This window comes from Arthrobacter sp. P1_B11 (assembly GCF_056406715.1).
The window spans coordinates 1-56,494 of sequence record NZ_JBFTZQ010000008.1; the positions used below are offsets into that span (position 1 = coordinate 1).

Genomic DNA, 56,494 nt, shown 5'->3' on the forward strand with positions numbered 1-56,494 from the left:
CCGTCCTCGGTGGTGATCCGCAGGGTCACGAAGTTACGGGAGGGGCTTGTCACAAAGACTTCCGCGGCAATGATTTTCACAACAGGTCCTTTCGAGCGGGGGGCTGGGTCGAGGCTGGTTCTGGAATTTAGTTGGAGTTGGGCGCGAGCGGTTTGGCGGCAGCCCTTGAGGTGGCGGCTTCCGAGGATGCGGCGGCCGATCCTTCGGCTCCGCCTTGTTCACTGGTGCGGCGTGCCCGGATCTCGGTGAGAATCTCGGCGTGCATGGCGTCAGTGAGGTTGTACTTGGACATGACCAGGACGGCCAGGATGGTCAGCACTGCGGGGATGGCGCCGGCTGCGAGCTGGATTCCGAAGGTGGCCTCGGCGGTCTGTGCACCGCCGGACTTGTAGCCGCCCAAGGCCAGTGCGTAGGCGGCGAGCGCGCCGCCCACAGCCTGACCGGTCTTCCGGGTAAAGGAGAACAGCGCGTAAGTGATGCCCTCGGTCCGGACACCGGTCTTCCATTCGCCGTACTCCACAGTGTCGGCTTCCAGGGCCCACACCACGATGTTGACGGCGAGGACGCCCACGAGGCTGATCACCAGGCCGGTGAAGCCGATCCAGACCTGGCTGGCAGGGGTGAAGAAGATGATGGCGCCACCGATGACGGTGAGCAGCGACGAGTAGATGTACACGCGCTTCTTGCCGATGCTGCGGACCAGCTTGGGCATGAAACCTGCCAGCACGAACGTGACGACCAGCTGAATGATGGACAGGACCGGATACAGGTCGAGGCGGCCGAGGACGTCGCGCAGGTAGTACAGCTGCACGGAGGTCAGTGCGAGGTAGCCGGAGAGGAAGAAGAAGGAGCTGATGCACAGCATCAGGAGGGGCTTGTTGCCCTTCAGGGTTTCCATGCTCTGCTTGAGGGACACGTTCGGGACCGCGCGGTGGACGCGTTCCTTTGCGGTGAGGACTGTGAAGAAGTACAGGGCCGCGCCGATCACGACGAATACCATCGTGATGGTGGTGAAGGTTGCCTGCAGGTCAGCGCCGGGCTTGATGAGCGGTGCCACGAAGATACCGAGGGCCGAACCCACCAGCAGGCCGCCAACCATGCGTGCCGATCCCAGCTTGGCGCGCTCCCCCGGGTCCTGCGTCATGGCGCCGGCCAGGGAGCCGTAGGGGATGTTGACCAGGCTGTAGGCCAGGCCAAGGGCTGCGTAAGTGACGTAGGCGTAGAGCAGGGTGCCGGACTCGCCCAGCTGGGGGACGGAGAAGGTTGCAACGCTTAGGAGCAGCAGCGGGATGGAGCCGAACATGATGAATGGACGGAACTTCCCGAAGCGCTTGCTGAAGCTACGGTCCACCATGCGGCCGGCAAGGACATCGGCGAACGCGTCGAAAATCCTGACGGCCAGCAGCAGGGTGCCGGCCGCGGCGGCGGAAATGCCCGCAACGTCTGTGTAGTAGACGAGGAGGAACATAGTGGCCGTGGTGAAGGCCAGGTTGTTGGCGGCGTCGCCGGCGCCATAGCCGATGATGTTCAGTTTGCTCAGTTTTTTCATGATTGGGCTCCTTTACCCGGTGCCGTCCCCGCGGGGCCGGCGAAAAATGATGAAAACGTTAGGGGGTGGTGGTGCCCGCGATGGTTTTGTCGCTGCCGTTCTTGACTCCGGCGAGCGCGGTCCAGCGCTGGCGCAGGGCGAATGCGGCGGGTTTGGGCCGGCGGTCGCGGGTGAAGACGCCCTTCTTGTTGCCGTCCACCCGCATGATGCCGTTGGACGTTTGGAAGTCTGCGAAGTTCCACACCTGCTCGCCCACCATGGCTTCTACCCGGTCGAAGACGCGGTGGTACATGGCCAGGAAGGCTGCCTGGTATTCCTCGCTCCAGGGCTGCTCATAGATGGAGTGGAAGCCGGGCATGGTGTCCGGCCCGTACTCGGTCATGATCATTGGCTTGCCGTACTTGGCTTCCCATTCCCGAAGTTCCTTCTCCAGGACCTGTTCCGCTGTTTCCAGGTCCCCGTTGTTCAGGTACCAGCCGTAGTAGCGGTTGAGCATGATGACGTCGAAGAGGTCACCCAGCAGTTCCTTGTCCGGGGTGTCGAACATGACGTTGACGTAGCCCACGGGGCGGGTGGGGTCCAGCTGACGGGTCAGTTCGGCCAGCGGCTGGAAGTATTCGCGGGCGCCTTCCTCCGAACCGTTGGGTTCGTTGGCGATGGACCAGATCACTACAGACGGGTGGTTCTTGTCGCGGGCCACGAGTTCCGTAATGGCCTGGCGGTGGTTCGCGGCGGTATTGGCGTCCACGCCGCCGTCGACGTACGTCTTTTTCGCTATGCCGCCGAACACGGCGCCGAAGCCAAGGTGCAGGCCCACGGCAGCGGTTTCGTCGATCACCACGATGCCGTGGCGGTCAGCGAACTCCATGACTTCCTCGGCGTACGGGTAGTGCGAGGTGCGGAAGGAGTTGGCGCCCACCCAGTCCAGGAGCCGGAAGTCGTTGACCATCTGGGCGTTGCTGTGGCCCTTGCCGATGGCGACATGGTCCTCGTGCATGCCGAAGCCCGTGAAGTAGAAGGGCTCCCCGTTGATGAGGAATTCCTTGCCGCGTGCTTCGACTGTCCGCACGCCCACGGGCAGCGTGTAGCTGTCCAGCAGCCGGCCGCCGTCGTGGATTTCAGCGGTCAGGTTGTATAGGTATGCCGCGCCGGGCTTCCAGAGCACGACGTCGTTGATCACCAGGGCGCCCTCGGCGCCTTCCGCGCGGGACACCTCGACGCCGTCTGCATCCTTGAGGGAAACAGTCACCATTTCGCTGCCGGAGCCGCCCGCCGTCGCGATGGTGTAGTCAACGGTGCCGGTGGCGCCGTCGAAGCCGGTCACTGCCGTGACGTCGTCCACCGTGACGGCGGGCGTGCTGTAGAGCCAGACGCTGCGGTGGAGCCCGGCGTAGTTGTAGAAGTCATGGAGGTAGCTCTGCTGCCGGCGGCCGTCCTCGGTGACGGTGATGCTGCCCGGCGGGATGGTGGCCTGGGTGAGTTCGTTGTTCACGGAGATCGTGAGCCGGAAAGCCTGGCCCGGGGTGACGTGGTCCGTGATGTCGGCGCTGAACGGCATGTAGCCGCCGGTGTGCTCGGCGACCAGGACGTCGTTCACCCAGACCATGCCTTCGTGGGTAGCGGAGTCGAGGCGGACGTGGACCCGCTCCCCGGCCCAGCCGCGGGGAACGCGCACTTCGCGCTGGTACCAGACGTAGCCCACGTGGTCGCGGATGGCCTTGTCCGGGAAGACGTCGTTGTAGCTGGCCGGAACACCCATTTCGAGGCAGGTTTCCAGCGGAGCCTTGAACCATTCCTGCCTGTGTCCGGCACGGTCGAAGTCCACCTGGAAGCGATAGAGGCCGTCGAGGTTGACCATTTCACGGGTTTCGTTTGCCTGGGGCTTGAGCATTTTGGCGAAGTCCTTACGCGTCATTGCGGGGTGGGTCTGGGGAGGATTGCGGGTGCCCGGGGTCGCGGCCGGGTTTTTGCTCTTGTTGTAATCCTAATCACTTGGCAATCATTTGGCAAGCGGTTGCCATCATTTTGTTGAAAGTTCATGAAACACTGCTGCCCGACTCCCCGTGATCCGGGAGCCGGGCAGCAGTGCACGTACGGAGGACGCTACGGGAAGACAGCCAGCTCCCCGAACGTTCCGCACAGGTCTGCAATCAGCTCGACGACGGCGGGGTCCCCGGCCAGGGCCGGATCCACCAGGCCCAGCAGGGCACGGATCCGCTCCGCGCCGCTGAGCCGGTTGGCTTCGGCCGCCTCGCTAGCCAGCGGATCCTGGAACGCTGCCGCGGCGGCGCTGTAATCCATCCACGCAGCGATCATGAGCGCCGCCGCCGCACCGGACCGCCCCGCTGCACGTTCGGCCCGCAGCACCGGAACGGCGCGCATCCGCAGTTTGGTGCTGCCGTCCATCGCAATCTGCGCGAGGTTGTGGGCAATCCGGGCATTGCTGAAGCGTGCCAGCAACGCAGCGCGGTAAGCCGGGATCTGCAGTTCCGCAGGATTTCCGTCCGGCCCGGAAAGGTTCGCTTCCGCCTCGTCCCAGAACTTTTCAACGGCCTGCAGGCAGAGCGGGTCCGCCAAAGCCTGGGCCACTGTGGTGTGGCCGCGAAGCTGCCCGGCGTAGGCCAGCAAGGAGTGCGCGCCGTTCAGGAGCCACAGTTTGCGGTTCTCGTACGGTTCAATGTCGGCCACGAACACGGCACCGGCGTCTTCCCAGCGCGGGCGTCCCGCGGGGAAATCCCCGCTGAGCACCCAGTTGGCGAAGGGCTCGGCCACCACGGGTGAATTGTCGCGGTAACCGCACTCGGCCTGGACGGCGGCAATGTCCGCATCGGTGGTCCGCGGGGTGATGCGGTCCACCGAGGTGCTGACGAAGCTGATGTTGGCGTCAATCCATCCGGCCAGGCCTGCGTCCCACGCCCCGGCCATGCCCACCACGGCGTTGTGCGCCACGGTGCCGTTGTTGGAAAGGTTGTCGCAGCAGACCACGGCGAGCGGTCCGGCGGCAGCAGCCCGGCGGGCGGCGAGGGCCAGCACCAGCCGGCCCAGCGGCGTCGTCGGATTTCCGCTGCCGGACGCCATCAGCGCAAGGTCGGCAACGACGTCGGACGCCGTCCGGTCGAGTTGCCCGTCGGCGCCGAGCCGGTAGGCAGCTTCGGTGATGGTCAGGGTGACGACGGCGGTGGCGGGCGCGGCAACCAGCTCCGCGAGCCGCTGCACGTCGGCGCCGTCCACGGCCTCCACGATGCTGCTGACCACAGTGAAGGAGTCGCCGCCGTCAGCGCGTTCCACCAGGGTGAACAGCCCGTCCTGTTCGGCCAGCGCCAGCGCTGCGTCGGGGCGTCGGCCGGTGAAGGCTGCGATGCCCCAGTCGGCGGCGTCAGCCGACAGGTGGGTGTACCAGGCCTGGTGCGAGCGGTGGAAGGCGCCCAGTCCCAGATGGACGATCCGCACGGGTGCCTTGGCAGACGGCCTCAGGCTGCGGCTGAGTTGGGGAAGCTCGACGGCGGGTTCCGGCGCGGATTTCAGTTCGATGCTCACAGCTTGAAGACCCTTCGGGGCGAGCCGTCGACGATGTCGACGATCAGTTCATGGGCGCGGTCCTCGCCGACGCGGTGCTCCGCTACCAGCCTGGCCAGGAAGGAGGCCTCGATCCGGCGGGAGGCATCGTGGCGCGCGGGGATGGAGCAGAAGGCCCGGGTGTCGTCGATGAAGCCGGACGAGCGGGAGAACCCGGCCGTCTCCGTGACGGCGGAACGGAAGCGCAGCATGGCGTCCGGTGCGTCCAGGAACCACCACGGGGCACCGAGGTAGACGGACGGGTAGAAGCCTGCCAGCGGCGCGAGTTCGCGGGAGAACACGGTCTCGTCCAGGGTGAAGAGCACCAGGTGGAAGTCCTTGGCGGTGCCGAAGTCCTGCAGCAGCGGGCGGATTGCCTCGGTGTAGTTGGTGGCGACGGGAATGTCGTGGCCTGTGTCTGCACCGTAGGTGTTGAACGTGGGCTCGTGGTGGTTGCGGTAGGACCCCGGGTGGATGGTCATGACCAGGCCGTCCTCCACGGACATCCGCGCCATCTGGTACATCATGTGGGCTTCGAAGTCGTCGCGGTCCTGCGCCGTGGCCTGGCCCGAGCGGGCGCGGTCGAACAGCTTGGCCGCATCGCCGGCGTCGAGCTTGAGCGTCACGGGAGTGCGGACGCCGTGGTCCGCGGAGACTGCGCCGTGTTCCACGAAGTAACGACGCCGGTTTTCCAGAGCCGTGACGTAGCCGGCATAGCCGGTGGCGCCGTCGCCCGCTGCCGCGATGAGCCGGTCCGCGTTCGCGGACCAGGTGGGGTGCGCGATGTTCAGGTAGGCGTCGGGGCGGAAGGTGGGAAGGACTCGTCCGTGGAACGTGGGGTCCTCGGCGATCGCCTTGTGGCTGGCCAGGCTGTCCAGCGGATCGTCAGTGGTGGCCAGCACCTCGATGTTGAAGTCCTTGAAGAGCTGGCGGGGCCGGAAGCCCGGCTCGAGCAGCTTGGCAGATATCGCATCGTAGCTGGCATCGGCGGTCTCGGCGCTGATCTCGTGCTGGAGGCCGAAGACGCTGCTGAACTGGGTGCGGAGCCAGTAGCCGGAGGCCGTTCCCTCGAACAGCGGCCAGGCCTTGCAGAACTCGTGCCAGACGGTACGGGAGTCCGGTTCCCCCGCTGCCGAGCCCTTCAGCCGGTCCAGGGGAACGCCGCTGGCGTGGATCAGCCGCGTGACGTAGTGGTCCGGACTGACCAGCAGCGCTGCGGGGTCCGGGAAAGGGGTGTTGTGCTCGATGACTGCGGCGTCAACGTGCCCGTGCGGGGAAATGATGGGGAGGTCCTGGACGCGCTGCAGGAGGTCGCGCGCAATGCTGCGCGTTCCGGGATCCGCGGGCAGGAGCCGGTCTGGGTTGGCGGCAATCGACTGTGACATAGCTCAATGGTCCGGTCTTCCCCGGGTATTTGTCAACCGGTTGCCAAATATTGCCAGAGTGTCCCGGATTACTGTTCGCTACGGTTCCGAACTGTCGCACCTGCGATCCGGGCCGCGGTTGTCCGAGACCGGCGCGGATATCCGGAAATGCCGCGGACTTGCTCAGCCCGCGGGCAGGAGCCGTCCGCTCGAGCCCCGCAGCACAAGCTCTGTTTCGACGCGCAGGGTGGCGGTCGGCTCCCCTGCGCCGTGCAGCAGGTCCAGCAGCAGCGTGGCAGCGCCCGAGCCGCACTCCCCCAGCGGCGAGCGAACGGTGGTGAGCGGAGGCGTGGTGAAATCCGCCCCGAAGATGTCGTCGAACCCAACGATGCTGATCTGGTCCGGGACCACCACCCCCGCGGCTTGGAGTTCCTGCATGAGCCCGATGGCTAGGAGGTCGTTGTAGGTCAGCACGGCCGTGGCACCGCTGGCGCGGACGTCGCGCGCCACCTGCCGGCCGCCGTCGACCGTGGGTTTGGTGGATTCCAGCCGCACGGCGTCGAGCCGGGACCATTCGCAGGCGGCCTGCACGCCTTCCCAGCGGCGGGCGGACATCCAGGACTGCGCAGGACCGGCAACGAAGGCAACCTTGTGGTGCCCGTTGGCCGCCAGGCTGCGGACTGCCTCGCTGATGCCCTTGTTCACGTCGGGAACCACGCACGGCACGCCGTCGACCTCGCGGTTGATGACCACCACGGGCTTGTCGCGGGCGATGGTCCGGATGTCGTCGTCGTCCATGCGCGGACTGGCAAGGATGAGGCCGTCCACGGTGGCCATCATCCGGCGGGCAGCCGTCAGCTCGGTGACGGCGGACTCGGCGGACTCGGCAAGTACCAGGGTGTAGTCGCGGAGAGTCGCGGTGGTTTCTGCGCCGCGGATGATGTCGAAGAACGTGGGGTTGGTGATGTCCGCGACGATCAGCCCGAAGGTGTTGGTGCGGCCGGTGGGGAGGGCCCGGGCGAACGGGTTGACGTGGTAGTTCAGTTCGGCGGCGGCATCCTCGATGAGTTTCTGCGTCTTGGCGCTGACGCGGCCGGGCTTGCTGAGCGCGCGGGAGACCGTGGACGGATTGACGCCGGCAACCTTGGCAATGTCGTAGATGGTGGCGTTGGATTTTCCGTCCCGGGCGTTCTTCTTGACCAGACCTGTTGGTGCGGCAACGTCCGGCGTCTTGGGTTCAGTCACCGCCCCATCCTAACGAGGAAACAACCCGACCAGGTCGCAGTTGTGGCCGTTTTGAGCGCTCAAACGGCCACAACTGCCAGTTAGTTGGGCGAGGGTTGGCCAGCGGTTGCCGGGCTGGGGTTGCGGGTTGCTGGAAGGGACTAGGAGCGCTCGGGGAACTTGCCCTCGTCCGCGATGCGCTTGTTCAGCTCGGCGAGGAACTCGTCCTCGTCGAAGTCCAGCCCCACCTCCGTGCCGGTCCAGCTGGAGAGGTGGATGGCGTTGGCCAAGCGGACGCCCTTGATGCCGTCCGATCCCGGGGCCAGCAGTGGGGTTCCGTCCAAAATGTTGGCCGCGAAGTTCTCCAGGACGCCGGAGTGCTGCGCGCCCCAGGCGGACTCGAACTCGATGACCTCTGTGGTGTAGTACTCCTCGGGATTCAGCTCGCCCATGAAGAGTTTGCGGACATCATCCATGTCCATGCCGTCGCTGAGTTCACGCTCGGGCTTCTTCAGGCGCGTCACCGTGGCGGTTTTGGAGTTTTCGACGACGATCTTGCCCTGGTCGCCCAGGATCTCGAAGCGGTCGGTCCCCACGAGGTCGTGCGTGGCCGTCACGAAGACGCCCGTGGCGCCGTTGCCATAGTCCACGACCGCAGTGACTTCGTCCTCCACTGCGATGTCGCGGCGGAAGCCGTAGGCAACCTTGGAGTAGACGGACTTGGGCACGCCGCAGATCCACTGCCACAGGTCCAGCTGGTGCGGTGCCTGGTTGACCAGCACGCCGCCGCCTTCGCCGCCCCACGTGGCGCGCCATTCACTGGAGTTGTAGTAGCCCTGCGGGCGCCACCAGTTGGTGATGATCCAGTTGGTGCGGCGGATGCTGCCGATCTCGCCGTTGCCGACGATCTCCTTGAGCTTCTGGTACAGCGGGTTGTTGCGCTGGTTGAACATGATGGCGAAGGAGAGCTCAGGCTTGCCGGCGGCAAACTCGTTGAGCTCCCTAACCTGCTTCGTGTACACGCCGGCGGGCTTCTCCACGAGCGCGTGGATGTTGCGCTTGAGCGTTTCGATGCCCATTTCCGGATGCAGGAAGTGCGGCACGCAGGTGACCACGGCATCCACGTCGCCGCTTTCCAGCATGGCGATGTAGTCGTCGTAGAAGGCAACCTCCGGGTACGTGGCCGAGGCCAGTTCCTTCTTGGCGGGGTCGGTGTCGCAGATGGCGCCGATCTCCATGTTCGGGACCAGCCCGTCGGTGATGAACCTGGCGTAGGCGCCGCCCTGCTGGCCCAGGCCGATGATGCCCAGGCGTACTTTGGTGCTCACAGATAATTTCCTTTTCGTTGGTTGAGCTTGTCGAAACCGGATGATCGGGATCAGTGGTTAGAAGAGGCCCGCGTGGCCCATGGCCACCAGGTTGTCGTAGGAGGTCTGCAGGGCATCCCACACAGTGCGGCCGTAGAGTTCGTCCTGCTCCACGAGCATGTACTGGGCGCCGGCAGCCTGCGCGGCCGGAATGATGGCGGGGAAGTCCAGGTTGCCTTCGCCCACTTCGGCGAACTGCACCACGTTCTTGAACTCCGCCATGAAGCCCATAAAGTCCCCGGAGTCCAGCAGCCCGAAGGAGGACTCGGGCAATTCGCCGATCCGGTAGTCCTTCAGGTGCACCATGGCCGTACGGCCCGCGTACTTTTCCAGGGTGCGGACAGGGTCGAGGCCGCCGCGCTGTACCCAGTGAACATCGATTTCCATGCCCATGGCGGGGGAGTTCTCGGCGATGATGTCCAGCATGTACTTGCCGTCGAACTTCGCGAACTCGATGTGGTGGTTGTGGTAATACAGGCCGAGGCCCTGTTCCCGCAGGCGTTCGGCGTATTCGTTCGCCTGCTTGGCGAAGTCAATGACTGCGCCAATCGATTTCATGGCGGGGAACGGCAGCATGCCGATCCGGAGAAGCGTGGAGTCGAGGCGCTTGGCGTCATCCACGATCTTGTCGAACTCGTCCCTGAGCGAGTCACCGGGACGGCCTTGGGGTGTCTCCATGGCCACGGACAAGGCTGCAATATCCATGCCCAGTTCGCTGCGGGAACGCTCCAGTTCAGCGACGTTTTCCGGAGTCATGGGAATCTGGGAGATCTCGACGGCGTTGTAGCCGATCGCGCTGACCTTGCGGAGCGTTTCAAACGCGCCGAGTTCGGTGAAGCTGTCTTTCAACATCATCGCTTGTACGCCAATTTTGGCCACTGTTTCCTCCGTGGTGTTCCGGGCCCCTAAGGGCCATTTTGCCGGTTTCGTGCTGTCACCCGATGCCGCCGCCCGGTGTTAGACGAACGCCGTTAGGCGAACGCCGTTAGGCGAACGCCGTTAGGCGACGGCGCCGGCCTGTTCAATTTGATGCTGCTGGTTTTCCAGCAGCCGGTGCCGGTCCGCCCGGCGCTGTTCCTGCCGGTCCGGATCGGGGACCGGAGACGCCAGCAGCAGCCGCTGGGTGTAGGGGTGGTCGGGGTCGGTGGTGACGACGCCGGCGGGGCCCTGTTCGACGATCTCCCCGTGGTACATCACGGCGACGCGGTGGCTGATGTGCCGGACCACGTCGAGGTCGTGGGAGACGAACAGGTAGGAAACGCCGGTGTCCTTCTGGATCTGCAGGAACAGGTCGAGCACCCGCGCCTGGGTGGACAGGTCCAGGGCACTGACGGGTTCGTCGCAGACAATCAGCTTCGGCGAGAGTGCCAGGGCTCGGGCGATCGCGACCCGCTGGCGCTGGCCGCCGCTGAACTCACGCGGCAGCCGGTGGATGGCGTCCGAGGGCAAGCGCACCTGGTCGAGTAATTCCTTGACGCGCTTCCTGGCCGCTACGGACTCCATGCCCTGTACCCCGAGGGGCTCGGCGAGGATGGCGCCGATCTCCAGGGCCGGGTTCAGCGAGGTGTATGGATCCTGGAAGACCACCTGGAGGTCGCGGCTGAGCGTGCGCCGTTGCTTGCGCGTGGCGTGGCTGATGTCTTTGCCTTCGAAGATGATCTTTCCGCCCGTCACCGGGGCAAGGCCCAGGACTGCCCGGCCCAGGGTGGTTTTTCCGGAACCGGACTCCCCCACCAGACCCAGGGTTTCGCCCTGGCCGATGGAAATACTGATGTCCGTCAGGGCCCGGAACGGCTTGGCCCGGAACTTCTTGCTGGGATATTCCACAACCAGGTTGTCCACCGTCAGCAGCGGGGCGCTCTCCGTGGTGCTCATGCGACCGGCTCCTTCTGGCTGGATACAAGCATGGACATGGGTGTTTTGCCTTCGAGCATCGACGCCAGGAGGGTCCGGGTGTAGTGCTCTTTCGGGTTGCGGAGGATGTCGCGGACGGACCCTTCCTCCACAAGCCGGCCGTTCTGCATGACGGCCACGCGGTCGCAGAGGTCCGCCACCACACCGAAGTTGTGGGTCACCAGGATGACGCCGATGTTCAGTCGCTGCTGGAGTTCGCGCAGGAGGTCCAGGACGTCGGCCTGCACCGTGACGTCCAGGGCCGTGGTGGGCTCGTCGGCGATCACCAGGTCCGGCTCGCAGCTGATGGCTCCCGCGATCAGCACACGCTGGGCCATGCCTCCGGAGACCTCGTGCGGGTAGGCGCCAAACGTCCGGTGCGGATTGACGATTCCGACGTCGGTCAGGAGCTTCAGCGCCCGCGCCGTCGCCTCAGCCTTCGAGATTCCCAGGACACGCACCATCGGCGTCACCAGCTGGTAGCCGATGGTGAAGGCGGGGTCCAGGTTGCTCATGGGCTCCTGCGGAATGTAGGAGATCCTCCTGCCGCGCAGCTTGGACAGCAGCGCCTGGTCGACGCGTTCCTCGCCCGGTGCCACGGTGTAGTTGCCGTCGAACTGGATGGAACCGGCCACGAGCCGGGCGTTGTCCGGAAGCAGACCCAGGATGGAGAACGCCGTCTGGGACTTGCCCGAACCGGATTCACCCACAATGCCCAGGATCTCGCCGCGGTCCACGTGGAAGGAAACGTCGTCCACCACCTTCTTGACGGTGCCGTCTGCCTGCGGGTAGCCGACGCCGAGGTTGGTCACCTTTACCAGGTGGTGCTCGGTTCCGGCGTCGACGGCGGCCACCGACTTACGTGACTGGCGCGCGGTGGCTGGTGCCGCCGTCGTGCCCATCACCGGGGTTGCCTTCTTCTTGCGGTGCCTGATCTTTTCGCCATCCTCCAGGGCGTCACGGATGGCGTTGCCCAGCAGGACCAGCCCGCCGATGGTCAGCGCCATGGCCACCGCCGGCCAGAACAGCAGGGTCGGGTTCAGGTAGACGTTCTTGAAGCCTTCCGAGAGCATGACGCCCCAGGTGGCCTTGGTGGGATCGCCCAAGCCCAGGAATTCCAGGCCGGATTGGATGGCGATGGCAACACCTGCAATCGCCGCGGTCTGGATGATGATGGGTGCCCGGACCACGGAGAAGATGTGGCGGGCAATGATGCTGAGGTCGGAGAGCCCGGACACGCGTGCGGCGTCAACATACAGTTCGTTCCGGACCGACTGGACGGCTGTGCGGGTCAGCCGGAAGTAGGACGGACTGATCAGGACGCCGAAGGCGATCATGGACATCCATACCGACGGGCCGAAGGCCGCCCGGATGGTCAGCAGCACGATCAGGCCGGGGAGGCTCATGAGAATGCTGACCACCCAGTTGGAGACCGCCTCGAACTTTCCGGAATAGTAGCCGGCGATCAGGCCGGCCGGCAGGCCGATGACAATGGCGACGCCGGCGCACAGCAACGCCGAAAGAAGCGTCAGCTGCGCACCGAACAGCAGCCGGCTCCAGACATCACGGCCTGAACTGTCAGTTCCGAGGATGTTCACGGAGTCCGGTGCGGCCAGGGTTTTGGCGATGTTTGCGTGATTCTGGTCAAAGGGCGCCAGAACGGGCGCGAGGATGGCCAGAAACGAGATCGCCAGCAGAATTACCGTGGCAGCGATGCCAAGGGGGTTCTTGAACAGGCGCCGGATCACGGTGGAGCGGACCACAGTGCCGCTCTGCCCCGCGTGATTGGAGGGCATGGGGGCGGCAGGTGCAGGGGCGGCAGCTGCCGCGGTTTCCACGGAATCGCTCATGACACACGTACTTTCGGGTTGAGCCAGCCATTAAGAATGTCCACCAGCAGGTTCACCACAATGACGACGACCACCGTGTACATAACGACGCCCATCACCACGGGAAGATCCGACTGGCCGGTAGCGGCGACCGCCAGCGGACCCATGCCCGGAAGGGCAAAGATCTGCTCGATGATGACCACTCCGCCAAGCATGCCGATCAGCTGCAGGCTCAGCACGGTCAGGCCGGCCGGTGCAGCACTGCGCAGTACGTGCTTGAAGAGGATCTCGCGCTCACCGATGCCGCGGCTGCGCAGGGTGCGGACATAGTCGCGCTCAAGCTGTTTGATGACCGCGCTGCGGATCTGCTGCGCGCCTCCCGTGACGCCGTTGATCAACAGGGCAATCACGGGAAGGGACATGGAATAGACCCACGCCTCGGCCCCGGAGTCCGGGGAGATGGTGCTGGTGGCAGGGAACAGTCCCATCTGGATGGCCAGGATGGTGACCAGGATGACGCCAATCACGAACCCGGGGATCGAGTCCCCGATGATGGCGCCAACCTGGACCACCCTGTCCACCCAGCCGCGCTTGACGGCCGCGGCCACACCGATCAGTGCGGCGCAGATGGCGATCAGGATCATTGCGGTGAAAACCATGGTCATGGTGACCGGAATCCGGGTGGCCAGGGAATTGGCCACCGGTTCCGAGCTGAACCACGAAGCACCAAGGTTTCCGGTCAGGGCATCGCCCAGCCAGGAGAAATAACGGGTCATTAGGGGCTGGTCCAGCCCCAGCTCGTGTTCCTTCATCGCCACTTGTTCAACAGTGGCCTGGTCACCCAGGATGTTCCTGGCGATGCTTCCGCTGGAGACATAGAGCAGGCAGAAGGTGAGCGCGGAGACCACAAACAGCACCACCAGCCCGCTTCCCAGCCTTTTCGCAATGAACCTGATCATGGTGTCCTACTTGGCCGGTGAGTAGTTGTAGATGGACGGAACGGCCTGCTGGATCTGCGGCGTGACGTTCACCTTGGAGTTGTGGTAGTACATCTGGTTGACCCGGAACAGCGGGGCGAACCATGCCTGTTCGACGACGTACTTGTTGACTTCCTGAGCCAGCTTGCCGGCATCGGCACCTCCGTTGCGCACTGCCGCGATCTTGGCGTCCAGCTCCGGCGTCGCGTTCTTGAACGGGTTGTAGAGCGCTTTGGTGGAAACAATCTGGTCGGTGGCGACCGTGGGCTGGCCCTGGAAGAGCGAGAAGTACATGCTGGTGAACTTCTGCGCGGCAATGTCAGAGGTGAAGGTATTGGTCAGCGCGGCGCCAACCTTGAGGGTGATGCCCACGTCCGCCAACTGCTGCTGGACCACGGAGATCTGCGTTTCGAAACCGGGAACGCCAGGGATTTCCAGGGTTACGCCGCTTTCGAAGCCGGCTTCCTTGAGGAGCTGCTTTGCCTTGGCCGGGTCGTAGCTGTAGTAGTTCTCGAGCTCTTCGGTCCAGGCCCCGCTGGCCTTGCCGAACGGCTGGGACGTCGGGGTTCCCTGGCCCAGCATGACCTGGTCAAGGATCGTCTTGCGGTCGAAGGCGTAGTTAATGGCCTGGCGGACCTTGACGTTCGCGAGCGCCGGGTTCTTGGTGCCGTCGCGGTCCAGGAGGAGCAGGCCCTGCCAGTCCACTTCGTTGGCGGCCAGCTTCATCTTGGCGCCCTCCGCCTGCTTGCCGTTCTTGGGATCCAGGATCGTGGCATCGACCTGGCCGGAGACAAGGGCGTTGGTGCGGGCGGTAAGGTCCGGCAGGATCTTGAAGGTCAGCTTGGAGTACTTCTGTAGGTCCTTGTTCCAGTAGTCCTTGCGGGCAGTGAAAACGGTCTGGGAGTCCTTGACCGACGCCGCCTTGTCCATCACGTACGGGCCGGAGCCCACCGGTTCGGTCTTGATGCCTTCGCTTCCAAGTGCCTTGGGGCTGCCCATCAGGCCCGCAGCCTGGCTGAGGAAGTATTCCAGGGCCGGGTCCGGGGTGGTGAGGTTGATGTCGATGGTGTCGGCATCCACCACGGCCACATCTTTGACCGCATTGAGCTGGGCCATCTGCGGGCCGTTGGCCTTCTTGAAGTGGTCCATGTTCGCCTTGGCCGCTTCGGCGTCGAACTTGGCTCCGTCGCTGAAGGTGACGTCAGTCCGCAGGTCCACAGTGAGCTTGGTGCTGTTGCTGTTGTACTTCCAGGCGGTAGCCAGCATAGGGCTGAGCTTTCCGTCCGGTTCGCGGAGGATCAGGGTGTCATACACGGCCTGGTAGGGCTGGAGGACGTGCCCCACGTGGGCCTGGGCCGGGTCCCAGGAACGTACGTCCTGGATCGTGCCGATCGTCAGCGCAGTGGCGGCGCCGGCGGCTGAGCCGGAGTTTGCGGTGCCGCCGCACGCGGTCAGGGCAAGCGCCGCGCTGACTGTTAGGGCGGTGACTGCCGCCTTGGGACCTAACTTCATTGTTGGCTCCTTGGATCTTTGGAACGTGATGCTTACGGAATAGGCCGGTGTGGCGTGGACCACACCGGCCTTGCGAGATTCAGCGTACGCATTGTTGYCCGTTTTGGCAACCGATTGTCAGAACGACTGCCATTTTGACTCGAATGGGCTGAAATACCGCGGCCTGACTTTGCTCAAACGGCCACAACCAGTTGCCGAACAGACGGCTCAGGACATCCTGTGGGCAGGCGCCGGGTAGCTCTGCCGGTAAATATCCTTGATGATGCGCAGCGACTTTTCGGCCTCCGCGGGGCTGATCCAGAACGTCTCCGCCTCGTCCAGCCGGCCATAGAAGTCGTTGATCAGCAGCTCGTGCGACACACCCCAGTAGGAGCGGCCGCCGGAGTCGCTCTTGCGCTCCGGAGTGACGTCTACGCGTCCGTCCGCATAGGTGACCGTGAGGTCGTCCCGCAGGCTCAGGACGGCCTTTTCCGTGACGACGTCGAGTGTTACGGGCGCGTTGAAGGCATTGGCCAGGGTGGCATAGAAGGCGCTCCGGGCACCGTTGGCATGTTCCGCAACGAATTCCGCGGTGTCTTCCACCTCAATAGTGCCGGCCAGGAAGCGCGTGGAAGCGTTGCCGCTGACCGTCACGACGTCGCCAACCAGCCACTGGAGCAGGTCCACGGTGTGGATGGCCTGGTTCATCATCAGCCCGCCGCCACCGCCGGCCCACGTCCCCCGCCACGGGCGGCTTTGGTAGTACTCGGCGGAACGCTGCCACATCACTGTTGCCGACGCTCCCACCACGGCCCCCAGCTCGCCCGTAGAGAGCAGCGAGTGCATGGCCTGCGACGTTGCGTTGTACCGGTTCTGGAAGCACACGGCGATTTTCGCCCTGGCTGCCGAGGCGGCTTCAACCAGCCGCCGTCCCTCCGCCAGCGTGTGGGCCAGCGGCTTCTCCACGATGACATTGACGCCGCGCTCCAGGCAATCCGCAGCCACCGAGGCGTGCTGGTCATGCGGGGTGCAGATGTGCACCACGTCCGGCCGGACGGCCTCAATAAGGGCGAGGTGGTCAGCGAAGCCGGGGACGCCGTAGGCGGCCACCGCGGAAGCCAGCCGCCCCGGATCCGAATCGCAGACCGCAACCAGCGTGGCGCCGTCGAGCTTTGCAACCGCTTCGAAATGCACGGCGGAAACGTCGCCGCAGCCGATGACCGCCGTCGTCGTGCTCAAGAGAGTTCAACCCCATTTTTCGCGGCGAGCGCGGCAAAGGCGCGGGCCGCGACGCCGAAGGCCACCGGCCCCGAGAATCCGCCCAGCTCATGGGCGCTGGCCAGGTGGGGTTCCAGCGAGGCGAAGCCGGTGAAGCCGTCCGCCTTCAAGGCGGCAATGGTGGCGTCCAGTTCGCCGTCGCCCTCGCCGGAGGGCACCACTTCCCCGCTGGTGGACAGCGCATCCTTGACCTGGAAATACTCAAGGTAGGGGCGCAGCATGGCGTAGCCGTCGGTGTAGGGCTTGACGCCCACCTGGACGAAGTTGGCGTTGTCCCAGGCGATGCGCAGCGACGGGGAGTCCACGGTTTTCATGATGTCGAGGACGCGTTCGGGGGTGTCGCCGTAGATTCCCTTCTCGTTTTCATGCAGAAGCACGACGCCGGCCTCCGCGGCTTCCGCGGCCAGCGCACCCAGGCGGGCGATGACGTCGTCCCGGATGTCTTCCTGGCTCTGGCCTTCGGCCCGGTAGAACGAGAAGATACGGATGTATTTGGTATCCAGGCCCTTGGCCACGGAGATGATCTGGCGGAGCCGCTGCACTTCGTGCTCGACGGGCAGCGAGACGTCCACCTTGCCGATGGGGCTGGCCACGGCCGAGACCTTGAGGCCCTTCTCATCGAGGATTTCCTTGAGGGTGGCAACCTGCTGCGGTTCCAGCTCGGAGACATTAGTGCCCCAGGCGCTGCGCACCTCAATGTGGCTGGCACCTAAGGCCAGCAATACCGCGGCCTGCACCGCGGGATCCGGATCTATTTCATCGCCAAAGCCTGAGAGCGGCCAGACTGCGGTTGTTGATTTGCTCACGCGGATCTCCTGGGTTTAGCGGCCGCCGCGGTGAAAGCTCGCCTTCCTGCTCCAGCGCGGTGACCCAGTTCACAAACGGTGTCCAGGCCAGTTTAGCCAGCTTGGCCGGCAATGACAACCGATTGCCAAGCTTTGACAATCTGTGGCATTCTTTGCTGACGGGATCTGTGGCGGCAGTCACAGGCCCGCCTGTCCGCCCCCGGCCATTCCGGCCCGGCCACCACGTTCAGAGAGGAGCGCCGTGGCTACGACGCAACCAGCAGCAGTGGACCGTCCGCCCACCATCCATGACATTGCCGCGCTCTGCGGCGTCGCGGCCTCCACCGTTTCCCGGGCCCTCTCGACTCCTGACCGCGTCAACATCAGGACGCGCCTGCGGATCGAGGCGGCTGCGGCCCAACTGCACTACATCCCCAACAGCCAGGCGAAGGCGCTCAGCTCCGGCCGGACAGGTGCCGTGGGAGTCCTGGTCCCGGACATTACCAACCCGTTCTACTTCGACCTCATCAGGGGCACGCAGCTCCAGCTCAAGGCGGCCGGGTACACCCAGCTGCTCGTGGACACGGAGGAATCCGATGAGGTGGAAGCCAGCACCATGGAGCAACTGCGCAAGAGTGCGGACGGCATCATTGTTGCCGCATCCAGGCTCAGTGACGAAGCCCTGCTGGCTGCGGCCGCAAAGATGCCTATGGTCACCATGAACCGCGACGTTCCCGGGGTCCCTGCGGTCCTCATTGACACCCCGTCCGCCACCAGTCAGGCCCTCGACCACCTCATCTCGCTGGGCCACACCCGGGTCGCCTACATGGCCGGGCCCACGACGTCCCAGTCCAGCGAACGGCGCTGGACCGCATTGTCCGAGGCAGCCGAGGAACGCGGCGTGGAAGTCCGCAGGCTCGGTCCGTTCGCCCCCAAGACGCAGTCCGGCGCAGCTGCCGCGGACGCCGCCGTGCACAGCGGAGTGACTGCGTGCATCGCGTTCAACGACCTCATCGCCATCGGCATGCTCCAGCGCCTCCGCGAACGCGGCATCCGTGTTCCCGAGGACATGAGCATTGTGGGCTGCGACGACATCTTCGGCGCCGACTTCTGCAATCCGCCGCTGTCCACCATGGCGTCACCGATTGAACAAGCCGGCCGCGTGGCCGTCTCCATGCTGCTGGCCCAGCTGAACCCGCTGGCCGGCGGCGGCACACGAAGCAGGTCGGTGATGCCCACCCACCTGACGGTCCGAGGCTCCACCGGCCCGGCACCCGGCGCGACCCACGCATGGAAGTGACGGTGCGGACACAGTTGAGCGTTGCCGACGCCGCTGACTAGGCTGGGCACATGCGCGAACTCCAGGCCAAGATCATTGAAGAAATGGGCGTCCAGCCCCGGATCGATCCTCCCGAGGAGGTGCGCAAGCGCGTCACTTTCCTAAAGGAGTACCTGAAAGCCACCCGCACCAAGGGCTTTGTTTTGGGCATTTCCGGAGGCCTGGACTCTTCGTTGGCGGGACGCCTTGCCCAGATCGCCGTCGAGGAGCTCCAGGCCGAGGGCACCGAAGCCAACTTCGTGGCGGTCCGCCTCCCCTACGGCGTGCAGCATGACGAAGACGACGCCCAGGCCGCCCTGGACTTCATCCAGGCAAAGACGGAGTGGACCTTCAACATTTCGGCGGCCGTGGACGGTTTCGAGGACGAGTTCGAAAAGACCGTCGGATCGGAGATCTCCGACTTCCATAAGGGCAATACCAAGGCCCGGACGCGCATGATCGCCCAGTATGCCCTGGCCGGTGAGCACAACTACCTGGTTATCGGCACGGACCACGGCGCCGAGTCCGTGACGGGGTTCTTCACCAAGTTCGGCGACGGCGGCGCGGACATCCTGCCGCTCTTCGGCCTGAACAAGCGGCAGAACCGTGCACTGCTTGCCGAACTTGGCGCGCCCGCACGGATTTGGGAGAAGGTGCCCACGGCCGACCTCCTGGACGGCAAGCCCGGCCGCACGGACGAGGACGAACTCGGCATCACGTATGACCAGATCGACGACTACCTCGAGGGCCGTGATGTCCCGGCGAACGTAGCCGTGACCATCGAGCAGAAGTTCCTGCGGACCCGGCACAAGCGCACCGTTCCGGTCAGCATCTTCGACACCTGGTGGAAGCACGAGGGTCCGGAGGAGCCCAGGGCAGGACTCTGATCCGGGCTCCTAGGGCAGCAGCACGATCTTGCCGCGGCCGTGGCCCGTCCTGCTGATCTCCAGGGCATCGGCAGCCTCAATGAGGGGCATCCGGTGGGAGATGTGGAAGGTGATCTGGCCGTCCGCAGTGAGGGTAGCCACTTCCTCAACGCGTCCTTCCAGCTGCCGGACGGCGGCGATTCCGGCTTCCGCCGAGTGCTTGCCGGGAACTGTTGTTACGGCGCGGCTGCGGTCCTGCAGCAGTTGGGCCGTCGCGGCAACGGCCTCGTCGTTGCCGATGGTGTCGAACACAGCGGTGACATCACCCGTGGCGTGGCTCAGATCCCGCACCCGGTCTGCCAGCCCCGCTCCGTAGGTCACGGGTTCGGCACCCAACTCGCGGAGGTACTCGTGGTTGGACTCGGACGCCGTGCCGACCACCCGTGCCCCGAGTGCTACGGCGATCTGGACCGCGGCCGAGCCCACTCCTCCGGCCGCGGCATGGATGAGGAGGGTGTCTCCGGGGCCCACTCCGAGCTGCTTCAGGGCAGAGTACGCGGTGCCGCCGGCCACGGGGATGCACGCCGCCTGTTCGAAGTCGACCCCGGCAGGGAGCGGGGTGAGCTGTTCGGCCGGGACCAGGGCTTCCGTGCGGTAGCCGCCGGTGAGGCCGTTCCAGATCACTTCATCGCCGACGGCAAACCCCTCGAAGGCGGGCCCCACAGCTGTGACCACGCCGGCTGCCTCGCTGCCGGGCACCGCCGGAAAATCCAGCGGTGCCCATTGTTTCAGGTAGCCGGCCACAAGTTTCCAGTCCACAGGGTTGACGCTGACCGCCCGGAATTCCACGCGGACTTGGCCCTCGCCGGGCTCAGGCAGTTCCTCGGCTCCTACCTTCAGGACCTGCGGGCCGCCGTATTCGTCGAAGTAGATCCTGGTGCTCATGGCGCTGGCTCCTTTGCTGCTGTCCCTGGCCTCTAGTGCAAGGGTAGGCAGGGAACTGCAGGCGTCACAAGGAGACATCAGGAGTCCGGTCAGCGCCTGACTTCCACCTCTCCCACCATGCCCATGTAGTCATGCAGGGCGCAGAGGTAGTCGTACTCGCCCACCTTGTTGAAGGTCACGGTGAATTTTGCCCCGGGCTCCATCAGGCCGGAGCTGAGGTCCCCGCCCTTGAAGTTCTTGGGATTGCCCACCGGCGCGAACACATTGGCCGGCTCGTGCCCGAACGTCACGGTGTGCGGCGCACCCATGCCGGAATTCACGAAGGTCACAGTGTCGCCGAGGTGGACGACAATCTCGTGGTGGACAAACCGCATCAGCATCGCGGTTCCGTTGTCCGTTCCGGCGATCACCTTGTGGTTGCTGGCCTGCTTGCGGGCCGCCTCCCATTGCTTCTCGCCGTCCCGCACGATCTTCCGTTCCTCTTTCTTGGTCAGGCGGTCGTACTGCGACTGCGTGAACGGGTAGTCGGTTCCGGCTGCGCGGACATGGACCGTACCCTTCATTGCCATGCCATGCACAACGCAGTAGTAGGTGAACTTGCCGGTGTGCGTGAACTTCAGCGTGTAACGCTCCACCGCTTTGAAGCCGGTGTTGGAGACATTGGCCATGATTCCGGAGTTGAAGTACGAGTGGCCGTCATACGTGGTGCCTCCCTGCCGGCTTAACTGCTTCGGATCAAAGGGGTTGAACGGCGTGAGCGGCTTGCCTTTCGCCAGGAACGTCACGGTGTGGATTTCTGCGGCGTTTGCCTCCCACTTGATCTTGTCTCCCGCGTTGATATAGATGTTCGACGGAAGGAAGGACATCCCCTGGATGGCCTGGTCTGAGGACTCTGAGCCGACTTGGACGGTCCAGGTCTTCGGCGAGTTCTCATCGTCGGCAACAGCAGCGGTACTAAGTGACAGCGGCAGGAGGATGGCCGCCAAAAAGGCGAGGAGAAGGCGCAGCAGGTGCGGCCTTTGGTGGTTTTTTGGTTTGAGAGTCATGCGACTCATTCCTTTACGCTGGGCGTTGGCAGCCGCGGTGCGGCCGGGAAGGTACCGGCCCGCAGATTGCGGTACCGGACCGATGCCAGAGCGGCGCGGATCCAGCGGGACCCTTCTGCTTTTCTCTGTCGCCCAGCCCAGGGAAGGGAAGAGGCCTCGGAACCGGACCCGCCACCGAACTAGGCGACAACACGGGACTTTCCGGTTCTCGAAGGGATAAGTTGTGGTTCTGTTGAGCCGTCAGAGCCCTGATTCGTGGCCGACGGCGTGCGGTCGAAGCCGGTCGGTCCGAGACTACAGATACAGTTCCCATGGTGCTCCGCGTCGAGGAAATTGTCGAGATGCCGAGGGTGGTCAGCCGGCGCTGGGCGTGCGGAGCAGGGCTGAGATCCGGTGTGCCTCTTCGAGGAGGAGCCGGCCCAGGAACTCCTGCCGGTCTTCGCGGAAACGCGGCTCGATCCCGGTCAGGGACAGTGCCCACGCCGGACGGTTGGCCTGGTCGAACACGGCCGCGCCCATTCCCCAGCTGCCTTCCAGCACCAGGCCGGGGTTCACCGAATAGCCCAGCTGGCGGGTTTGCTTCAGGTTGGCCCGGACCAGTGCCTCCGGGTGCCCTTCTGCGAACTTTCCGGCGTGTACGGGCCACCCGGACAGGACCTGCTTCTGCTCGTTTTCCGGCAGGAAGGCAAGGATGGCCGTGCCTGCCGATGCCACGCCCAGTGGAAACCTGACGCCCTCATGCAGCACGAACGAGCGCACGGGGAAGCTTCCTTCCTCGCGCAGCAGGCAGACGGTCTCGGAGCCCCTTCGGACGGAGAAGAAGGCGCTCTCGCCTGTTTCCTCGGCCAACCGCCGCAGGCTGGGCCTGGCAATGTCCTCCAGCGGGAACCGGGCGGAGGCCACCGATCCCATCAGGAGAACCTCCGGGCCCAGGACCCAGTTGCCGGTCCGGGCATCGTGGTCCAGGAGTCCTTCCGCGGCCAAAGAGGTGAGAAGGCGGTGGACCGTGGGCCGGGTGAGGCCGGATTCGCGCACAAGTTCCACCAGGGAGCTTCCCTCCGGCCTGCGGCCCACGATGCGCAACAGTCCGGCAATGCGGCTGACCACCTGGGCTCCCTGAACGGGTGTCGGGTTCATAACTCTCCTTCGTATATCCATAATGTGGATAGTTTGAAGACTACCGTCCACACTGTAAAAATGGCCAGATGTAGGGACAATTTTGTCCTTGACAGTGCCCCTCGGACGCCCGTACGCTCAACATCCAGAGCTCGAGTCCACAAAGTGGAACAAACGACGAGCATTTTTCGGGACGGTCTGCCAGCAGCCCATTGGAGCCCCCGCGCTCCAACCCCCAACGATCCAACCCAGCTCGATGAGGAGATGCGATGTCCAAACTTAGATCCGCAGCGGCCGAGGCCTTGCAGGATGTGCTCCGGGACGGCATGACGCTCGCCGTCGGCGGCTTTGGCCTGAGCGGCATCCCGGCAGACCTGATCGAGGCCGTCCGGGAGTCGGGCGTCGGCGACCTGACGGTGGTGTCCAACAACATGGGCGTGGACGGCAAGGGCCTCGGTGTCCTGATCGAGGCCGGCCAGGTCCGCAAGGTGATCGCCTCCTACGTGGGCGAGAACAAGCTATTCGCCGAGCAGTACCTGGCCGGCCTGCTGGAGGTGGAGTTCACGCCGCAGGGAACACTGGCCGAGCGGCTCCGCGCCGGCGGCGCCGGCATCCCCGCGTTCTACACCAAAACCGGCGTGGGCACCCTGGTTGCCGAAGGCAAACCGCTCGCCGAGTTCGACGGCGAAACGTACGTTCAGGAGCGCGCCATCCGCGCCGACGTCGCACTGGTCCACGCGCACACGGCCGACACGGACGGCAACCTGATCTACCGCTTCACCGCCCGCAACTTCAACCCTGTGGTGGCCACCGCCGGCGCCGTGACGATCGCCGAGGCCGAGGTGATCGTGGAGCCCGGCGAGCTGGACCCGAACCACATCGTCACCCCCGGCGTCTACGTCCAGCGCCTCGTCCAGGCGAGCAAGCGCGTCAAGGACATCGAGCAGCGCACCGTGCGCCCGCGCGTCGAGCCCGTCCCCGCCTAACCCAGCGCGAACGAACACTTAAGCCCCCCGAATTTGAACCCCCAAGGAGAAACCCATGGCCTGGACCAGGGATGAAATGGCTGCCATCGCGGCCGAGGAACTCAACGACGGCGACTACGTGAACCTGGGCATCGGCATCCCCACGCTCGTGGCCAACAACCTGCCCCAGGGCGTCCGTGTCGTGCTCCAGAGCGAGAACGGGCTGCTCGGCATGGGCCCGTTTCCGTTCGAGGGCGAGGAAGACGCCGACCTCATCAACGCCGGCAAGCAGACCGTCACCGTGCTGCCAGGCGGCAGCATCTTCGACTCCTCCACGTCCTTCGGGATGATCCGCGGCGGCCACGTCAAGGTTGCCATCCTGGGGGCCATGCAGGTCTCCGGCAGCGGCGACCTCGCCAACTGGACCATCCCCGGCAAGATGGTCAAGGGCATGGGCGGCGCCATGGACCTCGTCGCCGGGACCCCGCGCGTCGTCGTCCTCACCGAGCACAACGCGAAGGACGGCAGCGCCAAGATCGTCAAGGAGTGCACCCTGCCGCTCACGGGCCTCCGGGTGGTGGACCGGATCATCAGCGACCTCGCGGTCTTCGACCTGGAAAAGACGGACGACGGCGGCCCGCAGCTCACGCTCACCCGCCTCGCTCCAGGGGTCACCGTGGAGGAAGTCCGTGGGAAGACCGAGGCGGAGTTCACGGTCGCACTCGAAAATGCCGCCCCCGCTTTGGAAGGAGCCTCAGCATGAGCCTCAAAGATCAGTTCGGCAAGGACGTCCTGCTCACCGGCTGGGGCCACAGCCGCTTCGGCAAGCTGACGGACGAGACCCTTGAATCCCTGATCGTTCAGGTCGCCACCGAGGCTATCGGCAACGCCGGGATCGAACCCGGCCAGATCGACGAGATCTACCTCGGCCAGTTCAACTCCGGCATGATGCCGCTGGCGTTCCCGTCCTCGCTCGCGCTGCAGGTCTCGGAGCAGCTGGCCAACGTCCCCGCCACGCGGCTTGAGAATGCCTGCGCCTCGGGGTCGGCCGCGTTCCAGCAGGGCACCAAGTCGCTGCTGGCAGGCACCGCAAAGACCGTGCTTGTGATTGGGGCCGAGAAGATGACCCATGCGGCGGCGGACGTCGTGGGTGCGGCGCTGCTGGGGGCGGATTACGACATGGCCGGCAAGGCCTCCACCACCGGTTTCACCGGGCTCTTCGCGGAGGTGGCCAAGCATTACGGGAAGCGCTACGGATCCAGCGTCGGGAACCTCGGCGACGTCCTGGGCACCATCGCGGCCAAGAACCACCGCAACGGCGTGGACAACCCCTATGCCCAGCTCCGCAAAGACCTCGGCGAGGAGTTCTGCCGCGCGGTGTCGGACAAGAACCCGATGGTGGCCGACCCGCTGCGCCGCACCGATTGCTCCCCCGTGTCCGACGGCGCCGCCGCCGTCGTGCTGTCTGTCTCACCGACCGCCGGGGTCACTGCCCCGGTCCGGCTCGCCGGTTTCGGCCACGCGAACGACTTCTTCCCCGCAGAACGCCGCGACCCCACCGCCTTCGCCGCCACCCGGGTCTCCTGGGAGCGGGCCCTGGCGATGGCCGGCGTCGGGATCGAGGACCTGGACTTCGCAGAAGTCCATGACTGCTTCACCATCGCCGAGCTGCTCATGTACGAAGCAATGGGCCTTACGGAACCTGGGCAGGGTGTCCGCGCCATCGAGGAAGGCTGGGTGTTCAAGGACGGGAAGCTGCCCGTCAATGTGTCCGGCGGCCTCAAGGCCAAGGGACACCCCGTGGGCGCGACGGGCGTTTCCCAGCACGTCATCGCAGCCATGCAGCTCACCGGCACCGCCGGCGACATGCAGCTGGCCAGCCCCCGCCGGGCAGCGGTGCAGAACATGGGCGGCGTGGGAATCGCCAACTACGTCAGCGTCCTCGAGGCCGTCTAAGCCCGGGCGCCGAACCGTCCTGACCTTCTTTTGTCCGCAGACCGCGCCGACACGCGAATTCACCCGCGTGTCGGCTGCGTGGCGGCCGAATGAAGGTCAGGACGGCGATGTGGGCATGGCCATCTAGCTCCGGCCCCGGATCAGGGCCGCAATGTCGGCAAAGCCCAGGCGCTCCGCATTGTCCAAAGCCGTCCGGCCCTGGGGGTCACGGAGGGAGGGGTCGGCGCCGGCCGCCAGGAGCAGCCGGACCACTTCCTGTTGCCTAGGACCGCCATTGTTGAGCAGGACGGCCTCCTGCATGGCAGTCCAGCCGAGGTTGTTCACGTGGTTTACGGGAACTCCCGCGGCGATAAGGATCCGGACCGTGTCCACATGGCCGTGTTCGCTGGCCGGTATGAGTGCAGTCCCGCCGTAGCGGTTGGTACTGGACACATCCGCACCGTTGGCCAGGGTCAGCCGAAGCACGTCGTTGAACCCTTCAGCTCCGGCGTAGAGGAACGCCGAATCCTGGATCGCGTCCTTGGCGTTGACGTTACCGCCGGCCTGGATCAGCTGCTTGACCAGCGGCGCATTGTTGGCTTTGGCTGCAAGGATCAGCCGCCGGTCGAGCTCCGCCTGGGCCTCCGGGGCGGCGCCGGGCGCGAAGCCGTGGCCCCTGTCGGCGTGGAAGTCTGCGACTTTGCCGGGCCTGGCGTTCCCGGGCGCGGCGTGGCCGGACTCGAGGTGGCCGCCGATGGCGCACTGGGTTCGGCGGTGGCAGCGCTGTCTGACGCCGTGCCTACTGCGCCCACGGCGCTGCATCCTGCCACTGCTGCTGCTGCCACGGTAACGGCCGCTAGTGCGCTCACAACCGACATCCGTCCCGGCGCCGACGTGTACCGACGCCGTCCAGCGGCCTTGAACCACCTCATGAACTGAACCTATCCGGCGATGGCATCGGCACCCGCTGCCGCGCAGGCTTCGTCGAGCTTGCCGTCCGGGGCGCCGCCCACGCCGATGCCGGCCACGGACACGCCGTTGACCTTGAGCGGCACTCCGCCGGGCAGGAACAGCGTGCCGGGAAGGTCGGCGATGCTGGGGCCGTTGCCCGTGATGCGCTTCGCCAGCTCGCTCGTGGGGGCACCAAAAGCGGCAGCGGTATAGGCCTTCCGCTTGGCCGATTCGATGGTGTGCTCAGCCGCGTTGTCGCCCCGGAGGATTGCCTGCACAGCGCCAAACCGGTCGACCAGCGCTACCGTGACGAAGGGCAGCTTGTCCGCCTGGCACTTGGCAAGCGCCGCGCCCACCGCCTTGGCCGAGGCGCCGACGGTGATCCGGCTCTGCGCCACGACGTTAGCTGGCACTGGCCGGACGTCCGCGGCAGGCACGGCAGCGCGTGCGGCGGCGGACACCGAAGCCGGCTCAGCCGCCCGCGCCGAGGAACCGATTCCGGAGTTGGCGGCGGCGGTCGCACCGGCCGTCAGGACAAGCGCTCCGGCCGCGGCGGCGGCAAAAACCTTGGTGGACTTTTTCACGGTAGTTCTCCTTTTTAGCGCTGAGACGCAGCTGAATCCGGTAGCGGAATCGGGTACATTTCCATCGTGCCGCCTGCTCCGAACGTGCACATCGGGCCTTCGTCGGCACCGTGCTCCCCCTAACAGCCAGCAGGATCAGCCAAAAGGCTGAGGGACGAGCAACGGCGCGGGCAATAGCATGGTGGATAGCACTCCCTCCACCGGAACCGGACGCCATGCCTTCCTCAGCCCCAGCACTCCCCCAGGAAACCCTGCCCGGCCGGACAGCCCAGGCATCAGGCCCTCTGGGCAGGATTGACGCCGCGGTCCACCTGGGTTTCGCGGTGCTGCTGGTGGCGTCGGTGGTGCGTTACGTGATGCGGCACAGCCCTGCTGACAACCTCATGGTCCCCGGCCTGGCCGCCGCCGCCTGCGTTCTCTACGCCGTCATCGCCGTGCTTGCCCAGCGCGGGCGTCCCTGGGCCGTCTGGATGTTCATCCTCGTCGCCGTGTGGGCGGTCTTGGTGGTTGCCGCGCCCAGCTTCGCGTGGTGTTCGTTTGCGCTGTTCTTCCTCTGCCGCACGGCATTCCAGGGGGCGGTGGCCTACATCGCAGCGGGCGCGACGGCCGCCGCCACCGCCGTCGGGCTGTTCCGGCTCAGTGACGGCACCGACCTCGCCATGCTGCTTGGTCCGCTTGCCGTCGGCGTCATGCTGACGCTGATCTACGACCGCATCGAGCACGACGCCGCGGAGCAGCGCCGCCTGCACGCTGAGGTGTCGCTCGCCCAGGGACAGCTGGCCGCCAGCGAGCGCCGGGCCGGCACCATTGCCGAGCGTGAGCGTGTGTCCCGCGAAATCCACGACACCGTCACGCAGGGCCTGGCCAGCAGCCTGCTGCTCCTGGAAGCGGCGAACCGCGCCTGGCCTGCCCCGTCGTCCCGGCAGGACCTCAGCCAGGCCAGCGGGCTGCTCCGCCGGAACCTGTCAGAAACGCGGAGCCTCGTCCACGAGCTCGCTTCCCCCGGACTGGACGCCTCTCCCCTGCCCGAGGCCCTGCTGCAGGCCGCCTCGCAGTATGTCCCCGGGGCGCGGCTGCTGGTCACCGGCGAGCGGCGGCCCGTTCCCGCGGACGTCCGCCACACACTCCTGAGGGTGGTTCAGAGCGCGGCAGCCAATATCCAGCTCCACGCGTCCGCAGCGAACGCGACGCTGACGCTCGGCTTCCTTCCGGAGGCCGTCACCCTGGACATTTACGACGACGGCGGCGGCTTTGATCCGGCGGCGGCAGCACCGCCATCGGACGCCGGAGGCTACGGGCTGCGGGCCATGCGGCAGCGGGTGGAACAGCTGGGCGGCGTATTCTCGGTGGAAAGCACCCCCGGGGAAGGGACCATCGTGGCCGCGCAACTGCCTGCCAGGGAGGACGCATGAGCGCCATCACCGTCCTCCTCGCTGACGATCACCTCGTGGTCCGGAGCGGGCTCAAGGCGCTGCTGGGAACCCAGCCGGACATCGACGTCGTGGCCGAGGCCGCATCAGGCGAAGAAGCCTTGGCGAAGGTAGAGGAACATTCCCCTGCCGTAGTGGTCATGGACCTGGCCATGGGCGCCGGCATGGACGGCATCGAAGCCATCCGGAGGATCCGCGAATGCAATAGGCGGCAGGCGGTGCTCGTGTTCACCACATACGATTCCGACGCCGACATCGTCCGCGCGGTGGACGCCGGCGCCATGGGCTACCTGCTCAAGGACGCCGCACCGGAGGAGATTTTCGCCGCCATCCGGGGTGCCGTGCAGGGCAGGAGCGTGATGAGCGCCCCGGTGGCCTCCCGGCTGTTCCAGCAGCTGCGCAATCCCGACGAGGTCCTGACCCCGCGCGAAGCCGAGCTGCTGAGCCTCCTCACCGAGGGGCTCAGCAACCGCGAACTCGGCCAGCGGCTCTTCATCTCCGAGGCCACGGTCAAAACCCACCTGGCCCACATTTACGCCAAGCTCGGAGTGGAAACGCGGGCAGCAGCCATCGCCACCGCCATCCGCCGGGAGGGCATGCGCTAGGCTGGGCCGCCTCGTACGCGTGCGGGGTTTACACTCGTTCAGGTCACGCCCACCTTCCGACAGGAGCAGCCATGCGCGCCACCATTATCCACGGCCCCGGAGACATCAGGGTGGAGGACCGGGACTATCCGTCCGTCCAGCTCCCCACGGACGCGGTGGTCAAGGTGACTGCAGCATGTGTGTGCGGCTCAGACCTGTGGCCGTACCGCGGCGTGAAGCCAACCCACGTGCCCTCCGCCATAGGTCACGAATTCATCGGCGTGGTGGAGAGCGTCGGCGATGATGTGAAGGCTCTCAACGAGGGCGACTTCGTGATAGCCCCGTTCGTGGTGAGCTGCGGCGAGTGCCCGCAGTGCCTGAACGGCGTCACAGTCGCCTGCGACCGGCTCGCCGGCTGGGGCGGCAAGGACGATGCAGGATTAAGGATCGACGGCGGCCAGGGCCAGGCAGTGCGTGTCCCCCTTGCCGAGTCCACCCTGGTCAGGGTGCCCGACGTCGGCGACCCAGACGATGCGCTCCGGAAGAACCTCCTGACGCTGTCCGACGTCATGGCCACCGGCCACCACGCCGCCCTCAGCGCCCAGGTCTCGCCCGGCCGGACCGTTGTGGTGGTGGGCGACGGCGCCGTGGGGCTGTGCGGTGTCTTGGCAGCCAGGCGCTTGGGTGCCGAGCGGATCATCGCGATGTCGCGCCACGCTGACCGGCAGGCCATCGCCCGCGAGTTTGGCGCCACGGACATCGTGGAAGAACGCGGCGACAACGGCGTGGCGAAGGTCCGTGAGCTGCTCGGCGGCGTCCTCGCGGACTCGGTGCTGGAGTGCGTGGGGACCAAGGAGTCCATGGAACAGGCCCTGCATTCGGTCCGTCCAGGCGGCGCCCTGGGGTTCGTCGGGGTACCGACCGGCGGCGCCGAGATTCCGCTGCGCTATCTGTTCGATAGGAACATCACCGTGGCAGGCGGGATGGCTCCCGCCCGTACATATATCCCGGAACTGCTGGCAGACGTGCTGGCCGGGACCATCAACCCGGGCCGGGTGTTCGACGTCGAAATGCCGCTCGAGGAAGCAGCCGAGGCCTACAAGGCAATGGACGAACGCCGGGCCATCAAGGTGCTGCTGACTCCATAAGACGGACCCGCTCCGGCTATTGCATGGCCGCGGGCCGGGGTCTAGCGTGATCGGCATCAGCATCCACCGCCCCTCAAGGAGCCGTCATGGCCGGGTTTGTGCAGATCATCGAATTCCAAAGTTCCCGCATCAAGGAGATTGAAGAATTGGGCCGTCCGTCAAGGACCGAGGGAGCGACTGACCCCACGTTCCGTCGCATCGTGGCCACCGCGGACCGCGACCGGCCGGGGACCTACTTCACCATCGTCGAATTCGATTCCTACGAGTCGGCCATGGAAAACTCCAACCGGCCGGAAACGTCCGACTTCGCCGCGAAGATGGCGGCGCTGTGTGACGGACCACCGGTCTTCCGCAACCTTGACGTCATGTGGGAGGACACGGGCGAGGCTTCGGACGCTCCCTAGCGGCCGAAATCCGCGAAACCGGGAGCCGGAGATGGCCTCCCCGCAGCACGCCGACCAGGACAGTCTCGTGCTGGAGCTCGGCAGCCTCGGCTCGGCACCACTTTCCCGGGTGGGCGGCAAGGCCCTCAACCTCGGGAAGCTGGCCGCTGCGGGTTTCCCCGTGCCGCCAGGTTTCTGCCTGACCACCTCGGCCTACGCACTGGCGGTTCCACGGGAGCTGGACGCTCTGGCCGCTCGCCTTGACGGGATCGGCCCCGTGGCGGCCTCCACCGACGCCGAGGCAGCGATTGCCGAGCGCCAGCTTGAACGGACGCAGCCTGCCGAGCGCCAGCTTGCCCAGCGGGCGCGGGAGCTTGTGGGGACGTCACCGGTCCCACCGGAAGTCGCAGCCGCCCTCCGCACTGGCTACGCAGCGTTGGGTGCCGCGCCCGGCGCCGAACACGCCCCGGCGGTGGCGGTTCGCTCCTCCGCCACCGCGGAGGACCTGTCCTTCGCGAGCTTCGCCGGGCAACAGGATTCGTTCCTGGATGTCGTCGGTGCCGACGCTGTGATCGAGGCCGTCCGGCGATGCTGGGCCTCCCTGTGGACCGACCGGGCGGTTGCCTACCGCTCGGCCAACGGGATCAGCCATCGTGACACAGGACTCGCCGTCGTCGTCCAGCTTTTCGTCGACGCCGCCACTGCGGGTGTGTTGTTTACCGCCAATCCGGTAACCGGCACACGCGGTGAAACCGTCATCGATGCGAGCCCGGGACCAGGCCAGGCGGTGGTCTCCGGGGCAGTGAATCCGGACCATTTCACCGTGGACAGTGCGACGGGGCGGATTCTGCAGCTTGTCCGCGGACGCGTCGGTGCGGCCACTGCCGACCTCGAGCCCGGCAACGCCGGTGGCCAGCCGAGCCTTGCCGACGCCGAGGTCCGTGCTCTGACCGCGCTGGGCCTCGACGCCCAGCGGCTGTTCGGCGAACCCCAGGACGTCGAATGGGTCATCGACGCCGGCGGCATGATTTGGCTGACCCAGTCGCGTCCGATCACCACGCTGTACCCCCTGCCCGATCCATCGTCCGCGGAACCGTTCGGCGTTGAATCCGAGCCAACATCCGACGTCCGCGTTTATCTGTGCGGCTCCCTGCTCCAGGGGCTGACCCGCCCCATCACGCCAATGGGGCTTTCCGCGCTGGGCATGTGGGGCGACCGCAGATCGCCGTGGACCTACGTCAGCCCCGGCCTGCGCATGTATATGGACCTCACCCCTTTAGTGCGCAGCAAGTCCGGCCGCCGGGCCCTGGTGAGAATGCTCCCCCTGGCGGACGGTCGCTCGGCAGCCGTTCTCCCCGCACTTCTGGACGACCCGAGATTCAGGGTCATCAAGCACCCGCTCAGGAAAGCGCCGGCCACAGCGGACGGGGCCCGCGGAGGCGGTTCCTTTGCCAGCCCTGGCCTGGTGACGTGGCTGCTTCCGGCCCTGATTCGAGCCGTTCTCCGGCCGGAAGCAGAATTGCGCAGGGCACGGACCTTCGCACAACGCCTCGCGAAGGATCTGGCACTGCGCGAGCCCGCTACCGCCTTCCGGCGCCTCGACCACGCCGAGCATGCAGCGGCGCGGACGGTTGATGGCCTCTTCCGATCCACACTGCCGGGACCCGCCACGGGCTATACGATGCTGGCCCTGGCCCGCTGGCTTCTGCGCGGAATTGCCGAACCTCGCGAGCTGGAAGCAGTCCTCCGCGGATTGCCCCACAATGTGACCACCGAAATGGACCTTGAACTCTGGCGTTTTTCCGTGTCCATCGCCGGGGACCCCGCCTCGCGCAGCGCATTCCTCGACAAACAGCCTGATGAACTGGCCGTCAGCTACGCCGCAGGAGAGCTGCCCGCTGTGGCGCAGGCCGGCCTGCGCGGATTCCTGGAACGTTATGGCCACCGCGCCGTGGCGGAGATCGACTTGGGCATGCCCCGGTGGGCCGAGAAGCCGGACCATCTTCTCGGGATGATTTCCAACTACCTTCGGGTGGAGGATCCGGAACAGGCTCCGGACCGGCAATTCCAGCGGGCGTCCGATCACGCGGAGGCGAGAATTCGCAGCCTCGTTGAGCGGGCCCGTACAAGGAGCCAGCTGCGGGGCCGTCTGGTGGCGCTGTGCCTGCACCGGTCACGGCAGCTGTGCGGGCTACGCGAACTTCCGAAGTTCTACGTCGTCACGGTGCTCGGTGAAATGCACAGGCAGCTCACCGCCGTCGGCGCCGAGATGGCCAGGACCGGTGCCGTCGCCGCCGCCGCCGACGTCTTCTTCCTCAGCTTCGACGAGGTCCGCGTGGGCCTGCGCGGCGCCGATCTGAAGGGAATGGTGACCGACCGCCGTCGAATTTATGATGCTGAACTGCGGCGCCGGCGAATTCCCCGGCTCCTGCTCTCCGATGGCACGGACGTCGAGGCCGTGGTCGCCGGTGCGGCCGCGGCCGTGGTCGCCGGTGCGGCCGCGGCCCCCGGAGGAATGGTCGGGACACCCGCATCCACAGGCACGGCCACTGGACGGGTCAGGGTGATCCTGGACCCTGTGGGCGCGCGCCTCGAACCCGGGGAAATCCTGGTGGCGCCTTCCACAGATCCGGGTTGGACGCCGCTCTTCCTGACCGCTGGTGCGCTGGTGATGGAAATGGGCGGCGTCATATCCCACGGGGCGGTTGTCGCCCGGGAGTACGGCATCCCCGCCGTCGTGGGCGTGCCGGACGCCACCAGCAGGCTGCGCACCGGTCAGACCGTAACTGTGGACGGCGCAGCCGGGACTGTTACCGAGGTTGCGACCGCCGCAGCCGACGTTGGGACCGTGAGGTAGTCCGGTCCTTGGAGGAGCAGATCGGGGACCCTCCATAGCCCGCGGAATGCCCCGGGATTTCGTGCTGCTGCAGGCGGACGTCTTCAAATTCGCCCTGCCCGGGACCAGGAAACCGCAGGTCCGGCCACCCCCTGCGGACCGAATCTGCCGTTACAGGAGGGACAGTTGATGACGGTAGCTATTGCACGGCCAGCGTACGCACCCTAGGTTTGAGACAGCGGAAGACAGTCTCCGCATCTGCCTGCCGTCGGAGCAGGACCAGAAAAGGGTTACAAAGGAAGTAGTAGTAATGGCAACAGGCACAGTTAAATGGTTCAACGCCGAAAAGGGTTTTGGCTTCATCGCTCCGGATGACGGATCAGCAGATGTTTTCGCGCACTACTCGGCAATTGCCAGCAGCGGCTACCGCTCCCTGGATGAAAACCAGAAGGTCGAATTCGATGTGACCCAGGGTCCCAAGGGACCGCAGGCAGAGAACATTCGCCCGCTGTAAGGCTTGAAAACTGCCCGGGATGTGCCGACTGGCACATCCCGGGCAGTTTCTTAACTACTTACATGGACGGAGTTCGTGGACCGCCGATCCGGACCGCGCAGACACCCCATACCGGGGCGATCTCGGTAGAGTGCCCACTATGGATGACAAAGCGATTCTGCACCGCTACCTCCGCACGCGCCGGGCCCAGCTGCTCGCAAAGCTCGACGGCCTCGGTGAGTATGACGCCCGCCGCCCAATGACGCCCACCGGGACCAACCTGCTGGGCCTGGTCAAGCACGTTGCGAGCGTGGAGCTGGGCTACTTCGGTAAGGTGTTTGGCCGCCCCAGTGAGCGGGACGTCCCCTGGCTCGACGACGGCGCGGAACCGGATGCTGATATGTGGGCGACGGCTTCGGAGACCCGCGATGAGATCGTGGACCTGCACCGCTTCTCAGCCTCCCACAGCGACGCCACTATCGAGGAACTGCCCCTCGACGCGCCCGGCGTGGTGCCGTGGTGGCCCGAAGAGCGGAAGCACGTGACCCTGCAGCAGATCTTGGTGCACATGTGCGCAGAGACGGCCCAGCACCTGGGGCACGCCGACATTCTGCGGGAACTCATCGACGGCTCAGCCGGGCAAGGGTCCAACGACCCCAATATCCCGCAGCGGAGCGCCGCCGAGCAGACGGCGCACTTCGGCCGGATCGAGGCCGCGGCACGCGAAGCGGCGACTCCGGCGGAAACGCCCGCAACGCCGCCGTTCGTGTCTGAACGCTAGGCATCAGCGCCCCGCGGTTTGTCGCCGGCTTTAGGCCTTGGGATTCGGCGCCGGCTTTAGCGCCGGCTTTAGGCTCTGGGGCAGCGCTAGACGAAGGCCGACACCCCCGTTACCGCCCGCGCCACGATGAGCGAGTTGATCTCGTAGCTGCCCTCGTAGGTGTAGAGGATTTCAGCGTCCCCGAACAGCTTTCCCATTTCGAAGTCGCTGCTGATGCCGTTGCCGCCCAGCAGCGAACGCCCCATGGCCACCGAGGCACGCGCCAGCCGGGTGGTGGTGGACTTGGCCATGGCGGCCTGGGCCATCTCGAGTTTGCCTTCCTCCTGGATCCTGGCAAGCTGGGCCATCAGCGCCAGGGACGCGGACGCATTGCCGAGGATCTCGGCGAGTTGCTGCTGGATCAGCTGGAAGCGGGCCAGCTCCTTGCCGAACTGCCGGCGCTGCAGCGAGTAGGCGCGCGCGACGTCGAACGCGGCCAGCTGGATCCCGGCCCCCTGCCAGCCGACCCAGGCACGCGAGTCCCGCAGGAGCTCGTTGGCCTTGGAGAAGTCCGTAGCCCCGGGGAGCAGGCTGGCCTCCGGGATTCGGACGTTGTCCAGCACGATGTCCGCGTTCTGCATGATCCGCAGGCCGATCTTGTTGGCGATCTTAGTGGCCGTGTAGCCGGGCCGGTCCGTTTCCACGATGAAACCCTTGATCTGCTGGTCGGCCTCATCCCGGGCCCACACCAGGGCAAAATCAGCAATGGTGCCGGCTCCGATCCAGCGTTTGGCCCCGTTGATCACCCACTCGCCGTCCTCGAGCCGGGCAGTGGTTGCCAGGCCGCCGGCGATGTCCGATCCGTGGTCCGGCTCTGTCAGGGCGAAGGCCCCCAACTGCGTGAAGGCAGTCAGTCCGGGCAGCCAGCGCTGCTTCTGTTCGTCGGAGCCGAGCGCCTGGATCATGCCCACAATCAGCTCGTTGTGGATGCCCACCAGGGCGGAAAGCGACACGTCGGCCCGGGCAACCTCCACGTACATGAGGCCTTTGAAGAGCGTGGACGTGCCGTCCGTCTGCAGCCCGCCGAGTCCGCGCTTTCCCATCTCAGCCAGCAGCCCAAACGGGAATTCCTCGCGGTTCCAGTAGTCGATGGACTGTGCCCTCACCCTGGCCTGCAGGAACTCCCGGATGTCCACGTAGCGCTTCCGCTCGTCGGGAGGGAGCAGGTCGGCAATGTACATGAGGTCGGCGTCGGGGAACGGCGGCGCGGAAACCTCCGGCCCGCCTGCCGCCTGCGGAGGCACCGTCCGCCGGGCAGCATCAGCACCTGCGGATTGCATGCCTTCCGATTGCATATCTGTGGATGGTGCGCTGTCACGTCCTTGTGGCTGCACGGGCATGTATCCCTTCGCTCTTCCAAACCCTTGGATGTCCTAGTATATTGCACAGTGATGTGGATCACTAGGACGTGCATCCCGAGGCGAAAGGTGCCCCATGACAGTCACCGATGACTTCCGTGCAGCACGCGACCAGCTGCTGGCCCTGCGCGATGACTACGGACAGGCCCGGGGCAGCTTCCAGTGGCCACGGTTCGAGGAGTTCAACTTCGCCCTGGACTGGTTCGACGCCGTCGCGGCGGATCCGGCCACCGGCGGCAACCCCGCGCTGGTGATCGTGGAACAGGACGGTTCGGCCACGCGGCGCAGCTTCGGCAAGCTGTCGGCACGCTCAAACCAGGTGGCCAACTGGCTCCGCAGCCAGGGCGTTCGGCGCGGGGACCGCATGATCATCATGCTGGGGAATCAGGTGGAGCTGTGGGAGCTTATGCTGGCCGGCATCAAGCTCGGCATCGTGCTCATCCCCACCACCACCCTGATGGGTCCGGCGGACCTGGAGGACCGCGTGGAGCGCGGCGAGGCGGCGTGGGCCGCCGTCGGAAGTTCCAACATCGGCAAGTTTGCCGACGTTCCCGGCGCCTACACACTGATTGAAATCGGCGAAGCCGGCACCGCACCCACCCGCGCGGTCCAATACTCCGACTCCGCCGCCTCCGCCGAGGACTTCACCCCGGACGCAGTCACGAAGGCCGATGAGACCCTGCTGCTGTACTTCACCTCGGGCACCACGTCGAAGGCCAAACTCGTGGAGCACACGCACACGTCCTACCCCGTGGGCCACCTGTCCACGATGTACTGGATCGGCCTGGAGCCCGGGGACGTGCACCTGAACGTTGCCTCCCCGGGATGGGCGAAACACGCCTGGTCCAACGTTTTTACGCCGTGGATCGCCGAGGCCTGCGTGTTCATCTACAACTACGACCGCTTCGACGCCCGCGCCCTGATGGACCAGATGGACCGCGAAAAGGTCACCAGCTTCTGCGCCCCGCCCACGGTCTGGCGAATGCTCATCCAAGCAGACCTCACGCTCCTCCGGAACCCGCCCACCAAGGTGGTTTCGGCCGGTGAACCGCTCAACGCCGAGGTGATCGGGCAGGTCCACCGGGCCTGGGGCCAGACCATCCGGGACGGCTTCGGCCAGACCGAGACCACGGTGCAGGTGGCCAACACCCCGGGCCAGCCGGTCAAGATCGGCGCCATGGGCCAGCCGCTGCCCGGTTACGATGTGGTTCTCGTTGACCCCGCCACCGGCGAAGAAGCCGACGACGGCGAGCTCTGCCTGCGCCTGGACCCCCGCCCCGTGGGGCTGATGAAGGCGTACTACGGCGACCCCGGGAAGACGTCGGACGCCTTCCGCGGCGGCTACTATCACACGGGCGACATGGCCAGCCGGGACGAGCGCGGCATCATCACCTATGTGGGCCGCGATGACGATGTCTTCAAGTCCTCCGACTACAGGCTGTCCCCGTTCGAACTGGAGAGTGTCCTGATCGAGCACCCGGCGGTGGCCGAGGCCGCAGTCGTGCCTTCTCCGGATCCGGTCAAGCTGTCAGTGCCCAAGGCCTTCGTGGTCCTCGCAGCTGGCCATGAGCCCGGGCCGGAACTCGCCGAGGAGATCCTGCGCTACTGCCGCGATCACCTGGCTCCCTTCAAGCGCATCCGCCGCATCGAATTCGCCGACCTGCCGAAGACCATCTCCGGCAAGATCCGGCGCGTCGAACTGCGGCACAGCGAGGAGATCCGGCACGCCGGCAATTCCGTTTCCGGCAGTCCCCTCGCCCAAAACCTGGGCACGGAATATTCGGAAACGGACTTTCCGAGCCTGAAGAGCCAGGGGTGAGCGATGGGAACACCGCTGCCCCGCGACCCCATCGCCGACGCCCAGCGGAACTGGGAACGCCACGGCTGGGGTAATGTCGCCGCGCCGATGGCCGCCATTACCGCGATCATGCGTACCCAGCAAATTCTCCTGGCCCGTATCGAGGGGGCGCTCAAGCCGTTTGGCCTGACCTTCGCACGCTACGAGTTGCTTGCCCTGCTGAGTTTTGCCCGGAGCGGCGCCCTGCCCATGAGCAAGGCGAGCGCCCTGCTCCAGGTCCATCCGACGTCGGTGACCAACGCCGTCGACCGCCTCGAAAAGGCCGGCCTGGTGATCCGTTCACCGCATCCCACGGACGGGCGCACCACACTGATCGAGCTCACCACCGAGGGGCGCACCGTTGCCAAAAGAGCGACGGCGGTACTCAACACCGAGGTTTTCAGCCAGTCCGGCTTCGCTGACGGTGAGGTGGACCAGCTGATCCGGATCCTGGGCGATTTCCGCCGCCAGGCAGGGGACTTCTCCGATTAACGGCGGACTCGCCGGCCGGGCCCGCAGTGGAGTCCTCAACTTAGCGGCCGGGCACGGCATCCTCGCCTGCTGCCCGCGCGGACGGCAGGAGTAATTCCTGCACGAAGGCGTCGAGCAGGGCCGCCTGATGCGGACTGTTGGCAAGCTGCACCAGATCGGCCGCCGTGCTGGACAGCTTGATGTTGGTGTGCTGGCTGTGGGTGGAAAGAAGGTCGAAGGCGGCATCGGAGCCGATCCGCAGGATCCCCATGAGTATTCCCTTGGCCTGTTCAATGGTGCTTCGTGTCCCGACGGCCCCTTCGACCGCCTCGCGGGACGCCCGTTCGGTCTCCCAGCGAAGCGTGCTGGTGAGGTCGATAATGAAACCGTCCACCGCCCGCAGGACGCCTGCCTCCACCACCGCCTCCCCCGCAGTGAGGACGCGGTGCTCGCGCAAGCGGGAGTCGATAAGGCGGTGATAGCTGCAGAAAAATCCACCCGAAACACAGGCGGCGGCGAATACGTCGCGGCAGCGGTCCCTGTCCTCGGGGTGTTTGTGGGAGTAGAGAAGTTCGATCGTCGGCACGATCTCCCCGCGGCAGTACCCATGGAGGGCATAGATTTCATCGGACCAGTGCAGCTCAAGGGACTCCGCATCATAGCGAAACGTCCCGGCCACGCAGTCCGCGTCGCCAAGGGCGCTGGAGTACGTTTTTACGCTCTTCGGCTCGTTCATCGCGACATCTTCAGCCGCCCCGCGTCCGCTCATTTCACCCCGGGCGGCTGTCCGCTGGAGGAGGAAACGAGGGACCGGGCCGGGGCGGACAGCGTGCACGCCTGCCGCACCTCGGGGCGTGCCGGGAGGCCGCGCCGAAAGGCTGCCCCTGAACCGCCCGCTGGAACCGCAGCCGGGCGGCGCGGAGGCTGGCGGTCAGCCGGTGCCGCCGAAAGTTCCGTCACGTGGCCCATGCCTGCATACTCGCGAACAGCTGCAATACCCTCCACCGCTGCTGCCTTGTCGGGAAAGGCCCGGGACACTGCCATCACGGTACCGTCCGGGGCTGTGAGCTGAAATCTGAACGAAGCATCAGCGTCAATGAATAGTTCGAACATGCCGGCCATGAAGTCCTCCCCGATCAAGAGAATTATCAGGCTTCCGATGACGCCGTCGGCACCGGAAGCAGTCGAAGTGTTCCCTTATCGCGCCACAGACGATGGCGGGCGCGAATTGATGAATTCATGAAAGTGTGAACCAGTTGTGCCCATTTTTCAAGGCCGGTCCACGCCTTAGCACCGCCCCGGGCGTCCGTCCGAGACATTAGGATGCAGGTTTTGCCTGCCCGGGCATTTGGCGGTCCTAAGACAGACCGTTCTGTCTCTATACTTGATTCTAGGCGCGGCTGTTCGTCCCCGCCGGTATCGGATTGGGGACTGCAGCGGAGGGAAATTCAATGGATGACATGCCAGGCGGCGTTGTCCTGACCAACGTGAAAGCGGACCTCTTCAAATCGATGGGCCATCCGGCACGCATCCTCATCCTGGAGATGCTGGTTGCCGGCCCCGTGGCTGTAAGCCGGCTCCGGGACGACACGGGCCTGGAGGCCTCGAATCTTTCCCAGCACCTGGGAATCCTTAGACGACAGCGGCTGGTCATCCCATCCCGCAAGGACGGCCGCCTGTTCTACGAACTGTCCTGCAGTGACGTGAGCGAACTTCTGGAAGCGGCCGCCGGACTGCTTGGATCCGTCCGGCAATCCACAGGCGGGCTCCATACCTCCCGAAGCCTGCAGACTGCCGGCTGACGCCAGCTACCGGCCATCCCGCTAGGCCGGGCTTGCGGCCTCTTTCTGCGCGGACGATCCGAAGAGCCAGGCTGCAACGTCGCTTCGCAGGATCAGGTGGGGACTGCCAGTCGCACTGACGCTGCCGGCCGGCACGTAGTAGCCGCGGCCTGATCCCGGGCCTCCTACGGCACGGTCCAGTGCCTCCACGATCCGACGGCTCAAATGGCCGTGGGGACCGGCGGCGTGGATCTCCTCAAGTTCATCCAGGGTGAGTCGTCCCAGTACAGCAGCGATGTCTGCCACGATCGTTCCCTTCTCGCACAATTGCTTGAAGTGCAACGATAGAGCGCCGCGATTAACGGCGGGTGAAATCGCGGCGGCGATCAGCCGTACTCAGTACAGGAAAATGTCGAACCATGCCCGGTTATGGGCGTGGAGCAAAACGAGGAAGAGCACGAAGTCGAAGAGCAGGTGAACGGCCACAATGTAGGAAAGTGACTTCGTCACGGAGAATATGCGGGCCTGCAGGAGCGCGAAGGGAAAGATGAAGAGCGGCGCCCAGGCCCGGAATCCCAGTTCCCACAGGAAGGACGTGAACAGGACGGCCTGCAGGAGGTTGGCCTGCCAGTCGGGCAGGTGCCGCCGGAGCAGCGCGAAGGACGTGCAGATGAAGAACAGCTCGTCCCAGATACCCAGGGCGTTCGTTCCGACGAAGAGCCGCGCGATACCGTCGGGGTCATGTACGGCCGGCCAGTTGGCATAGACCCCTGTCCTGATCATGTAAACGGGCAGCACGGCGTAGCCCAGCACCACCACAAGGGGCAGGTACAACTTCTCTCCGCGCGTCCACTTATTGCCGGTCATGACCGGAAAGACCACTGCGTGTTCTTTGGTGATCCAGCGCGAAACGGCATACGGAATCCCCACGGCCAGGATCATGGCGGATCCCATGATGAGCATGTGCGAAGTGCTGATATCCGTGGTGATCGGAACAGCACTGACCGCGGCGACCCCCACCGCAATCAGGACGAGGTCGCGCAACAGCGCCCGGTCAACGAACGCAGCAACCACCAGCGCAGCTGCCAGCAGGGCGTAGCCGGGAACGCTCTGGTCCAACGCGAACAGGGTGAAGCCGGACAGCGACAGCATCGCCGCCGGGATGACGCGCAGGGAAGTCCCCTTGACAGTGCGCTGCACGGCCAGGGGGATGTTCACCGGTGCCTGAACTCCGGCTGGCGCTTCTCCGAGAAAGCCGCCATGCCTTCTTTCTGGTCCTCTGTGGCGAAGAGTGAATGGAAAAGCCTGCGCTCAAAAAGCACGCCCTGCGCCAGCCCCGTCTCAAACGCCGCGTTGACCGCTTCCTTGGCCAGCATGGCGGCGGGTTTTGACTTGGACGCGATGACTTCGGCTGCCTGCAGCGCCTCCTCCACGGTGTCTGCTGCCGGCACTACCCTGGCCACGAGACCGGAGCGTTCCGCCTCTTCGGCATCGATGAACCGGCCGGTCAGGATCATGTCCATCGCCTTGGCCTTGCCCACAGCGCGGGCCAGCCGCTGGGAGCCGCCCATGCCGGGAAGCACTCCAAGATTGATCTCCGGCTGGCCGAACTTGGCGTTGTCCCCGGCGATGATGAAATCGCACATCATCGCCAGTTCACAGCCGCCGCCCAGGGCGAAGCCGGACACCGCCGCAATCAGCGGAATCCGCAGCCTGGTCAGGTCTTCCCACCCGCGGAACCAGTCGGCGTCGTACATCTCGATGTAGCCCTTGGAGGCCATCTCCTTGATGTCCGCACCGGCTGCGAAAGCCTTGCCTGAACCTGTGATCACCACGGCGCCCACCCCAGGATCGGTGTCCATGGCTGACACCGCGGCAACGAGCTCATCGAGGGTCGCCCTGTTCAGGGCGTTCAGCGCCTCGGGCCGGTTCAGGGTCACCAGGCCCACACGGCCACGGCGCTCCACCAGAATGTTCCCGTACTCCTGCGACATGCGTGCCCCTCATGGTTGGTCGTAAAACTAAGACTACTGACCGGACTTGTCCCGGATGTCGGTGATGATGCCGGAAAAATCCCGTCCGGCACCGCCCTCGGCGGCGAAGGCGTCATATATTTCCGAAGCCAGCGGTCCCATGCGGGCCGCAACGCCCGTGCTTTGGACGGCGTTGAGGGCCAGCCTGAGGTCCTTCGCCATCAGCGCACCGGCGAAGCCGGGCTGGTAGTCCCGGTTCGCCGGGCTCGTGGGCACCGGCCCCGGGACAGGGCAATTTGTGGTGAGCGCCCAGCACTGCCCGGACGCTGCCGAGGCGACGTCGAACAGTGCCTGATGCGTCAGCCCCAGCTTCTCGCCGAGGACGAAGGCCTCGCTCACGGCGATCATTGAGACACCCAGGATCAGGTTGTTGCAGACCTTCGCCGCCTGCCCGGCACCGTGCTGCCCGCAATGGACCACGCGCCGGCCCATCACCTCCAGCATCGGCCGCACGGCTTCAAAGTCCTCCGGCAGGGCGCCCACCATGAACGTCAGGGTGCCCGCCTCTGCGCCCACCACACCGCCGGAAACCGGCGCGTCGATTGCCCGGTGCCCGGCTTCGATTGCCAGCCGGGCCGCCTCCCGGGCCTCATCAACGTTGATGGTGGAGCAGTCCAGGAACATGGTGTCCGGGCCGGCAGCCGAGAGCAAACCGGCCCGCCCTTCTTCGCCCTGGTAGGCGTCCAGCACGTGCCGGCCGCTCGGGAACATGGTGAGGACCACGTCCGCCCCGGCCACTGCTTCGGCGGCGCTTCCCGCGGTGGGGACGCCGTGCTCACGCGCGGCTTCGAGGGCCGCCGGCACGACATCGAATCCCGCGACTGTGTAGCCGGCCTTGACCAGGTTGACCGCCATGGGACCGCCCATATGGCCCAGCCCGAGGAGCGCTATGTGCTCCTTCTTCTCCGCCGGGCCGGTGGCAGCCGCATCGCCGCTGGGCCCTGAAGCGTCCGGTGTCGCAACGTCAGGCATTGTCAGTCTCCTTCTCCAAAAGAACCAGCTCCCTGTCCCCCAACGGCGCAAAGAACCGCTCGACGTCGGCCGCGTGCACTTCCGACAGCGCGGGTGGCCGCCACTGCGGATTTCGGTCCTTGTCCACCACCTGCGCGCGGATCCCTTCGCGGAAGTCCGGGCCCGCCAAGCAGCGCAGTCCCACCCGGAATTCCTGAACGAGAGCCTCGTCGAGAGTGAGCCCCGCAGCGCGCCGCAGCGATGCGAGGGCCACCTTCACCGCCGTGGGTGACTTGGCCTCGATGGTGTCCGCAGCCTCAGCCGCCTCACCGCCCGCAGCCCGCAGCGTCCGAAGGATTTCCTCGGCGTCGCCGGCCGTGTAGCAGGCGTCGATCCAGTGCCGCTGCGCCTCCAGCCCCGAGGCCGGCGGCTTTTCGGCGAAGCGTCCGACGGCGGCTTCCGCGGTTTCGTGTTCAAGCGCTGCCGCCAGGTCTGCGAGCTTTTCGGACCGGACAAAGTGGTCGGCAAGTCCCAGGAACAGCGCATCGGCGCCGTCCAAATGGGCGCCGGTCAGGGCCGCATGGGTGCCGGCCTCCCCCGGCGAGCGCGCGAGCAGCAGGGTGCCGCCGACGTCGGGCACGAACCCGATGGTGGTTTCCGGCATCCCCGTCCTGGTCCGCTCAGTGACGATGCGGACGGAGCCGTGGGCGGAGATCCCCACGCCGCCGCCCAGGACCAGTCCGTCCATGAATGCCACATACGGCTTGGGATACCGGGAGATGAGCGAGTTGAGCCGGTACTCCGCTTCCCAGAAGCCGGCGGTCTCATCGCCGCCAGCCAGGATGTCGCGGTAAATGGCCACGATGTCCCCGCCCGCGCACAGGCCCCGTTCACCGGAACCCTGCACCAGGACGGTGGCCACGCCGTCGTCGTCGGCCCAGGCGGTGAGCCGGCGCAGCATTGCGGCCACCATGCCGGCGTTGAGCGCGTTGACCGCCCTGGGGCGGTTCAGCGTGATGACGCCCAAGTGGCCGCGCCGTTCAAACAGGACCTCCGCATCGGCATTGTCAGTATCAGTCGGGATTGAATCAGAGCGCCGCTCAGCCATCAGCTTCCTTCCGGCATGATGAAGCTGGCCCCTTGGCGGATACCCGAAGGCCACCGGGTGGTCACGGTCTTGGTCTTGGTATAGAACCGGAAGGCGTCGGCGCCGTGCTGGTTGAGGTCTCCGAAGCCGGACGACTTCCACCCGCCGAAGGTGTAATAGGCAATGGGCACCGGAATGGGCACGTTGATGCCCACCATGCCCACTTGGACCCGACTGGCGAAGTCGCGTGCGGCGTCCCCGTCTCGCGTGAAGATCGCCACGCCGTTGCCGAACTCGTGCTCGCTGCAGAGCCGGAGGGCTTCGTCATAGTCTGAGGCGCGCAGGACGCTCAGCACGGGGCCGAAGATCTCCTCCTTGTAGATCTTCATGTCCTTGGTGACGTTGTCGAAGAGCGTCGGTCCCACCCAGAAGCCGCCGCCGTAGCCTTCCACCGCAAGTCCGCGGCCGTCCGCCACCAGCGTGGCGCCTTCGTCGACACCGGACTGGATGTAGCCCTCGATCCGCTCCTTGGCAGCTGGCGCCACCACCGGCCCGAAGTCCGAGTCCTTGTCCAGGCTGTGGCCGACCTTCAGGCCCTTGATCCGCTCCTGGAGCCGTGACACGAGCCTGTCCGCAGTATCCTCACCCACCGGGACCGCCACGGAGATGGCCATGCAGCGTTCGCCGGCGGACCCGTACCCTGCCCCGATCAGGGCGTCGGCGGCCATGTCGAGGTCCGCGTCGGGCATGATCACCATGTGGTTCTTGGCCCCGCCGAAGCACTGGGCGCGCTTGCCGTGGGCGGCCGCGGTGGCGTAGATGTACTGGGCGATGGGCGTGGAGCCCACGAAGCCGATTGCCTTGACGCGTTCGTCCTCGAGCAGCGCGTCCACGGCTTCCTTGTCGCCGTTGACCACGTTGAACACGCCGTCCGGCACGCCGGCCTCCGTGAAGAGCTCGGCCAGCCGCAGGGGCACGGACGGGTCCCGTTCCGAGGGCTTGAGGATGAAGGCGTTGCCGGCCGCGAGGGCCGGGCCGGACTTCCAGAGCGGGATCATTGCAGGGAAGTTGAACGGCGTGATGCCCGCAACCACGCCCAGCGGCTGGCGCATGGAATGCACGTCAATGCCGGATCCCGCGTTGTCGGAGAACTCGCCCTTGAGCAGATGAGGGGCCCCAGCAGCGAACTCCACTACTTCGATGCCGCGCTGGATGTCGCCCTTGGCGTCCGGAATGGTCTTGCCGTGTTCCGAGGACAGCAGCCTGGCCAGCTCGTCCAGGTTCTCGTTCACGAGGTCCACGAACTTGAGCAGGATGCGGCCGCGGCGTTGGGGGTTCATAGCCCCCCACTCCAGTTGGGCCTTTTCCGCGCTGGCGATGACGTTGCGGACCTCCTCGGAGCTGGCCAGCGGCAGCCTGGCCTGGACCTCACCGGTACAGGGGTCATAAACATCGCTGAACCGGCCGGAGGTGCCGTCGACCCTGTGGCCGTCAATGTAGTGGGACAGTTCGCGCACCATGATGGAATGCTCCTTCGCATGTGACCCAGGTCATCTTGGACCTGAATATACTCGGACTTCCTACTAAATTCCAGAGTCCAGGAACCGGGATGGACGCGCGTTCCGCCTTTGGTGCCCCATTCACCCCGGGCCCAAGTTCGGTAAGTTAGGAACTGTGAAGATAGCTACCTGGAATGTGAACTCCCTCCGTGCCCGAGCTGACCGAGTGGAAGCCTGGCTGCAGCGCTCTGACTGCGATGTCCTGGCCATTCAGGAAACCAAGTGCAAGGACGACAACTTTCCGTGGGAGCTGTTCGAACGGATGGGCTACGAGGTGGCGCACTACGGCCTGAACCAGTGGAACGGCGTGGCAATTGCTTCCCGGGTGGGGCTCGACGACGTTGAACGCGCGTTTGTGGACCAGCCGGTGTTCGGCAAGGCGGGCAAGGACCCCATACAGGAAGCCCGCGCCATGGCAGCGACCTGCGGCGGCGTCCGCGTCTGGAGCCTCTACGTCCCCAACGGCCGCGCCCTCAACGATGAGCACATGCCCTACAAGCTCAAGTGGCTGGACTCCCTCAAGAACCACGCCGCCGGCTGGATCACGGAGAACCCCGAAGCGCAGATCGCGCTGATGGGCGACTGGAACATCGCGCCCACGGACGACGACGTCTGGGACATCGACATGTTCCTCTCCCAGGGGCTGACGCATGTCAGCGAACCCGAACGTGCCGCATTCCGCGCCTTCGAGCAGGTCGGCTACTCGGACGTGGTCCGCCCGCACACCCCCGGCCCCGGCGTCTACACCTACTGGGACTACACACAGCTACGCTTCCCCAAGAAGGAAGGCATGCGGATTGACTTCGTCCTGGCGTCGCCAGCCCTTGCCGCGCGTGTCACCGGAGCCTCGATTGACCGTGAGGAACGCAAGGGCAAGGGCGCCTCTGACCATGCCCCCGTGCTGGTGGAGCTTGCCGACTAATGGGGACAGACAACCAGTGACGGGGAGGCAATCATGACGGGAAACCTCTACCGGGGCCAGGCCGGCCTGCCGTTCTCGTCCACGCTCCGGGTCTATGAGCCGCTGGATGCCTTCCCCGAGGACCAGCAGGCTGCCCTCAAGGCGGCCGGCAAGCGTGCTGCCTCCCGCGCCGCCGTCGAAAACGCCGAGCTGCTGGCCTCGCTCGGACGGATCACCAGGCCCGGCGGCGATCCGTTCCCCACAGGACGGACCGATCTGGTGCGCATCACCCGCGCGCCCGGCGTGCCGGTGGAGAACGGTGCCAAAGACGCGGCGGACACGGAAAAATCCGACGGCGCTGCACTCCTTTACTGCCCCAGCCAGCTGGTGCTGCGGGCCGGGCTGGCGGCCAATGCGCTGATGGAGGGAATCCACGGGCCGCTGGCCGAACTCCTGATTCCGGAAGAGCAGCGCGACAGGCACCAGGAGCGGATCGATCTGGTCAACGCGCGCGAAGGCGCCACCCGCGTGCACACCCGGGCGTCCACCTGGGGCATCCCGTTCAGCTGGTTCTCCCTGTTCCTCGAGTCTGATCCGCAGGAAGTGGTGGAGTCCGGCGGCCGGATCCTCACCGTCCGGGTCTGGACGCCCATTGCCCAGGCCCTCGACCGGGTGCGTTACGCCGTGGCGAACCTCGCCCTGGCCGCGCCGGACCTCGACATGCTCGATGACCTCACGCAGCTCACCGAATGGCTGGAGCTCTTCCATGCGGATGCCATGGTCGAACTGGACTACGGGGCGGTGGCAGACAAGGTCTACCCGGATGATTCGCCCATGGACGTGCGCCTTGGCATCGAGTGCCTCGCCGAGGGAGACATGACCGGCGCAGCTGCCGCCTACCGCAGGCTCGCTTCGCGCTGGATCCCCATCCGGCAGCTGGCGCGGGCATCCTGACCGCCTGACGCCCGCTAGGCGCGGGGCGCCGCCGTCGTCCGTCTGACGATGAGGCGGTGCGGCGCGACGGTGGAGTGCACCGCGCCGGTGATCCCGACGAGTTCATCCAGGAGCATCTTGGTGCCCAGCTCGGCCTGCTCATCGGGCCGCTGGCCCACAGTGGTGAGTCCCAGGGCTTCGGAAAAGTCGTGGTCGTCGATGCCGATCACCGACAGGTCCTCAGGAACGCGGACGCCCACGCGGTTCGCCTCAAAAATGACGCCCATGGCCATTTCGTCGGAAGCACAGAAGATTGCTGTCGGCTTGGGACCGTGCTGGCCCCACAGCCGCCTGAATGCTTCCTGGCCGCTCCGGACCGTGAAGTCTCCCCACTCATCCCACTCCGGGCGGACCTCGAGGCCGGCCGCGGTCATGACGTCCTGGAATGCAAGGATGCGGACGCGCGGAACGTCGAAGTTGAGGTCGGTTTCGTCGTCGCCGTGGAGCAACGCGATGTCGCGGTGGCCGAGGCCGATCAGGTGCTTGACGGCGGCGGACGCTGCTGCGTAGTCGTCAATGCCAATGTAGGCGCATTCCTCAACGTGGCCGCCCACGACGACCAGCGGAATGTCGATCTTTTGCAGGTGCTCAAGCTCCTCATGGGACAGCGCCATACAAAGAACCAGGAGCGCATCGATCTGCTTGTAGACCATGGTCTTGCTGAAGAGCCGTTCACGGTGGCTGCCGTGGCCGCCGAGGTTGAACAGGGACAGGTTGTACTGCCGTGCGTGCAGCTCGCGGTCTGCGCCTTCAATCGCTTTGGAGAAGAACCAGCGGCTAACGAACGGGGCCAGCACGCCAATCGTTTTGGTGCGTCCGGTGGCCAGGCCCGAAGCCGACGAGGAAGCCACGTAGCCGAGGGCGCCTGCCACTTCCAGGATTTTTTCACGGGTTGCAGGCGAAACCCTCGGCAGCCCGCGCACGGCCCGGGACACCGTGGCCGTGGACACTCCGGCGGCGGCAGCCACGTCTTCGATGCTTACTCCGGAGTGGCCGCCGCGCTGTGCCCGGTCAGTTGTGCGCGCCACGGTGTCCCTTCAAAGCCCTTATGCTGATTTCCGCCATGTCGTTCTCCCAGCGGCAAGAAACCATTTTAGTCCGGCCCGCTGTCAGCTGTGCCTGGTGGCGGTGCGCGCGGGCAGGCGCCTGCGGAGCCTGATCATCCCGTACAGCGCCAGCAGGATGGCCAGCAAGCCCAGCGCCCAGCCGAGGGCCGGCTGGGCCGTGAGCTCCATCCAGATGGTGAAGACGAGCAGCACCACGGCCCAGAAGCCAAGGAATCCGATGATGATGTCGAAGTCCTCGCCCGACCGGACACGCTTATGCCCCAGCCAGGCTGCCTGCTTCTTGCCCCGCGGTGCTGCCCCGTCTGTCACTTGACTGCACCCGCTGTCAGGCCGGCCACGATCTTGCGCTGGAAAACCAGCACCAGGATGACCAACGGAATGGTCACGATGGTGCCCGCCGCCATGATGGCGGTGTAGGGAATTTGGTTTGGCTGCGCCCCGGCGAAGTTGGCGATAGCCACTGTCACCGGCTGGGTCGCATCGCTGGACAGCTGGCTGGCGATCAGGAATTCATTCCACGAGGAGATGAACGCCAGGATCGCAGTGGTGAAGATAGCCGGGGCGGCCAGCGGCATGATCACCTTCCGGAACGCCTGGCCCTGCGTGCAGCCGTCCACACGGGCCGATTCCTCAAGTTCCCACGGCATTTCGCGGAAAAACGAGGTCATGGTGTAGACCGTCAGCGGCAAGACAAACGAAATATTCGGAATGATCAGCGCCTGGTAGGTGCCCATCCATCCGATGTTGGTGAACAGCTGGAACAACGGGGTGATCAGGGCAACGCCCGGGAACATGGAAGCACCCAGGATGAAGCCCAGCACCAAGTACTTGAACTTGAAGTTCAGCCGGGCCAGTGCGTAGGCGGCGAAAACACCGATGACCAGCGACACCAAGGTGACGACTCCACCGATGAACACGCTGTTCAGCAAAGCCTGGCCGAACCTGTTGCCAAACGATGTGTCGAACGCGGTATTGAAATTGTCCAGGGTGACGTGCGTCGGCAGGATCGAGGTGTCGTACGTGAAGCCCACATCGCGGAAGGCCGTCACCACCATCCAGTACGCCGGTGCAAGGCACCAGATCAGGACCACTGCGGCACTTATGTAAGTGCGGCCCTGCGCCCACTTTTCCCGGTTCTGGGCCGCCTTCCTGCCCCTGTCCTGCTGCGCGCGCAGTTCGGTTGTCGCGGCGGTCATTTCTTCCCCTTACCGGTGGCGCCGCTTTGCTCCACAACATTCGCCCCGAGGAAGCGGACGAAAATGAAAGCGACAAGAAAGATGATGATGAAGGTGATGGTCGACAAGGCCGCGGCAGAGTTGAAGCCTTGCCTGATCTGGTTAATCACCAGGATCGACAGCGTGGTGGTGTTGTTCGCGCCGCCCGTGAGGATGTACGGAAGGTCGAACATGCGGAGCGCGTCAAGGGTGCGGAACAGGATGGCCACCATGAGCGCAGGCTTCACCAGCGGCAGCGTGATCATCCGGAACCGCTGCCAGGCAGTGGCCCCGTCCACCTTTGCCGCCTCGTAGACCTCGGCAGGAATCATCTGCAGACCCGCGAGGATGAGCAGCGCCATGAACGGAGTGGTCTTCCACACATCCGCGATGACCACCGCCCACTTGGCGGGCCATTCGCTGCCTGTCCACAGAATGGAGGTGTTGAACAGTTTGTTGGCGATTCCTTCGAAGGCGAAGATGAAGAACCAGAGCTTGGCGGTCACGGCGGTGGGAATGGCCCACGGCACCAACACGGCCGCACGAACGAGGCTCCGGCCCTTGAACGTCCTGGCCATGATCATGGCCATCCAGAAGCCGAGGACGGTTTCGAAAGCAACGGTCACGACGGTGAAGAAAAACGTTGTTGTCGTGGCCGACCAGAACTGGGCGCCGAGTGTTCCTGGCGGGCAGGCGACGGTTCCGCCGGCAGGTGCCGCACACTGCTGCGCGAGCCAGTTCACGTAGTTCTGGATGCCGGCCGAGCCGCCGGCGGTGAAGAGTCCCGTGGCCGGATCGAGTCCGGCGTCTTTTTGGAAGGACATCACGATGGCACTGATGATCGGGTAAACGATCACAATGCCCAACGCGATGACGGTGGGGGCAAGGAGCCAGGAAGCCCACTTACCTTGGCTGAGGATCTTGTTGTCCTCACCCACGCCCTTGGGGGCGTGATGGACGGGGGTACCGCCCGACGCCGGTGCCTTGACCGGCGTCGGGCCTAATTCGGTTGCCATGGCAGACCTACGATCCTGCACCGGCGGATTCGATGGACTTCTGCATGTCTGACAGTGCAGTGTCCACGGGCTTCTCGCCCTTGATGGCTGAGTAGGCGTTTTCCTGGATGGCCTTGGTCACCGCCGGGTAGAACGGGGAGACCGGGCGGGGAACGGCTTTCTCAATGGACGTCTTCAGGACCGGCAGGTACGGAAGCTTGGCCACAAGATCCTTGTCGGTGTACAGGGATCCCAGCACCGGGGCCAGCGAACCCTGGGTTGCGTAGAACTTCTCGGACTCTTCCGAGGTCATGAACTTCAGGAAGTCCAAGGAAGTGGCCTTGTTCTTGGAATAGACGCTGACAGCCAGGTTGTGTCCGCCCAGCGACGAGGCGCCGGCGCCGGTCGCGCCGGGGATCGGTGCGATGCCAAGCTTGTCCTTCACTGCAGACGAACCCTCAGTAGTTGCCAGGTTGTAGACGTAAGGCCAGTTGCGCAGGAACAGGAGCTTGCCGCTCTGGAACGCCTGCCGGCTCAGCTCCTCCTGGAAGGTGATGCCTTCCTTGGGAATGTTGCCGTCTGCGTATGCCTTGGCGAGGTTCTCCAGGCCGGCCTTGGCCTCGGGGGTGTTCAGGCTGGGCTTGCCGTCCTTGTCCAGGACCGATCCGCCGGCGGAGTTGATGGCCTCGGACGCGTTTACGGTGAGGCCTTCATACTTGCTGAACTGGCCGGCGTAGCAGCCGATGTTGTTTTTCTTGGCGATGGAGCACATGCTCATCATCTCGTCCCACGTCTTGGGTGGGGTCGGCACCAGGTCCTTGCGGTAGTAAAGCAGGGCTCCGTCAGAGGTCTGCGGCGCGGCATACAGCGTGCCCTTGTACGTGCCGCTGTCAACGGTGGGCTTCAGCATGGCGCCGGTGTCGATGGCCATCTTGTCCTTGAGCGGCTGCAGCCAGCCCTTGGCAGCGAACTCGGCGGTCCACACTACGTCAACGTCCACGACGTCGTAGCCGGCGTCCTTGGCCTGGAAGTGCTGCACGATATCGTCGTGCTGCTGGTCGGCCTGGTCGGTCTGCTCCTTGAAGGTCACCTTCTCGTTCGGGTGCGCGGCGTTCCACTTGGCAACCAAGGGGCGCACGACGTTGCTGTTGTCCTTGCCCTGGACGTAAGTAATGGGCCCGCGCCCGTCAAGGCCCGCAGCGGCGTCGCCGCCGGCAGCACCGCCACCGGTGGCACCCCCGCCACCGCCACCACAGGCGGAGAGCGTTAGGGCGAGAACGCCGGCAGTAGCTACCGGTAGTAAGAATTTCGGGGTTTTCATTGGCAGGAGACTCCTCGCTGAGTGACAAGACAAATCACTGGTGCATTTGATGTGGTGACAGTCACACTAGTAACGTTGCCGGAACAAATGCAAGCGTTTACACCTAATTGTTACCGGAGAGGCAACCATGAGCCACCGCCCGATTTCAACGCCCGGTTCCGACATCGGGACGTGGTGGGCCAGCGCAGTCGTCTATCAGATCTATCCCCGTTCCTTCGCCGATGCCAATGGCGATGGCATGGGCGATCTCCTGGGCGTCACCGCGCGGCTACCGTACCTGAAGAAGCTCGGCGTCGATGCCGTCTGGCTGTCGCCGTTCTACAAATCCCCGCAGGCGGATGCCGGCTATGACGTGGCCGACTACCGCCAGGTGGACCCGATGTTCGGCAGCCTCGATGACTTCGACGAAATGTTACACGAGGCTCACGACCTGGGCGTGAAGGTCATCGTTGACCTGGTGCCGAACCACACCTCGGACGAACACGTGTGGTTCCAGGAGGCCCTGGCTGCGGAGCCCGGCTCAGCCGCGCGGGAACGCTACATGTTCAGGCCGGGGAAGGACGAAACGGAGGGTTCCGGCGACGGGAACACGGCCCCAAACAACTGGAAGTCCATTTTTGGCGGGCCGGCCTGGACGCGGACCACCAACGCGGACGGAACCCCCGGCGACTGGTACCTGCACCTCTTCGACACCAAGCAGCCGGACCTCAACTGGGAAAACCCTGAGGTCCAGGAGGAAATGCGATCCGTGCTGCGCTTCTGGCTGGACCGCGGCGTGGACGGCTTCCGTGTGGACGTGGCCCACGGAATGGTCAAGGAGGCCGGGCTCCCGGACTGGGAAGGCGTGGCCGCCATGGTGGAAGGCTCGTCCGAGGGCCGGCATCTTCCGGACGCCCCCGGCGCCCACCCGGAGGCAGTCGAACCGCACACAGCCCACCGCGCAAGCCTGGCGGCCGGCAGCGCCGGCGCGGATGACGCCGTCGGGGCGAAAGTAGCCGTGCTCGATGCGCCCGGGGAGGCCCTGGACCACCAGCCGGTGTCGCCGCTGTATCCGCCGTCGCCGTTCTTTGACCAGGACGGCGTCCACGACATATACCGCGACTGGAACCGCGTGCTGGCCGGGTATGACGGTGACCGCATGCTGGTCGCCGAAGCCTGGGTGGAGCCTGCGGAGCGCCTCGCCCGCTATATCCGGAAGGACGAAATGCAGCAGGCGTTCAATTTCGATTTCCTCCTGGCCGGGTGGGACGCCCAGCGCATGGCCGTAGCCATCGAAGAGTCGCTCGAGGCAGCCGCTTCGGTCGGCGCACCGACAACGTGGGTGCTGAGCAACCATGACACGGTGCGGCACACGACCCGCTTCGGACTTGCGGACCCCACCACCTTCCCGAAGGGCATCGCGGCCGAGGACGAGCAGCCTGATGCCGCCCTGGGACTCGCGCGCGGCCGTGCGGCCACGCTCGTATCCCTGGCGCTGCCAGGTTCGGCCTACCTCTACCAGGGCGAGGAACTGGGCCTGCCGGAGCACACCACCGTGCCGGCGGACGCGCGCCAGGACCCGACATTCTTCCGCACCAACGGAGTTGAGCGGGGACGCGATGGGTGCCGCGTTCCGCTGCCGTGGAAGTCCGGCGAGCCCGGCTTCGGATTCGCCGAGGCCTACACGGCGGCCGTTTCACCTTCCAGCGGAGCACCTTCCAAGGGGGCACCTCCCAGCGGAACGCCCGACGGCGGATCATCAGACGGCGGATCGTCAGACGGCGGGGCAGGTCACCGCCAGCCCGCCGAGCCGTGGCTGCCCCAGCCGGCGTCCTTCGGCGAGCTGGCCGCGGACCTGCAGGACGGCGTCGAGGGTTCCACGCTGGAGCTGTACCGATCCGCGCTGTCGCTGCGCAAGAGCCATGGCCTGGGCTCGGGATCGTTTTGCTGGGCCGACATCCATGACCCCGAACTCGGCGTCCTGGCGTTCCAGAACCGGGGCATCCTGGTGGTGGCCAACATGGCAGCCGAGCCGACGCCCGTTCCGGATGGCTACCGCGTGGTGTTGTCGAGTGCGGCCGGACCCGCGGGCGCCGGGACGGCCGCCTCCGTTGCGGCCGAAGCCGTGACTGACGCAGCAGTTATTGTGCCGAACAGCGCAGCTTACCTCGTGGCGGGATAGCCGGACGCCGAGGACAAGAGTGCCGCGTTAGGCCGAAGAGCGCTGCGTTCCGCGGGGAACGCAGCGCTCTTCTGCCTTTATCCGGCGCGAATGGTGGTAGCACAGACCGGACGCTGCCCGGTAAGCCTGCCCGGGGTGCCGGGGCACCACGGCGCCGGGCGCGAGTGACTCGCGAAAAGGCTACTTGCCGCCCTTGAAGAGCCCGGCAAGCTTGGCCCCGAAGCCCTTGACGTTCTCGGTTACATCGCCGGCGAGTTCCTTCGCATTTTCCGCCACGTCTCCGGCGAGGAATTCCTTGACACTCCCCGCCGCCTGACCGGCAAATTCCTTGACGTGTTCAGCGGTCTCGCCCGCGAACTCCTTGACGTTTTCGGCAGCGTCGCCCGCAAATTCCTTTGCATGGCCCACAGCGTTTTCGAGTCCGTCCTTGGCAGCCTGGTTTCCTGTTACGTCTTCGCTCACAGTGTTCTCCTTCATCGACGGGCTTGGCCGGGCGGTTGGGCCCGGATACGGGCCGTGGCTGCCGCAATGGACAACCACGCCTCGCTCTTCAAAACTATGGCCAAGGCGTGCCTGCACCAAACGGGAACGCGGCCGGACCTGCAGGAGGTCACATTCAGCGGACGCGCTCCGCACGGCTGAAGCGGCTGCGGGCTCCGGCGGCAACATGCACCAGCACGGGAGTCTTCTGGCCCACGACCGCTTCCAAGGCCGCGACCAGTGCTGACGTGTCCGCCGTGAGTGTGTGCGGGGCGACTCCGGGCCTCGGATGCAGCCGGATCTTCAGGGCTGGCTGCCCACGGACCTCGTAGGTGGTGACCGTGGCGCCGGCAAGATCGGGACGTTCAGCCAGCGCATTCTTCAGTGCCTGTTCTGCGACACCGCCGCCGATCCGCACGTCTCCGGGAACGCTGCCGGGATCTTCGGCGGCCAGCAGAAGATCGGCACGTCCTTTCCCTTGCTGGGCGACCCAGGCCACCATGAGGACGATCAGCAGCACGAGGGCAAGGGCCAGGACAATCCAGACCCAGCTTTCCTGCCGGCCAGGGAACCTCGTGCCGTCAAAGAGCCGGTTGGCGCCGTCCCAGACGTCTCCTGACCAGGACTGCCACCAGGATCCAACGGCGGGAACAGTGGCCAGCAGCATCAGCAGGATGCCAACAGCCAACAGTTTGAGGCCGAGGATGCCGATGAGGATCCTGTTGAGCAGCCGGGGCGTGTTGTTCATGCGCCAATCACCCCCGACGTCGCCAGATTAACCCGCACCGCAGGCATGGGAATCGGCGCCATTGAGCGAAGTTCGTCCTCAACTGCTTCGCGGACGGCGTTCTCACTCACCGGTACACCGGAGGTCGGGCGGACATTCACCACGGCCTGCCGCTGGGATACCACCACCATGACCTGCTCCGACGTGACGTTTGCCGCGAGGCGCGCCCGGCGGGCCAGGGCGGACGCGATTACTTCGTCGTCCACCACCACGGCCACCCGGGGGTCGTCCAGCAAGTGCCGTGCCCGGCGCCCGGGCAGTATGGCGCTGAGGAAAAAGAAGAGGCCCGCAGCCGTGACCACTGCGCCGGTAACCCCCAGCAGGAGGGGCGGAATGCCGTTCGGAAGCGAAACGATCCGTTCGGCTGCCGTCTGGGGATCGACAAGCCAGGGCGGCTGGCCGACGGCCCGGACAGCCGATTCGAGGAGTGCGTAGAGGCAGAAGAGGATGACGAGGGTGGCGGCGATCCCTGCCGCCGCAGCGCGGGAGGAATGGGTTTCCCGGTCCAGGATCCGGCGCATGTCCAACGACGCGGAGTGGCCCGGCCCGCCGGAGGCATCCGCTGGCTCCTCGCCGGTTGGGTTCTGCTGTTCGATGACGGAGCTCAACGGACCCGGCCCCTTTCCGTGACGTGGGCACCGCTGATGCGGATATCCACCCTGCTCAGCCGAGCACCGCTGAGTTCGGTGACCCTGGCCAGGATCTCGGACTTGGCGGCAATGGCCCTGTCCCAGATGGAGCCACCGAAAGCCGGCACCCGTGCCGG

Annotated in this window: 54 protein-coding genes (1 of these 54 cut by a window edge); 18 read left to right on the top strand and 36 right to left on the bottom strand. The window is 65.6% G+C overall.

Annotated elements, in window-relative coordinates:
• Positions 1-127 precede the first annotated feature (127 nt).
• From uidB to AC1D14_RS08595, 13 genes are all read right to left on the bottom strand, one after another.
• Positions 128-1,549 carry a glucuronide transporter gene (uidB, locus tag AC1D14_RS08535; protein ID WP_476968294.1) on the bottom strand — a complete coding sequence of 474 codons (1,422 nt, stop codon included), beginning with the start codon at positions 1,547-1,549 and terminating at the stop codon, positions 128-130.
• A 58-nt stretch (positions 1,550-1,607) separates the two neighbouring features.
• A complete protein-coding gene (gene uidA / locus AC1D14_RS08540) occupies positions 1,608-3,440 on the bottom strand; it encodes a beta-glucuronidase (RefSeq protein WP_476968295.1) in 1,833 nt (610 codons plus the stop codon).
• Between the two features lie 212 nt (positions 3,441-3,652).
• Complete coding sequence (locus tag AC1D14_RS08545) at positions 3,653-5,086, bottom strand: mannitol dehydrogenase family protein (protein WP_476968296.1); 1,434 nt, start codon at positions 5,084-5,086, stop codon at positions 3,653-3,655.
• A complete protein-coding gene (gene uxaC / locus AC1D14_RS08550) occupies positions 5,083-6,489 on the bottom strand; it encodes a glucuronate isomerase (RefSeq protein ID WP_230119333.1) in 1,407 nt (468 codons plus the stop codon). The genes AC1D14_RS08545 and uxaC overlap by 4 nt, the downstream gene beginning before the upstream one ends.
• A gap of 162 nt (positions 6,490-6,651) precedes the next feature.
• Positions 6,652-7,713, bottom strand: coding sequence for a LacI family DNA-binding transcriptional regulator (locus AC1D14_RS08555; protein WP_230119332.1), 1,062 nt, complete (start codon positions 7,711-7,713; stop codon positions 6,652-6,654).
• 140 nt (positions 7,714-7,853) lie between these two features.
• Positions 7,854-9,020, bottom strand: coding sequence for a Gfo/Idh/MocA family protein (locus tag AC1D14_RS08560; protein ID WP_230119331.1), 1,167 nt, complete (start codon positions 9,018-9,020; stop codon positions 7,854-7,856).
• A 57-nt stretch (positions 9,021-9,077) separates the two neighbouring features.
• Positions 9,078-9,914 carry a sugar phosphate isomerase/epimerase family protein gene (locus AC1D14_RS08565; protein WP_476968297.1) on the bottom strand — a complete coding sequence of 279 codons (837 nt, stop codon included), beginning with the start codon at positions 9,912-9,914 and terminating at the stop codon, positions 9,078-9,080.
• Positions 9,915-10,058: 144 nt separating this feature from the next.
• Entirely contained in the window at positions 10,059-10,934 is an 876-nt protein-coding gene (locus AC1D14_RS08570; protein WP_476968298.1) for an ATP-binding cassette domain-containing protein, read from the bottom strand.
• The gene (locus AC1D14_RS08575) at positions 10,931-12,802 is read right to left on the bottom strand and encodes a dipeptide/oligopeptide/nickel ABC transporter permease/ATP-binding protein (RefSeq protein WP_476968299.1); all 1,872 of its coding nucleotides are present in this window, start codon (positions 12,800-12,802) and stop codon (positions 10,931-10,933) included. Before AC1D14_RS08575 ends, AC1D14_RS08570 begins: the two co-directional genes overlap by 4 nt.
• Positions 12,799-13,740, bottom strand: a complete 942-nt coding sequence (locus AC1D14_RS08580; protein WP_476968300.1) for an ABC transporter permease — start codon at positions 13,738-13,740, stop codon at positions 12,799-12,801. The genes AC1D14_RS08575 and AC1D14_RS08580 overlap by 4 nt, the downstream gene beginning before the upstream one ends.
• Positions 13,741-13,746: 6 nt before the next feature.
• Positions 13,747-15,270, bottom strand: a complete 1,524-nt coding sequence (locus tag AC1D14_RS08585) for an ABC transporter substrate-binding protein (protein ID WP_476968301.1) — start codon at positions 15,268-15,270, stop codon at positions 13,747-13,749.
• A gap of 207 nt (positions 15,271-15,477) precedes the next feature.
• A complete protein-coding gene (locus tag AC1D14_RS08590; protein ID WP_476968302.1) occupies positions 15,478-16,488 on the bottom strand; it encodes a Gfo/Idh/MocA family protein in 1,011 nt (336 codons plus the stop codon).
• A complete protein-coding gene (locus AC1D14_RS08595) occupies positions 16,485-17,333 on the bottom strand; it encodes a sugar phosphate isomerase/epimerase family protein (RefSeq protein ID WP_230119324.1) in 849 nt (282 codons plus the stop codon). The genes AC1D14_RS08590 and AC1D14_RS08595 overlap by 4 nt, the downstream gene beginning before the upstream one ends.
• A gap of 241 nt (positions 17,334-17,574) precedes the next feature.
• Between AC1D14_RS08595 and AC1D14_RS08600 the strand changes: the two genes are divergently transcribed.
• Both AC1D14_RS08600 and nadE read left to right on the top strand, forming a co-directional pair.
• Entirely contained in the window at positions 17,575-18,612 is a 1,038-nt protein-coding gene (locus tag AC1D14_RS08600; protein WP_230119323.1) for a LacI family DNA-binding transcriptional regulator, read from the top strand.
• Between the two features lie 50 nt (positions 18,613-18,662).
• Positions 18,663-19,517: an ammonia-dependent NAD(+) synthetase gene (gene nadE, locus AC1D14_RS08605; protein ID WP_230119322.1), complete on the top strand. Its 855-nt coding sequence runs from the start codon at positions 18,663-18,665 to the stop codon at positions 19,515-19,517.
• Positions 19,518-19,526: 9 nt separating this feature from the next.
• On the opposite strand, the gene AC1D14_RS08610 is transcribed toward nadE, so the two are convergent.
• The 3 genes from AC1D14_RS08610 to AC1D14_RS08620 form a co-directional block, all read right to left on the bottom strand.
• Positions 19,527-20,441 carry an NADP-dependent oxidoreductase gene (locus tag AC1D14_RS08610; protein ID WP_230119321.1) on the bottom strand — a complete coding sequence of 305 codons (915 nt, stop codon included), beginning with the start codon at positions 20,439-20,441 and terminating at the stop codon, positions 19,527-19,529.
• Between the two features lie 89 nt (positions 20,442-20,530).
• Positions 20,531-21,487: a plastocyanin/azurin family copper-binding protein gene (locus AC1D14_RS08615; protein ID WP_230119320.1), complete on the bottom strand. Its 957-nt coding sequence runs from the start codon at positions 21,485-21,487 to the stop codon at positions 20,531-20,533.
• A gap of 354 nt (positions 21,488-21,841) precedes the next feature.
• On the bottom strand, positions 21,842-22,624 hold the full coding sequence (locus AC1D14_RS08620; protein ID WP_476968303.1) for an IclR family transcriptional regulator: 783 nt from the start codon (positions 22,622-22,624) through the stop codon (positions 21,842-21,844).
• 248 nt (positions 22,625-22,872) lie between these two features.
• On the opposite strand from AC1D14_RS08620, the gene AC1D14_RS08625 reads away from it, so the two are divergent.
• Genes AC1D14_RS08625 through AC1D14_RS08635 form a run of 3 tightly spaced genes read left to right on the top strand, consistent with a single transcriptional unit; the run spans position 22,873 to position 25,524 of the window.
• Positions 22,873-23,589, top strand: a complete 717-nt coding sequence (locus AC1D14_RS08625) for a CoA transferase subunit A (RefSeq protein ID WP_230119318.1) — start codon at positions 22,873-22,875, stop codon at positions 23,587-23,589.
• A gap of 55 nt (positions 23,590-23,644) precedes the next feature.
• Positions 23,645-24,331: a CoA transferase subunit B gene (locus AC1D14_RS08630; RefSeq protein ID WP_476968304.1), complete on the top strand. Its 687-nt coding sequence runs from the start codon at positions 23,645-23,647 to the stop codon at positions 24,329-24,331.
• Positions 24,328-25,524: an acetyl-CoA acetyltransferase gene (locus AC1D14_RS08635; RefSeq protein ID WP_476968305.1), complete on the top strand. Its 1,197-nt coding sequence runs from the start codon at positions 24,328-24,330 to the stop codon at positions 25,522-25,524. Before AC1D14_RS08630 ends, AC1D14_RS08635 begins: the two co-directional genes overlap by 4 nt.
• A 123-nt stretch (positions 25,525-25,647) precedes the next feature.
• On the opposite strand, the gene AC1D14_RS08640 is transcribed toward AC1D14_RS08635, so the two are convergent.
• Both AC1D14_RS08640 and AC1D14_RS08645 read right to left on the bottom strand, forming a co-directional pair.
• Positions 25,648-26,325, bottom strand: a complete 678-nt coding sequence (locus AC1D14_RS08640) for an ankyrin repeat domain-containing protein (protein WP_476968306.1) — start codon at positions 26,323-26,325, stop codon at positions 25,648-25,650.
• Between the two features lie 119 nt (positions 26,326-26,444).
• Complete coding sequence (locus AC1D14_RS08645; RefSeq protein ID WP_476968307.1) at positions 26,445-27,038, bottom strand: GlcG/HbpS family heme-binding protein; 594 nt, start codon at positions 27,036-27,038, stop codon at positions 26,445-26,447.
• Between the two features lie 215 nt (positions 27,039-27,253).
• Between AC1D14_RS08645 and AC1D14_RS08650 the strand changes: the two genes are divergently transcribed.
• The 7 genes from AC1D14_RS08650 (at position 27,254) to AC1D14_RS08680 (ending at position 34,693) form a co-directional block, all read left to right on the top strand.
• Positions 27,254-28,450 (top strand): sensor histidine kinase, encoded by a 1,197-nt coding sequence (locus tag AC1D14_RS08650; RefSeq protein WP_476968308.1) that lies wholly within the window; start codon positions 27,254-27,256, stop codon positions 28,448-28,450.
• Positions 28,447-29,073 carry a response regulator gene (locus AC1D14_RS08655; RefSeq protein ID WP_476968309.1) on the top strand — a complete coding sequence of 209 codons (627 nt, stop codon included), beginning with the start codon at positions 28,447-28,449 and terminating at the stop codon, positions 29,071-29,073. The genes AC1D14_RS08650 and AC1D14_RS08655 overlap by 4 nt, the downstream gene beginning before the upstream one ends.
• 71 nt (positions 29,074-29,144) lie before the next feature.
• Entirely contained in the window at positions 29,145-30,200 is a 1,056-nt protein-coding gene (locus AC1D14_RS08660; RefSeq protein ID WP_476968310.1) for a zinc-dependent alcohol dehydrogenase family protein, read from the top strand.
• Positions 30,201-30,286: 86 nt separating this feature from the next.
• Entirely contained in the window at positions 30,287-30,604 is a 318-nt protein-coding gene (locus AC1D14_RS08665; protein ID WP_230119311.1) for a hypothetical protein, read from the top strand.
• A gap of 31 nt (positions 30,605-30,635) precedes the next feature.
• Positions 30,636-33,440 (top strand): PEP/pyruvate-binding domain-containing protein, encoded by a 2,805-nt coding sequence (locus tag AC1D14_RS08670; protein WP_476968311.1) that lies wholly within the window; start codon positions 30,636-30,638, stop codon positions 33,438-33,440.
• A 289-nt stretch (positions 33,441-33,729) separates the two neighbouring features.
• Positions 33,730-33,933, top strand: coding sequence for a cold-shock protein (locus AC1D14_RS08675; RefSeq protein WP_013599688.1), 204 nt, complete (start codon positions 33,730-33,732; stop codon positions 33,931-33,933).
• 139 nt (positions 33,934-34,072) lie between these two features.
• Positions 34,073-34,693, top strand: coding sequence for a DinB family protein (locus tag AC1D14_RS08680; protein WP_230119309.1), 621 nt, complete (start codon positions 34,073-34,075; stop codon positions 34,691-34,693).
• A gap of 86 nt (positions 34,694-34,779) precedes the next feature.
• Here AC1D14_RS08680 and AC1D14_RS08685 read toward each other — a convergent pair whose 3' ends face one another.
• Positions 34,780-35,913, bottom strand: a complete 1,134-nt coding sequence (locus tag AC1D14_RS08685) for an acyl-CoA dehydrogenase family protein (protein WP_476968330.1) — start codon at positions 35,911-35,913, stop codon at positions 34,780-34,782.
• A 253-nt stretch (positions 35,914-36,166) separates the two neighbouring features.
• Here AC1D14_RS08685 and AC1D14_RS08690 point away from each other — a divergent pair, with 253 nt between their 5' ends.
• Both AC1D14_RS08690 and AC1D14_RS08695 read left to right on the top strand, forming a co-directional pair.
• Positions 36,167-37,909, top strand: coding sequence for an AMP-binding protein (locus AC1D14_RS08690; RefSeq protein ID WP_230119307.1), 1,743 nt, complete (start codon positions 36,167-36,169; stop codon positions 37,907-37,909).
• A 3-nt stretch (positions 37,910-37,912) separates the two neighbouring features.
• Complete coding sequence (locus AC1D14_RS08695; protein WP_230119306.1) at positions 37,913-38,419, top strand: MarR family winged helix-turn-helix transcriptional regulator; 507 nt, start codon at positions 37,913-37,915, stop codon at positions 38,417-38,419.
• A gap of 40 nt (positions 38,420-38,459) precedes the next feature.
• Here AC1D14_RS08695 and AC1D14_RS08700 read toward each other — a convergent pair whose 3' ends face one another.
• Both AC1D14_RS08700 and AC1D14_RS08705 read right to left on the bottom strand, forming a co-directional pair.
• The gene (locus tag AC1D14_RS08700) at positions 38,460-39,134 is read right to left on the bottom strand and encodes a PAS and ANTAR domain-containing protein (protein ID WP_230119305.1); all 675 of its coding nucleotides are present in this window, start codon (positions 39,132-39,134) and stop codon (positions 38,460-38,462) included.
• A gap of 29 nt (positions 39,135-39,163) precedes the next feature.
• Complete coding sequence (locus AC1D14_RS08705) at positions 39,164-39,520, bottom strand: YegP family protein (RefSeq protein ID WP_476968312.1); 357 nt, start codon at positions 39,518-39,520, stop codon at positions 39,164-39,166.
• 329 nt (positions 39,521-39,849) lie between these two features.
• Here AC1D14_RS08705 and AC1D14_RS08710 point away from each other — a divergent pair, with 329 nt between their 5' ends.
• The gene (locus tag AC1D14_RS08710; protein ID WP_476968313.1) at positions 39,850-40,200 is read left to right on the top strand and encodes an ArsR/SmtB family transcription factor; all 351 of its coding nucleotides are present in this window, start codon (positions 39,850-39,852) and stop codon (positions 40,198-40,200) included.
• 21 nt (positions 40,201-40,221) lie between these two features.
• Here the strand turns inward: AC1D14_RS08710 and AC1D14_RS08715 are convergent, their stop codons facing one another.
• From AC1D14_RS08715 to AC1D14_RS08740, 6 genes are all read right to left on the bottom strand, one after another.
• Positions 40,222-40,485 (bottom strand): hypothetical protein, encoded by a 264-nt coding sequence (locus tag AC1D14_RS08715; RefSeq protein ID WP_230119303.1) that lies wholly within the window; start codon positions 40,483-40,485, stop codon positions 40,222-40,224.
• Between the two features lie 90 nt (positions 40,486-40,575).
• On the bottom strand, positions 40,576-41,331 hold the full coding sequence (locus tag AC1D14_RS08720) for a CPBP family glutamic-type intramembrane protease (protein ID WP_230119340.1): 756 nt from the start codon (positions 41,329-41,331) through the stop codon (positions 40,576-40,578).
• 62 nt (positions 41,332-41,393) lie between these two features.
• The gene (locus AC1D14_RS08725) at positions 41,394-42,173 is read right to left on the bottom strand and encodes an enoyl-CoA hydratase (protein WP_230119302.1); all 780 of its coding nucleotides are present in this window, start codon (positions 42,171-42,173) and stop codon (positions 41,394-41,396) included.
• A gap of 33 nt (positions 42,174-42,206) precedes the next feature.
• Complete coding sequence (gene mmsB, locus AC1D14_RS08730) at positions 42,207-43,184, bottom strand: 3-hydroxyisobutyrate dehydrogenase (protein ID WP_290369772.1); 978 nt, start codon at positions 43,182-43,184, stop codon at positions 42,207-42,209.
• Positions 43,177-44,271: an enoyl-CoA hydratase/isomerase family protein gene (locus AC1D14_RS08735; RefSeq protein WP_476881615.1), complete on the bottom strand. Its 1,095-nt coding sequence runs from the start codon at positions 44,269-44,271 to the stop codon at positions 43,177-43,179. Before AC1D14_RS08735 ends, mmsB begins: the two co-directional genes overlap by 8 nt.
• Positions 44,271-45,770 carry a CoA-acylating methylmalonate-semialdehyde dehydrogenase gene (locus AC1D14_RS08740; protein WP_230119300.1) on the bottom strand — a complete coding sequence of 500 codons (1,500 nt, stop codon included), beginning with the start codon at positions 45,768-45,770 and terminating at the stop codon, positions 44,271-44,273. The genes AC1D14_RS08735 and AC1D14_RS08740 overlap by 1 nt, the downstream gene beginning before the upstream one ends.
• A gap of 154 nt (positions 45,771-45,924) precedes the next feature.
• Here AC1D14_RS08740 and AC1D14_RS08745 point away from each other — a divergent pair, with 154 nt between their 5' ends.
• On the top strand, positions 45,925-46,731 hold the full coding sequence (locus AC1D14_RS08745) for an exodeoxyribonuclease III (protein WP_230119299.1): 807 nt from the start codon (positions 45,925-45,927) through the stop codon (positions 46,729-46,731).
• Positions 46,732-46,764: 33 nt separating this feature from the next.
• The gene (locus AC1D14_RS08750; RefSeq protein ID WP_230119298.1) at positions 46,765-47,664 is read left to right on the top strand and encodes a DUF8083 family protein; all 900 of its coding nucleotides are present in this window, start codon (positions 46,765-46,767) and stop codon (positions 47,662-47,664) included.
• Positions 47,665-47,678: 14 nt separating this feature from the next.
• Here AC1D14_RS08750 and AC1D14_RS08755 read toward each other — a convergent pair whose 3' ends face one another.
• The 5 genes from AC1D14_RS08755 to AC1D14_RS08775 form a co-directional block, all read right to left on the bottom strand.
• A complete protein-coding gene (locus tag AC1D14_RS08755; RefSeq protein WP_230119297.1) occupies positions 47,679-48,731 on the bottom strand; it encodes a LacI family DNA-binding transcriptional regulator in 1,053 nt (350 codons plus the stop codon).
• An 81-nt stretch (positions 48,732-48,812) separates the two neighbouring features.
• Positions 48,813-49,079, bottom strand: a complete 267-nt coding sequence (locus AC1D14_RS08760; RefSeq protein WP_476881617.1) for a hypothetical protein — start codon at positions 49,077-49,079, stop codon at positions 48,813-48,815.
• Positions 49,076-49,966, bottom strand: coding sequence for a carbohydrate ABC transporter permease (locus AC1D14_RS08765; protein ID WP_230119295.1), 891 nt, complete (start codon positions 49,964-49,966; stop codon positions 49,076-49,078). The genes AC1D14_RS08760 and AC1D14_RS08765 overlap by 4 nt, the downstream gene beginning before the upstream one ends.
• Positions 49,963-51,000 carry a carbohydrate ABC transporter permease gene (locus AC1D14_RS08770; RefSeq protein ID WP_476881618.1) on the bottom strand — a complete coding sequence of 346 codons (1,038 nt, stop codon included), beginning with the start codon at positions 50,998-51,000 and terminating at the stop codon, positions 49,963-49,965. Before AC1D14_RS08770 ends, AC1D14_RS08765 begins: the two co-directional genes overlap by 4 nt.
• 7 nt (positions 51,001-51,007) lie before the next feature.
• Positions 51,008-52,300 (bottom strand): ABC transporter substrate-binding protein, encoded by a 1,293-nt coding sequence (locus AC1D14_RS08775; protein ID WP_230119293.1) that lies wholly within the window; start codon positions 52,298-52,300, stop codon positions 51,008-51,010.
• A 127-nt stretch (positions 52,301-52,427) separates the two neighbouring features.
• On the opposite strand from AC1D14_RS08775, the gene AC1D14_RS08780 reads away from it, so the two are divergent.
• A complete protein-coding gene (locus AC1D14_RS08780; protein WP_476968314.1) occupies positions 52,428-54,461 on the top strand; it encodes a glycoside hydrolase family 13 protein in 2,034 nt (677 codons plus the stop codon).
• Positions 54,462-54,641: 180 nt separating this feature from the next.
• Here the strand turns inward: AC1D14_RS08780 and AC1D14_RS08785 are convergent, their stop codons facing one another.
• The 4 genes from AC1D14_RS08785 to AC1D14_RS08800 all read right to left on the bottom strand — a co-directional run.
• A complete protein-coding gene (locus tag AC1D14_RS08785; protein WP_230119291.1) occupies positions 54,642-54,923 on the bottom strand; it encodes a hypothetical protein in 282 nt (93 codons plus the stop codon).
• Positions 54,924-55,077: 154 nt separating this feature from the next.
• Complete coding sequence (locus AC1D14_RS08790; RefSeq protein WP_230119290.1) at positions 55,078-55,689, bottom strand: hypothetical protein; 612 nt, start codon at positions 55,687-55,689, stop codon at positions 55,078-55,080.
• Positions 55,686-56,336, bottom strand: coding sequence for a hypothetical protein (locus tag AC1D14_RS08795; RefSeq protein ID WP_476881620.1), 651 nt, complete (start codon positions 56,334-56,336; stop codon positions 55,686-55,688). The genes AC1D14_RS08790 and AC1D14_RS08795 overlap by 4 nt, the downstream gene beginning before the upstream one ends.
• Positions 56,333-56,494: the 3' portion of a hypothetical protein gene (locus AC1D14_RS08800; protein WP_230119289.1), read on the bottom strand. Its footprint extends 219 nt past the window's final position; the window shows 162 of its 381 coding nt (coding positions 220-381); its start codon lies off the right edge, out of view; the stop codon is at positions 56,333-56,335. The genes AC1D14_RS08795 and AC1D14_RS08800 overlap by 4 nt, the downstream gene beginning before the upstream one ends.

Bases quoted from the DNA above. Each gene is read 5' to 3' on its own strand.
- uidB (WP_476968294.1), bottom strand. From the start codon at position 1,549: ATGAAAAAACTGAGCAAACTGAACATCATCGGCTATGGCGCCGGCGAC.
- uidA (WP_476968295.1), bottom strand. From the start codon at position 3,440: ATGCTCAAGCCCCAGGCAAACGAAACCCGTGAAATGGTCAACCTCGAC.
- uxaC (WP_230119333.1), bottom strand. From the start codon at position 6,489: ATGTCACAGTCGATTGCCGCCAACCCAGACCGGCTCCTGCCCGCGGAT.
- AC1D14_RS08565 (WP_476968297.1), bottom strand. From the start codon at position 9,914: ATGATGTTGAAAGACAGCTTCACCGAACTCGGCGCGTTTGAAACGCTC.
- AC1D14_RS08570 (WP_476968298.1), bottom strand. From the start codon at position 10,934: ATGAGCACCACGGAGAGCGCCCCGCTGCTGACGGTGGACAACCTGGTT.
- AC1D14_RS08575 (WP_476968299.1), bottom strand. From the start codon at position 12,802: ATGAGCGATTCCGTGGAAACCGCGGCAGCTGCCGCCCCTGCACCTGCC.
- AC1D14_RS08580 (WP_476968300.1), bottom strand. From the start codon at position 13,740: ATGATCAGGTTCATTGCGAAAAGGCTGGGAAGCGGGCTGGTGGTGCTG.
- AC1D14_RS08585 (WP_476968301.1), bottom strand. From the start codon at position 15,270: ATGAAGTTAGGTCCCAAGGCGGCAGTCACCGCCCTAACAGTCAGCGCG.
- nadE (WP_230119322.1), top strand. From the start codon at position 18,663: ATGCGCGAACTCCAGGCCAAGATCATTGAAGAAATGGGCGTCCAGCCC.
- AC1D14_RS08610 (WP_230119321.1), bottom strand. From the start codon at position 20,441: ATGAGCACCAGGATCTACTTCGACGAATACGGCGGCCCGCAGGTCCTG.
- AC1D14_RS08615 (WP_230119320.1), bottom strand. From the start codon at position 21,487: ATGACTCTCAAACCAAAAAACCACCAAAGGCCGCACCTGCTGCGCCTT.
- AC1D14_RS08620 (WP_476968303.1), bottom strand. From the start codon at position 22,624: ATGAACCCGACACCCGTTCAGGGAGCCCAGGTGGTCAGCCGCATTGCC.
- AC1D14_RS08625 (WP_230119318.1), top strand. From the start codon at position 22,873: ATGTCCAAACTTAGATCCGCAGCGGCCGAGGCCTTGCAGGATGTGCTC.
- AC1D14_RS08630 (WP_476968304.1), top strand. From the start codon at position 23,645: ATGGCCTGGACCAGGGATGAAATGGCTGCCATCGCGGCCGAGGAACTC.
- AC1D14_RS08635 (WP_476968305.1), top strand. From the start codon at position 24,328: ATGAGCCTCAAAGATCAGTTCGGCAAGGACGTCCTGCTCACCGGCTGG.
- AC1D14_RS08640 (WP_476968306.1), bottom strand. From the start codon at position 26,325: ATGCAGCGCCGTGGGCGCAGTAGGCACGGCGTCAGACAGCGCTGCCAC.
- AC1D14_RS08650 (WP_476968308.1), top strand. From the start codon at position 27,254: ATGCCTTCCTCAGCCCCAGCACTCCCCCAGGAAACCCTGCCCGGCCGG.
- AC1D14_RS08655 (WP_476968309.1), top strand. From the start codon at position 28,447: ATGAGCGCCATCACCGTCCTCCTCGCTGACGATCACCTCGTGGTCCGG.
- AC1D14_RS08660 (WP_476968310.1), top strand. From the start codon at position 29,145: ATGCGCGCCACCATTATCCACGGCCCCGGAGACATCAGGGTGGAGGAC.
- AC1D14_RS08665 (WP_230119311.1), top strand. From the start codon at position 30,287: ATGGCCGGGTTTGTGCAGATCATCGAATTCCAAAGTTCCCGCATCAAG.
- AC1D14_RS08670 (WP_476968311.1), top strand. From the start codon at position 30,636: ATGGCCTCCCCGCAGCACGCCGACCAGGACAGTCTCGTGCTGGAGCTC.
- AC1D14_RS08675 (WP_013599688.1), top strand. From the start codon at position 33,730: ATGGCAACAGGCACAGTTAAATGGTTCAACGCCGAAAAGGGTTTTGGC.
- AC1D14_RS08680 (WP_230119309.1), top strand. From the start codon at position 34,073: ATGGATGACAAAGCGATTCTGCACCGCTACCTCCGCACGCGCCGGGCC.
- AC1D14_RS08685 (WP_476968330.1), bottom strand. From the start codon at position 35,913: ATGTACATTGCCGACCTGCTCCCTCCCGACGAGCGGAAGCGCTACGTG.
- AC1D14_RS08690 (WP_230119307.1), top strand. From the start codon at position 36,167: ATGACAGTCACCGATGACTTCCGTGCAGCACGCGACCAGCTGCTGGCC.
- AC1D14_RS08695 (WP_230119306.1), top strand. From the start codon at position 37,913: ATGGGAACACCGCTGCCCCGCGACCCCATCGCCGACGCCCAGCGGAAC.
- AC1D14_RS08700 (WP_230119305.1), bottom strand. From the start codon at position 39,134: ATGAACGAGCCGAAGAGCGTAAAAACGTACTCCAGCGCCCTTGGCGAC.
- AC1D14_RS08705 (WP_476968312.1), bottom strand. From the start codon at position 39,520: ATGGCCGGCATGTTCGAACTATTCATTGACGCTGATGCTTCGTTCAGA.
- AC1D14_RS08710 (WP_476968313.1), top strand. From the start codon at position 39,850: ATGGATGACATGCCAGGCGGCGTTGTCCTGACCAACGTGAAAGCGGAC.
- AC1D14_RS08720 (WP_230119340.1), bottom strand. From the start codon at position 41,331: ATGCTGTCGCTGTCCGGCTTCACCCTGTTCGCGTTGGACCAGAGCGTT.
- AC1D14_RS08725 (WP_230119302.1), bottom strand. From the start codon at position 42,173: ATGTCGCAGGAGTACGGGAACATTCTGGTGGAGCGCCGTGGCCGTGTG.
- mmsB (WP_290369772.1), bottom strand. From the start codon at position 43,184: ATGCCTGACGTTGCGACACCGGACGCTTCAGGGCCCAGCGGCGATGCG.
- AC1D14_RS08735 (WP_476881615.1), bottom strand. From the start codon at position 44,271: ATGGCTGAGCGGCGCTCTGATTCAATCCCGACTGATACTGACAATGCC.
- AC1D14_RS08740 (WP_230119300.1), bottom strand. From the start codon at position 45,770: ATGGTGCGCGAACTGTCCCACTACATTGACGGCCACAGGGTCGACGGC.
- AC1D14_RS08750 (WP_230119298.1), top strand. From the start codon at position 46,765: ATGACGGGAAACCTCTACCGGGGCCAGGCCGGCCTGCCGTTCTCGTCC.
- AC1D14_RS08765 (WP_230119295.1), bottom strand. From the start codon at position 49,966: ATGACCGCCGCGACAACCGAACTGCGCGCGCAGCAGGACAGGGGCAGG.
- AC1D14_RS08770 (WP_476881618.1), bottom strand. From the start codon at position 51,000: ATGGCAACCGAATTAGGCCCGACGCCGGTCAAGGCACCGGCGTCGGGC.
- AC1D14_RS08775 (WP_230119293.1), bottom strand. From the start codon at position 52,300: ATGAAAACCCCGAAATTCTTACTACCGGTAGCTACTGCCGGCGTTCTC.
- AC1D14_RS08780 (WP_476968314.1), top strand. From the start codon at position 52,428: ATGAGCCACCGCCCGATTTCAACGCCCGGTTCCGACATCGGGACGTGG.
- AC1D14_RS08790 (WP_230119290.1), bottom strand. From the start codon at position 55,689: ATGAACAACACGCCCCGGCTGCTCAACAGGATCCTCATCGGCATCCTC.